The sequence below is a fragment of the Enterobacter sp. 4974935 genome (genome assembly GCF_058661735.1).
The window spans coordinates 172,617-223,869 of sequence record NZ_JBZWGT010000003.1; the positions used below are offsets into that span (position 1 = coordinate 172,617).

Here is a 51,253-nt window from a genome sequence, read left to right on the forward strand (position 1 = left end):
CTTCGGTGAGGCCACTTTGGTCTGAAGAGAGCCAAGGGTGATGATCGAGGTATAAATCGCGCTGGAGAAGAAGCCCAGGGTCAGGATGAACCACGGCATATGCTCCGGGGAACCGTTGATGAACAGATACATCAGCACGGTTGCCAGACCCGCCAGAACGGTCAGGATCCGTTGCAGGTCGAAGAAGCGCAGGATAAAGCTAAACGCCCACATGCCGAACATGTAAGACATCCAGAAATCGCTCACCAGTTTACCCGCGTCGTTCAGACTCATGCCCAGACCTTTCGCGTATTCAGGAACCCAGGAGATAAAGCCCAGCTGGCCGAGGATGTAACACAGCGCGGCGATGGAAAGGAACAGCACGCCGATACCCCATTTTTCTTTCGCAACTGGCTCAGACGTGGTCTGCGCTTTTTTGCCCAGCACCGGGAACTCGCAGCCGAAGGTGAGAATAAAGATCGCGACATAGACCAGACCAATGCAGGCGTATACCCAGTACCACTCAATGCTGCGCGCCAGAAGATACGCGGCGACCATCGGGAAAATCATCCCGGCCATGCTGAAGAAGGAGTCGGTGAACAGCAGACGCGCGCCGCGCTGGCGACCTTCATACATATGGGTGATCAGGAACGTACCGATCGACATGGTGATCCCGCTCACCAGGCCCAGCACGAACATGGCGGCAGAGAAGAGGGCGATGCTGTGGCTCAGCACCAGGCCCGCCACGGCGGCAACCATCAGTACGAAGCCGAAGCGCAGCTGGGTTTTCAGCGGCACGATTTCCATCAGCCAGGCATTAAGGAAAATAGAGATCAGGATCCCCGCGTTCAGGAAAGTGAAGGTATTGCTCATGCTGGAAACGGGCAACTGGAAGTAGTCTGCGATATTTCCCATCACCATCCCGGTGACGATCACCAACGCGCCGGTCAGGGCGTAGGAGAAGAAGCTGATCCATGTGAGCTTGATGCGATTGCTGTTAGTCATGTCTGGCCTGTTAAAAGTAAAGAAAAACGCAATGACTGCGTTTGAGCGGGCAGATTTTAGTCGCGAAAGTGATCTAATTAAATCTTTTCAGAAAATATTGAGCACAATTGCAGGCTTTAACGTGATGGAGATCACATTAAATCGCGGGGTGAACAATCGTTTGCGCGGTAATAATTGTTTCAATTTCGTAAAATTAGGTAAAAGACTGGTCTGGGGTCATACTGCTCTTTAGAATCAAGCCATTCGCTTTTTATACTGCGCTTTGTTAAGGAATTCTCATGCTCAAATCAACACTGGCGGCTGTCGCAGCTGTGTTTGCTCTTTCTGCCGTTTCCCCTGCTGCGCTGGCAGCTAAAGGAGACCCTCACGTCCTGCTGACTACCTCTGCGGGGAATATTGAGCTGGAGCTGGATAGCCAAAAAGCCCCTGTTTCTGTGAAAAACTTCCTCGACTACGTGAACAGTGGTTTTTATAACAACACCACGTTCCACCGCGTGATCCCGGGCTTTATGATTCAGGGCGGCGGTTTCAACGAGCAGATGCAGCAGAAAAAACCTAACCCGCCAATCAAAAATGAAGCGGATAACGGCCTGCTGAACAAGCGCGGCACCATTTCTATGGCGCGTACGGCGGATAAAGACAGCGCCACCAGCCAGTTCTTCCTCAACGTGGCGGATAACGCCTTCCTGGACCACGGCCAGCGCGACTTTGGCTACGCGGTGTTCGGTAAAGTGGTGAAAGGCATGGACGTGGCGGACAAGATCTCTCAGGTTCAGACTCACGATGTCGGTCCATACCAGAATGTGCCGTCTAAGCCAGTGGTGATTCTCTCCGCGAAAGTGCTGCCGTAATCGTTCCCTCACACGGGCACATCCTGCCCGTGTCTTTCCGCCCTCCCTGCGAAAGCGCGTTTTGCTGCTTATACTTGTGGCAAACGGACTATTCAGGGAGGCGTAGTGAAAAAACTCACCGACAAGCAAAAATCCCGACTCTGGGAGCAACAGCGTAGCGTCAATCTTCAGGCCAGTTGCCTCCTTGAAAAAGGCAAGGGTCCCGCTGAACCCGATATCGAGACGCTGGCACTGGGGCCTTCTGCACCGGGTTTACCCCATCTGTGCCTTATTCACCGCCATTTATTCCGCAACGAAATGAAAGGCGCTGGCGAGCTGCGCACCGCCGATATTTCCAAGGGCGACATTCCATTTTGCCATTTCGAGTACATCGAGAAGGTGGGTAATGAGCTGATGGCTTCGCTGGAAATCGATAAATATCTGGTGGGCCTTCAGAAAGAAGAGTTTACAGACAGAATCAGTCATTACTACTGTGAAATCAACATGCTACATCCGTTTATGAGCGGTAATGGCGTGGCTCAGCGGATCTTCTTTGAACAGCTGGCGATCCATGCGGGCTACGTGCTGAACTGGCAGGGGATCGACCCGGACGACTGGGCATCCGCCAACCAGAGCGGGGCGATGGGTGATCTGACCGCCCTGAATGCTATCTTTGCCAAAGTTGTGAGCGAAGCGCGGGGATCTGAGTAAAATAGGGCGGCCATTTTTTCAGGAGCCGCCATGATTCTGCTGATTGATAACTACGATTCCTTTACCTGGAACCTTTACCAGTATTTTTGTGAACTGGGGGCAGAGGTGGTTGTCCGCCGTAACGATGAGATCGCGCTGGCTGACATTGACGCGCTGGCGCCCCAGAAAATCGTGATTTCGCCCGGGCCGTGTACGCCGTCGGAGTCCGGCATCTCGCTGGAGGTAATCCGCCACTATGCGGGCAAGCTGCCGATTCTGGGCGTCTGCCTGGGTCACCAGGCCATTGCGCAGGTCTTTGGCGCCACCATTGTTCGTGCCGCGAAAGTCATGCACGGCAAAACCTCACCGATCACGCACACCGGTACCGGCGTGTTCCTGGGGCTAAACAATCCGTTAACCGTGACGCGCTACCATTCTCTGGTGATTGATCCGCCGACCCTGCCCGCAGACTTTGAAGTGACCGCCTGGAGTGAGACCCGGGAAATCATGGGCATTCGCCACCGCGAGTACGATCTGGAAGGGGTGCAGTTCCACCCGGAAAGCATTCTCAGCGAACAGGGGCACGCACTGCTGGCCAATTTCCTTAATCGCTGAATATCTGTTGCCTTGTTGTGATTTTTTATGCATATTTTGTGATTATATTTTCACAATCACTGTGACATAAAAATGGATGGTCATGACATGGCAACTGAACAACCAGCAATTACCCGCGCGACATTCGATGAAGTGATCCTGCCGATTTATGCACCGGCTGAGTTTATCCCGGTGAAAGGGAGAGGCAGCCGCGTCTGGGATCAGCAGGGCAATGAGTATGTTGATTTCGCAGGCGGTATTGCGGTGACGGCGCTGGGCCATTGCCATCCTGCGCTGGTGGACGCGCTGAAAACGCAGGGCGAAACGCTGTGGCACACCAGCAACGTGTTCACTAACGAACCGGCGCTGCGTCTGGGGCGTAAGATCATCGATGCCACCTTCGCCGAACGCGTGCTGTTTATGAACTCTGGCACCGAAGCCAACGAAACCGCCTTTAAGCTTGCGCGCTACTACGCAACCACGCGTCATAGTCCGTACAAAACCAAAATCATCGCCTTCCATAACGCCTTCCACGGTCGCTCGTTCTTTACCGTTTCCGTTGGCGGCCAGCCGAAGTATTCCGACGGCTTTGGTCCGAAACCTGCGGATATCATCCACGTGCCGTTTAACGATCTGCACGCCGTTAAAGCGGTGATAGACGATCACACCTGTGCCGTGGTGGTCGAACCCATTCAGGGGGAAGGCGGCGTCACGGCGGCCACCCCGGAATTTCTGCAAGGGCTGCGCGAACTGTGCGACGAGCACCAGGCGCTGCTGGTGTTTGATGAAGTGCAGTGTGGGATGGGGCGTACCGGAGACCTGTTCGCTTATATGCACTACGGCGTAACGCCGGATATTCTGACCAGCGCAAAAGCGCTCGGCGGCGGTTTCCCGGTCAGCGCGGTGCTCACCACCCAGGATATCGCTTCCGCATTTCATGTGGGCTCACACGGCTCCACTTACGGCGGTAATCCGCTGGCGTGCGCCGTGGCGGGAGCGGCGTTCGACATCATTAATACGCCGGACGTCCTGAATGGCGTGAATGCGAAACGCGCCCTTTTTGTGAAACATCTTCAGCAGATTGACGAACAGTTTGATGTCTTCAGTGAAATCCGCGGGATGGGGTTACTGATCGGCGCCGAGCTGAAGCCTCAGTACAAAGGCCGCGCGCGCGATTTCCTGCACGCCGCCGCGCACGAAGGCGTCATGGTGCTCAACGCCGGGCCGGACGTGATGCGCTTTGCGCCGTCGCTGGTGGTGGAAGACAAAGACATCGAAGACGGGTTAACCCGTTTTTCCGCGGCGGTGGCGAAGATCGTCAGAGGCTAATACGCGGTTCGTTTTAACCGGCGCGTTAACCAAATCCCGTGATGCGGACGCTGACGCCATGCCACCGACGAAATGGTGTGCATGGTGTTGAGATGCCCGAGAACGCGCTGTAAATGCTGCTCAAGGGTGCTCATCGGCCCGTGGGTCAGCGTCTCCGGCGCTTCCAGAATGTTCGAATCCCCTGACTCCCCCGGCGCGTCGTACTCCAGACGCTGCTGACAGCGCTGGAGGGCAATTTCACACGACTGCAAATAGCGCTGCGCCAGATCCGGCGTCAGCATGGTGTGCTCGCGCGCCAGCGTGGTCATGGCATTGATGTGTTCGACGATAAACTGGCTGTGCGTGACCCACAGCTTCATGTCTGCCAGATAGTGCGAGTTGAAGCCCGGCTCCTGCATGGCCTGGTTAAGGGAGTTGAACAGGGCATTATGCGCCTGGTTGACCTTCATGCGCTCGTAGGCCAGTGGAGACGGCTGCGGGTCGTCGCTCAGGATCAGGCGAATGGCCTGCTGATCCGCCTCCAGCGCGTCGTGGGCGTTTTGCCTCAGTAATCCACTTTGCCACTGCGGCCACAGCCAGACCATGCCGCCAAAGGCGATCAGGCAGCCAATCAGGGTATCGACCAGGCGGGCAATAATTAACTGATCGGCGTTGAGCGTAAGCAACTGCAGGGTGTACACCGCCGTTACCGTAAAGCCCACCGTCGCCCAGCCGTAGTTTTTACGGATGATCAGATAACTCACCATCGTAATCGCCAGCATGCCGACCAGCGTATACCCTTCCGGCACGTGGAAGTGCAACGTTACGCCCGCGATAATCAGCCCCGCCATCGTGCCGCCCGCCCGATGCAGAATGCGCACCCGCGTGGCACCATAGCCGTTCTGGGTGACAAACAGCACGGTCATTAAGATCCAGTAGGGTTTCGGCAGGTGCAGGGCCATTCCCATCAGGCTGGCGATGCTGAGCATGACGCTAATTCTTGCGGCGTTGCGCAGGGCGGAAGACTTCAGCGACAGGTAGCTTTTGAGCGCAGGCAGCAACGGCAGTCGTTTTTGCTTATCGGCCATCAGGTCCCGGGCATAAAGCGGGCGCTGGGTGCGCAACACCCGGGCGATGCGGCTGAAATGCCAGGCGGCAAACTGCCCGACCGGGTTATCCGCGTGCTGACGCGCAATCTTTTCCAGCGCGCCGAGCTGTTTGTCCATGTTAAAGCGCGTCGGATAGCGGTGATAGAGGATATCCTCAGCCAGCACCCGCAGGCGCGCCGCGACGGTCTGCGCGTTCCAGCGGATCACCGCTTCCGCATGGCTGCGCTCCACCAGCTTTTGCACCTCTTCCGGATTATGAAGGCTGACGGAAATATGCTCCTGCAAATCCAGCCCGACCTGGAAGGTACGCAGCAGCCGCTTATATTCATGATTTTTGTTGGCGGCAAGCATGTGCAACTGCTGATAGCACTGGCTGATCAGATCCACCACTTTTTGCTGGCGTGCCAGCAGCGGCGGCAGGGATTTTTCCGGGTCGGTATGTTGCGTGAGCAGGGTGTATTTTGCTTCGCAGTATTCAGCAAGCTGCACGTAGAGCAGGCTCAGGGATTCGCGAAGCGGCTGTTCCCGCCACAACCAGAACCAGAACCAGTTAAACAGCCCGTACCACAGCGTGCCGAGGGCGTAGATCAGCAATGGCTCCCACACCGGCATATTGCCCGCAAGGCTTAAGGTGAAGATGGCGGCAATCAGCGACGCGGGAAGCAGGCGGGCGTGCAGCGAGCTGATTTCAGCGGTTACGCCAAGCGTCATCGCCAGCACGGTCAGGATCAGCGGCAGAGGAATGTCGCGGGCCAGTAAGAGTTGCACGGCAAGGCTACAGCCGGCAAACAGGCAGCCGCCAATAATCAGGCGTTTGAAAAAGCGTTTATGCGGGGTGTCCAGACCGGCAATGTTGCAGCAGGCGGGCACGAGGGAAAACAGCAGGCCTTGCTGAAGATGTCCGAGGATCAGGCCCACGGCCACGGGAAGACACAACACCAGCGTTTGTCGCAGTGCGTAGTTAACTTCCGGGTGATAGATCAGCCTGCGCCACATAAGGAGTAGAGACAAAAACGGCGTGCCACCCTGCGGCGGCACGCCGTCTGACCGGAATTAACGGGTCCCGTAAACCACGATGGTTTTACCGTGGGCGGAGATCAGGTTTTGATCTTCCAACATCTTCAGGATACGGCCCACTGTTTCACGGGAGCAGCCGACGATCTGACCGATTTCCTGGCGGGTAATTTTAATTTGCATACCGTCAGGGTGGGTCATGGCGTCTGGCTGTTTCGCCAGGTTCAACAGCGTCTGCGCGATACGACCGGTCACGTCCAGGAAGGCGAGGTTACCCACCTTCTCAGAGGTCACTTGCAGACGGCGTGCCATCTGGGAAGAAAGACGCATCAGGATGTCAGGGTTGACCTGAATCAGCTGACGGAATTTCTTGTAAGAAATTTCAGCCACTTCACATGCTGTTTTTGCACGAACCCAGGCGCTACGTTCCTGGCCTTCTTCAAACAGGCCCAGTTCACCGATAAAATCGCCCTGGTTCAGATAAGAAAGGATCATCTCTTTCCCTTCTTCATCTTTGATCAGCACGGCCACCGAGCCTTTAACGATGTAATACAACGTTTCCGCTTTTTCACCCTGGTGAATCAGCGTGCTCTTTGATGGGTACTTATGAATGTGGCAATGAGACAAGAACCATTCGAGAGTCGGGTCTGTTTGCGGTTTGCCAAGCACCATGCGCTGTTATCCTCTGTTATAAGCTGTCACCAGAGTCATAAGATGCATCCGGACTCTGGGGTTGCAATCGAATTCTTACCCATACCTGGGAAGTCGGCTGTCGTAACGTTTCGCAGCCAGTAAAGTTTGATGTCCTCTGCATACATGTGTAACGTCAATGTATTACTGTAGCATCCAGAGTGTTTTAGCATAGCTTTCGCCGCGTGTCTCCTGGTGTCTCGCTTCAGCATGACGCAGGTCGCCTTCCGTTGCGAGAAATGTAACGTACACGTAATCTGTCATAAAAAATGCAACGTTGGAGTGAGTGAATATGCAAGCGCGTGTGAAATGGGTTGAAGGGTTAACGTTCCTGGGCGAGTCTGCTTCCGGGCACCAGGTTTTGATGGATGGCAACTCCGGCGATAAAGCTCCCAGCCCGATGGAAATGGTGCTGATGGCGGCTGGTGGATGCAGCGCGATCGACGTAGTGTCGATCCTGCAAAAAGGCCGTCATGACGTGACCGATTGTGAAGTGAAGCTGACGTCAGAACGTCGCGAAGAGGCGCCACGTCTGTTCACGCATATTAATCTGCACTTTATCGTCACCGGCAAAGAACTGAAGGATGCGGCGGTCTCGCGTGCGGTTGACCTGTCTGCGGAGAAATATTGCTCTGTGGCATTAATGCTGGAGAAAGCGGTAAACATCACCCATTCGTATGAAGTGATCGAGGCTTAATTTTTGGCGGGTGGCGCTTCGCTTACCCGCCCTACAAAAGCACGCCCGTAGGCCCGGTAAGCGCAGCGCCACCGGGCAAAACAACTCACGCGATTTGCTTTCCTTCCATCAGCCGCTGCACCAGCGGCGTCATGATCAGCTCCATCGCCAGCCCCATTTTTCCGCCCGGTACCACTAACGTATTCATGTGCGAAATAAACGAACCTTGTAGCATCGCCAGCAGCCAGGGGTAATCAATGCCTTCCAGGTTGCGGAAGTGGATCACCACAAAGCTCTCGTCCAGGGAAGGGATGCTTTTTGCGGCGAACGGGTTGGAGGTGTCCACGGTGGGGACGCGCTGGAAGTTAATGTGGGTTCGGGAGAACTGCGGCGTCAGGAAGTTGATGTAATCTTCCATGGAGCGCACCACCGAATCCATTACCGCCTCTCGCGAATGGCCGCGCTCGCTCATGTCACGCGTCAGCTTCTGGATCCACTCAAGGTTAACAATCGGCACCACCCCCACCAGCAAATCCACATGGCGCGCCACGTCGTGCTGAGGCGTCACCACGCCGCCGTGCAATCCTTCGTAAAACAGCACGTCAGTCGGTTCCGGCAGCGGCTGCCAGGGCGTGAACGTGCCGGGGACCTGGTTCCAGGGCACGGCTTCATCGTAGGTGTGGAGATACTTGCGGGACTGCCCGGTGCCGCTCTGCCCGTATTCACGGAAGGTTTGCTCCAGCAGGCCGAAGTCATTGGCCTCCGGGCCAAAATAGCTGATGTGTTTACCCAGATCGCGCGCCTTGCGGATGGCCATATCCATCTCCGGGCGCGTGTAGCGGTGAAAGCTGTCGCCCTCTACCTCTGCCGCCCGTAAGTTAAGCTGGGCGAAAATCTTGCGGAAGGCGAGGCTGGTGGTAGTGGTTCCCGCCCCACTCGAACCCGTAACGGCAATAACCGGATGTCTGGCAGACATAGCAACTCCCTGACTGGAAAAGTGTAAGATCAGCCATGAAACGCGTTGCGGGGCATGATATTCACCGTCTCATGCAGTTCGGACCATACCAGCACCACGTCGCCGCTTTTAAGCTGGCGCTTCACATCGCTGACCTTTTGTTCAAGCGAACGTTCATGTTCACCATAATCGGTGCCTTCGCGCAAGACAAAGCTTTCAATCAGATTATCGAGCGTGTCGGGAGAGAGATCCTGCCAGGGAATAATCATTTTTTACCGTCCAGATAAGCCGTTAACCAGTCGGGTATACGCGTCTCAAGCCACATTTTTGGCCGACGCAGCGTGCCGCCAACAAAGCCCACGTGCCCGCCGAACTCGGTGAGCTGATACTCCACGTTATCCGGCAGATAGTCAGGGGCGGGGATCGAGTGATGATCCATAAACGGATCGTCTTTGGCGTGGATAATCAGCGTGGGTTTCGTGATTTGATTCAGTAAAGGCATGGCGCTGCACTGACGGTAATAGTCAATCGCATCGGCAAAGCCGTGAATTTTCGAGGTGATCAAATCATCAAACTCGCGCAGGCGCTTCACGCGTTTGAGCTGTTGCAGCGTCACAGGCAGCGTATCCGGATAGGCCTTAAGTTTACGCGCGGCGTTGGCTTTCAGCAGGTTGAGCAGGTAGCGCTGATAGACCCGCGAAAACCCTTTTTCCATATGATAACTGCACTGCTCCAGCATAAAGGGCGCAGAGACAATCACTGCCGCATCCAGCGGTACGGCGTCGCTCTCCTTCGCCAGCAGGCAGGCCAGCATATTCCCGCCCAGCGAATACCCCACCGCTGCCGTTGGTGCTTCGCCGAAATTGTCTCTTAGCCAGCGCAGGAACCAGGAGCCGTCCTCGGTTTCACCCGAGTGATAAATGCGTTTCTGACGGTTAGGCTCGCCGCTGCATCCGCGAAAATGCATCACCACCCCAAGCCAGCCGCGGGCTTTCGCCGCCTCAATGAGACCGTGTGCGTAAGGGCTGTGCAGGCTGCCTTCCAGGCCGTGAAACACCACCAGACGGGGTTTATGTCTGGCCTGATCCGGATCTTCGCTCCAGGCGAGATCCAAAAAGTCACCGTCCGGCAGGTCAATGCGCTGCCAGTGGGGGTTGAACTGCACCTTGCGGCGGATCAGGCGCGGCAGCATGGTTTGCAGGTGAGGGTTAGCCACACCGCGCATGGGCACGAACTCTGCGCTCTCTTCGGCTGCAATGTCGAAGTCTGAGGGAATGATTTGGGTCATAAGGGCGATGCTGATTCTTGTCAGAAATTAACTATACCTTCCGAATTGTACCCCGTTTAGCCCGTTTTTCCGAAACATGAACTGATCCCGATCACATTTCTTTACCTTGATTATTACTCTCAGGCTAATGATTACGTCCTACGCTTAATTGATGCCTTTCTCACCAGAGCGCACACTTTACTCAACGTTAAGCAAATCAGAATGATGTGCTGAATCAGGAGGTTAATAATGTTATCTGGGCAAACACCCACCCGGCAATGGAACACCCGACGCAGCGAGAAAGCGCGTCGTCTGGCGTCCGTACCGGTGCAGGGCAAGGTACTGCCAACCGGCGATCTTGTCGCCATGCTGGAAAAACTGATCGCACCAGGCGACAAAGTCGTTCTGGAAGGCAACAACCAGAAGCAGGCGGATTTCCTTTCCCGTTCACTGGCCGAAGTGAACCCGCAAATCGTGCACGATCTGCATATGATCATGCCGAGCGTGGGCCGCAGCGAACATCTGGACATCTTTGAGAAAGGCATCGCCCGCAAGCTCGACTTCTCCTTCTCCGGTACGCAAAGCCTGCGCATTTCGCAGCTTCTGGAAGATGGTCAGCTCGAAATCGGGGCGATTCACACCTACATCGAACTCTACTCACGTTTATACGTCGACCTTTCGCCAAACGTGGCGCTGATTGCCGGTTTTAAAGCGGACCGTAAAGGTAACCTCTACACCGGGGCGAGTACCGAAGATACCCCGGCGCTGGTGGAAGCCGCCGCGTTCCACGACGGCATCGTCATCGCACAGGTGAACGAGCTGGTGGACGACGAGTGCGACCTGCCGCGCGTCGATATTCCGGGCTCGTGGATCGATTACGTGGTGGTGGCGGACAAGCCGTTCTTTATTGAGCCGCTCTTCACCCGCGACCCGCGCCTGATTAAACAGGAACACATCCTGATGGCGATGATGGCGATTAAAGGCATCTACGCTGAACACCAGGTGCAGTCCCTGAACCACGGGATTGGCTTTAATACCGCAGCGATCGAACTGCTGCTGCCAACCTACGGCGAACAGCTCGGACTCAAAGGCAAAATCTGTAAACACTGGACTTTGAACCCGCATCCAACGCTGATCCCGGCCATCGAAAGCGGCTGGGTGGAGAGCGTCCACTGCTTCGGCGGCGAGCTGGGGATGGAAGAGTACATCCGCGCCCGTCCGGACGTGTTCTTTACCGGTGCTGACGGCTCCATGCGCTCTAACCGCGCCTTCTGTCAGCTGGCTGGTCAGTACGCGGTCGACATGTTTATCGGTTCCACGCTACAGGTTGATGGTTACGCTAACTCCTCAACCGTGACCCGCGGCCGTCTCTCCGGCTTCGGCGGCGCACCAAACATGGGCCACGATCCGCACGGTCGTCGCCACGCCACACCGGCCTGGCTGAACATGATCACCGAGCCTGACCCGATGCAGCGCGGTAAAAAGCTGGTTGTGCAGATGGTGGAAACCTTCCAGGCGGGCGTGAAGCCAACCTTCGTGGAGAAACTCGACGCCGTAGACGTGGCGAAAGCCTCCGGCATGCCGCTGGCGCCGGTTATGATTTACGGCGATGACGTCACCCACGTGCTGACGGAAGAGGGGATTGCTTACCTCTACCGGGCAAAAGATCTGGAAGAGCGTCGCGCCATGGTCGCCGCCGTGGCGGGTATCACCGATATCGGTCTGGGCGTTGACGCCAAACGCGTGGCGGAACTGCGCCAGAGCGGCAAGGTTGTGTATCCGGAAGATATGGGCATTCGTCGTACCGATGCCACCCGCTCTCTGCTGGCTGCGGGCAGCGTGGCTGACCTCGTTGAGTGGTCCGGCGGCCTGTATAACCCACCTGCGAAATTCCGGAGCTGGTAATGAAACTTCTGCCCCAGATCCAGGTTGAAGGCGGTGCCGAATGGCTGGCGCGAACCGCCACGCAGTGTCTGATTGACGAAGCACGTTTAAGCCCGAAGCCCGGTCTGGTGGACAGCCGGGGGAACGGCGCGCATCACGATTTATCGCTTGCGCTGATGGAGCGCTCCGCTCACAGCCTGACCCCCACGTTTCAGGCGCTGGCGCAACAGAGCTGGCAGCGTCCGGCGGATATTGCCCTCAGGCAAACCGTTGGCCGCCTGGGTCGTGAAGGCGAACGGCAGATGATGGCCGCTACCGACGGCGTGAACACACACCGTGGCGCGATCTGGGCGCTGGGATTGCTGGTGAGCGCGGTGGCGATGCTGGGCGGCGATGCCCGGGCGCAAACCGTCGCGAACACCGCCGCTCAGCTGGCGAAACTGCCGGATGACGCGGCGCCGAAAGTATTCAGCAAGGGGTTACGCGTCACGCACCGCTACCGTGTACCGGGCGCGCGTGAAGAGGCTCAGCAGGCGTTTCCGCACATCATGCAGCGCGCGCTGCCGCAGCTTCACCTCAGCCGTCTCAACGGCAGCAGCGAAACGCAGGCCAGACTCGACGCGCTGATGGCGATCATGACCTCGCTCACCGACACCTGCGTGCTGTCGCGCGCCGGCATGGAGGGGCTGGATGCCATGCAGAACGGCGCCCGTGCGGTGCTGAACGCGGGAGGATGCGCAACACTTGCGGGGCAGCAGGCGCTGGCGCGGTTAGACCGTCAGATGCTGACGCTTAACGCCTCGCCGGGCGGAGCCGCAGACCTGCTTGCCGCCACGCTGTTTCTTGACCGCGTCGAAACGCCCTATTCAAAGCATTAAGAGGATGTTATGGAAAAAATCACATTGACCGTGCCCGCCAGCCGCGAAGTAAGCGGCAGGGCGCTGGCAGGGGTAGTCGGTTCCGGGGATATGGAGGTGCTTTTCACCGCCGAACCGGGCCAGACCTTAACCATTGATATCACCACCTCCGTCGACAACAGCCGTGGGCGCTGGGAGGCGTTGTTCAATCGCCTGCAAACCGTCAGCAGCCTGCCCGCAGGTAAGCTGACCATCCACGACTTCGGCGCGACGCCGGGCGTGGCACGCATTCGTATCGAACAGGTTTTTGAAGGGGTGAACCATGCGTGATGACAGCAGCTTTATCGAATTAAAAGCGCGCCAGCGTGCGCAGGCGCTGCTCGACGACGGCAGCTACCGCGAACTGCTGGATCCGTTTGAAGGCATTATCTCTCCGTGGCTTGGGCCACAGGGGATTGTTCCTCAGGCCGATGACGGCATGGTAGTCGCGAAAGGGACCATCAACGGCCAGCCTGCAGTGGTGGTGGCGATTGAAGGCACCTTCCAGGGCGGCAGCATGGGCGAAGTGTCCGGTGCCAAAATGGCGGCGGCGCTGGAGCTGGCGGCGGAAGATAACCGCAACGGCATTCCGACTCAGGCGGTACTGTGCCTCGAAACCGGCGGCGTACGTTTGCAGGAAGCCAACCTTGGCCTGGCGGCGATTGCCGATATCCACGCCGCGATCGTTGACCTGCGTCGCTATACCCCGGTTGTCGGGATTGTCGCCGGGACCGTGGGCTGCTTCGGCGGGATGTCTATCGCCGCGGCGCTGTGCAGCTACCTGATTGTGACCCGCGAAGCGCGTCTTGGCCTCAACGGCCCGCAGGTTATTGAGCAGGAAGCGGGCATTGAAGAGTATGACTCCCGCGACCGTCCGTTTATCTGGAGCATGACCGGCGGCGAAGTGCGCTATGAAAGTGGGCTGGTGGACGCGCTGGTGGGCGACGGCGTGAACGCGGTGAAAGCCGCGATGAACGAGGCCATCGCCAAAGGCGTACCGGCGAAACATCGCACCGATAACTACGACGATTACCTGAACCGTCTGACGAATTTCGACACCCGCAAACAGGCCGATGCCGAACAGATTAAAGCGCTTTTTGCCCGGGAGGTGAAATGATGACTAACTCAATTAGCCGTGGCGAACTCTGGCTGGAAACTCTGGCCCCGAACGCGAAACGTCTGGAGGGGTTATGCCCGTCCGTGCAGGCGGCAGACGGCGAGCTGAACGGTGAAACGGTGCGCTTTGTCGCCGTGGTGCCGGACGCCAACAACCACTTCCCGCGCGCGGCGCAGGGTGAAGTCGGCCTGCTGGAAGGATGGACGCTGGCAAAAGTGGTCAGCGAAACCGTCGCCGCTGACGCCGATAAAGCCGTGAAGCGCCCGATTGTGGCGGTGATCGATGTCCCAAGCCAGGCCTATGGCCGTCGCGAAGAGGCGTTTGGTATCCACCAGGCGCTGGCCGGCGCCGCTGCCGCCTATGCCAATGCGCGGCTGGCGGGGCATCCGGTGATTGGTCTTATCGTCGGTAAGGCCATGTCCGGCGCGTTTCTGGCGCACGGCTACCAGGCCAACCGCCTGATTGCCTTCAACGATAAAGGCGTGCTGATCCATGCCATGGGCAAAGAGTCTGCGGCGCGCATTACGCTGCGTACCGTGGAGGCGCTGGAAAAACTGGCGGCAACCATTCCGCCAATGGCGTACGACATCAGCAACTACGCCACGCTGGGGCTGCTCTCCGACCTGCTGGATATCAGCAACCCGGATGCCCCTTCCGAAAGCGATCTGACGCGGGTGAAAACTACCCTGCAACAGGCCATCAGCGACGCTCGTCAGGACACCACGTTGAAAAACCGTCTGGGTGCTGACAACCGCCGCAGCTCGGCGCTCGTACGTGAACGTATGCGAGCCAGCTGGTAAGTAAAAAGAGACCTGCCAGATGCATTACCCCGTGGGCGCGCCCGTTGCGTCCACGCGGGAACCTGCATCCTGAAAATAATAAACATCGCGCCAGTGCTTAAACTTTTTTACTACAGGTGATTTATGACTTACGTAATTGTTCATGCTCTTGCACCGATTTTCGTCATCATGCTGCTGGGATTCTGGGCCGGTAAAGCAAAGATGGTCGATAACAAAAATGTTTCCCTGCTGAATATCTTCGTTATGGATTTTGCACTCCCTGCCGCGCTGTTCAGCGCCACCGTGCAAACCCCGTGGACCGGCATTGTGGCGCAGTCGCCGCTGATCCTGGTGCTCACCCTGGCGATGTGGATCACCTATGCGGCCATCTACTTCCTCGCCACCAAAGTCTTTAAAAAATCTCCGCAGGATGCGGCCGTACTGACGCTGACCGTCGCTCTGCCAAACTATGCGGCGCTCGGCCTGCCGATTCTGGGCAGCGTGCTGGGTGAAAGTTCTTCTACTTCACTCTCCGTGGCGGTCTCCATCGCCTGTGGTTCGGTGCTGATGACCCCGTTCTGCCTGCTTATTCTGGAGCGTGAGAAAGCCCGCGCGGAAGGCAATAACTCCGGTTCAACGCTTTCCATGCTGCCGGTGCTGATGTGGCGCTCCATTAAAAAACCGATCGTGATGGGCCCGCTGCTGGGTGTGATCCTGTCCGCTATCGGCATCAAAATGCCGGAGCTGGTACTGGCGGCGATTAAACCGCTGGGACTGTCCGCGACCGCTGCGGCGCTGTTCCTGACCGGGGTGATCCTCTCCGCGCGTAAGCTTCAGATCAACACCATGGTGATCACTTCCACTATCGCCAAGCTGCTGATCCAGCCAGCGATTGCCTGGGGTATCGTTTTAATCTTCGGTCTGCACGGCTCCGTGGCGATCACCGCCATCCTGATGATTGCGCTGTCTGCGGGCTTCTTTGGCGTGGTGTTCGGTAACCGCTTTGGCGTGCAGTCGCCGGATGCTGAAGCCGTGCTGCTGTTGAGCTCCATACTGTGTATCCTGTCGCTGCCGCTGTTTATCTCGCTGACTTCAGGAATGTAATTATGACCACAACATTACGCCCACACGACCTCATCTGGCTTACCGCGCGCGACGCCCTGGAAAGGATTACCGAATCCTGGGTAGACGCGGCCTGGCATACCGGGCTGCCGGTAGTGGTGCGGCGTGATGTTGATAATGAAGGCCGTATTCCCGTTGGCGTGCGCGGATTGCGCCGCGACCAGCGGGCGGCCGGATGGGTGAAGCCTGAGAACGTGTTGCGCGTGGTGTCGCCCGAAGAGTTGAGCGTTGCCGCCGACCTGCTGCGTTCGCCGTTTGTCACTCAGCCGCCGGTTCAGGTGGCTCTTCAGCTTGCGCAGCAGTCGTGGCCGTGGACGTGGGGGATAACCGGCAGTACGGGTTATGCGCTGGCGACCGGCATTCCGGTGATCCACGCCGACAGCGATCTCGATCTGCTGATCCGCGCCCCGCGTACCGTTTCCCCTGAGGCGTTTACTGACTGGCAGGCTCAGCTCAACCGTGCGTTGTGCCGGGCGGATACGCAGGTGGACACGCCCGAGGGCGGATTCGCGCTGGCAGAATGGTTACGCGACGGCAAAACGCTGCTAAAAACGCAATGTGGACCGCGCCTGGTAGCGGATCCATGGCACAGGGAGGAGTAATGAAAATACTGTTTACCTTTCCGGGGCAGGGCACACAGCACGAAGGTATGCTGCAAAACCTGCCGGGAACGGAGCTGGAGCAGGCCCGTGCTGTGCTGGGGGCGGAAGTCGATACCCTGGACAGCGCATCCTCGTTAACCCACACCCGTGCGGTTCAGCTTTCACTGCTGATTGCCGGCGTGGCCTGGGCGCGCGAGCTGGAACGTCGCGGCGTGTCGCCGGATATTGTCAGCGGTCTGTCCATTGGCGCTTATCCTGCGGCGGTTATCGCAGGCTCGCTGGACTTTACGGATGCGCTGAAGCTGGTGGCGCTGCGCGGTGATTTGATGGAGCAGGCGTATCCGCACGGCTACGGCCTGACGGCGATTATGGGGTTGACCCTGCCGCAGGTGGAAAACCTGATTCAGGGGACTGGAACCTATATCGCTAACCTGAACGCCGAAACGCAGATCGTGATTGCCGGAACCGATGACGGTATGGCGCAGGTGGCGGAGCGCGCGCTGGCGAAGGGCGCAAGCAAGGCCAAACGGCTGGCGGTGAGTGTGCCATCGCACTGCGCGCTGCTGGCGGAACCGGCGAAGAAGCTGGCAGCGGCGTTTGAATCGGTCACGCTTTCCCGTCCCCGCTGCGCGTACCTGAGCGGCAGTACCGGACGCGTGCTCTGGCAGCCGGAGAAAATTGCCGACGATCTGGCAATGAACATGGCGCGAACCGTGCGCTGGCAGGAGGCGGTGATTTCCGCTAACGAGCGTGAAGCGCGGCTGGCGATTGAGATGCCGCCGGGAGGCATATTAACCTGCCTGACGCGGCAGGCGGCGTGGGAAGGCGAATCCATTTCGCTGGAGCGCAGCGGGGTGGACGTGGCGGTGCATCTGGCGGGGCGGCTTCGTGCGTGAGTTTTTTTGCCCGGTAGCGGCTGCGCCTTACCGGGCCTACGGGTTCGGTTGTATTATTTTGTAGGCCGGGTAAGACGCAACGCGTCGCCACCCGGCAAGGCCTCAGGCTCCGTCCTGCAAACTTCTGGCGTACATCCGCCCTTCCGCGGCCAATGCTCGCAGGCTCGGATCCTGCTCGCGGTTGCGGGCAAAGACGATCGCAATCAGCTGCTGCATCTGGTACGGCTGTGCCAGCTTCAGTAGCTGCACCGAATTTTCGTACACTTTCTTCATCCTGCCCGGCATCAGCGTAAACCCGACCCCCGCCTGTACCAGGCTCAGCATCGAGAAAATATCGTTTACCCGCGTCACAATCTCCGGCTCGAAACCGGCAATATGAAACGCTTCCTGAAACCCGGCGTAAGTGGCGAACCCTTCCGCGAGGGCGACAAACTTCTGATCTTTATAGTCACGCAGATCGGCGGGACCGCTGGTATTCAGCGTGGCAGAGGCCGGTGCGGCAAGGAAAATATCGTCATGGAACAGGGGCAGCACTTCGAGGCTGTTACGGTCGATATCGCTCTCGGAGATAGAGATTAAAATCGCATCCAGCGAACCCTCATCCAGCATATGGAGCAGGGTTTCGTTCGAGCCCATCGTCAGATCCATCTCCAGATCCGGACGGCGCAGCTTCATGCCCATTATCAGGCGCGGCACGGTTTCCAGCGTCAGCGAGTAAAGCGTACCGACGCGCAACCGTCCCTGGCCGATACCGGCAATCTTGCGCGACTCTTCCAGCCCGCGCTCCATCACCTGCATCACCTCCTGACAATACTCCAGCAGCGTCCACGCAGAGGGGAGGGCAATCAGGTTACGCCCTTTGTGAGCAAAGAGCGGGCAGCGGACGTTCTCTTCGAGGGTATGCAGCGCGCGGTGAACACTGACACCGCTCAGGCCGAGCGTTTCGGCGGTACGTGCGATATTGCCCTTGTCCATGAACGTCATGAAGATGCTGAGCTTACGGAATGTAATCTCGCTCGTGGTATCGAAGCCCATAACCCTCCCGGCGTGTTAGTCGGCTTGCAGCATCGCTTCCAGCTGTTCCTGCGCGTCCAGCCATGCCATTTCGCACTCTTCGAGACTGGATTTGGTTTTCGCCTGCGTTTGCAGACAGTCCGTCAGCTCCGCTTTGCGGCTCTGATCGTACAGTTCGCTGTCGCCCAGCTTCTCTTCGACGGCGGCAAGCGTGGCGTTAAGCTTTTCCATCTCTTTTTCGAGACGGGTAATCTCTTTACGCAGCGGCTGAGTCTGGGTGCGCAGTTCCGCTTCACGGCGCTTCTGGTCTTTACGCGCCTGGGCGCTGTTGGCGTTGTCTTTCGCTGACTCTTCCGGCTGGTTTTCCTGCTTCTGCACGTCCGTCAGCCACTGCTGGTAATCTTCCAGATCGCCGTCGAACGGTTCCACTTTGCCGCCGTGAACCAGATAGAGATCGTCGGTGGTGGAGCGGACCAGGTGGCGATCGTGCGAAACGACAACCAGCGCCCCTTCGAACTCGATCAGCGCTTCGGTCAGCGCCTGACGCATGTCGAGATCGAGGTGGTTGGTCGGTTCATCGAGCAGCAGCAGGTTTGGACGCTGCCAGACGATCAGCGCCAGCACCAGACGCGCTTTTTCGCCGCCGGAGAAACGCGCTGTATTTTCAGTCACCTTATCGCCCTGGAAGCCAAAGCCGCCGAGGTAGTCGCGCAGCTTCTGCTCCATCTCCTGCGGCGCCAGGCGCGCCAGGTGCTGGATCGGCGATTCATCGGCGCGTAAAAATTCCAGCTGATGCTGGGCGAAGTAGCCAAGCTTGATGCCCTTCGCCAGCCCGATTTCGCCGCTGACCGGGTTAAGCTCGCCCGCCAGCAGCTTGATCAGCGTCGATTTACCGGCGCCGTTACGCCCCAGCAGACCGATGCGTGAACCCGGCACCAGGTTGAGCTTGATAGAGTCGAGAATAATGCGATCGCCATAGCCCGCGCTCACTTTTTCCATCTTCAGCAGCGGGTTCGGCAGGCTCTCCGGCTCGCGGAAGCTGAAGTGGAACGGGTTATCCACGTGCGCGGGGGCGATCATCTCCATGCGTTCCAGCATTTTGACGCGGCTCTGCGCCTGCTTGGCTTTTGACGCCTTGGCCTTGAAGCGATCCACAAAGCTTTGCAGGTGCGCCACGCGCTGCTGCTGGCTTTCATACATCGCCTGCTGCTGGGCGAGGCGCGTCGCGCGCTGGCGCTCGAAAGAGCTGTAGTTGCCGGTGTACTCGAACAGGCTTTGCTGTTCGATATGAATGATTTTATCCACCACCGGGTCGAGGAAGTCGCGGTCGTGGGAGATCAGAATCAGAGTGCCCTGATAGCTCTTGAGCCACTTCTCCAGCCAAATAACCGCATCGAGATCGAGGTGGTTGGTCGGTTCATCGAGCAGCAGGAGGTCAGAGCGGCAGATCAGCGCCTGCGCCAGGTTAAGGCGCATACGCCAGCCACCCGAGAAATCGCTCACCGGGCGTTCAAGCTGTTCGTTGCTGAAGCCCAGGCCGTGCAGCAGGCTGGAGGCGCGGGAGCGAATGGTCCAGGCGTCGATGGCGTCCAGCTTGCCGTGGACGGTGGCGATGGCGTGGCCGTCGTTGCGTTCGTTGGCGGCGTTGAGCTCCGCTTCGAGCTTGCGGTATTCACGGTCGCCGTCGATAACATAGTCGAGCGCCGGTTCGCTCAGCGCGGGGGTCTCCTGGTTTACCCAGGCGAGCTGCCAGTTGCCCGGGAAGGTAAAGTTCCCGCCATCCGCGCTTATCTCGTTTTTCAGCAGTGCCAGCAGGGTGGATTTACCGCAGCCGTTTTTGCCGACCAGCCCCACTTTCTGGCCCGGGTTGATGGTAGCAGTCGCGTTATCCAGCAGGACGCGCACGCCGCGACGAATTTGTAACGAGGAGAAAACAATCATAGAAGCGCCGTATGTTCCGACTATGTTAATTTGTCATTATGATAATGTAAGGTGTGGGCCAATTTCCCCACCGGGCCGCCATGGTAGCCCAAAACGACAACAATACACAAAAACAGAACCGGGAGGGGAGTGATGTCTCAGACAGCGAAAGTGCTGCTGCTGTATGCCCATCCGGAATCACAGGACTCGGTGGCAAACCGGGTGCTGCTTAAGCCGGCCACACAGCTCAGTAACGTAACGGTGCACGATCTCTACGCGCACTACCCCGATTTCTTTATTGATATTCCTTACGAGCAGGAACTGCTGCGTCAGCACGACGTGATTGTGTTCCAGCATCCGCTTTATACCTATAGCTGTCCGGCGCTGCTGAAAGAGTGGCTGGACCGCGTGCTGAGCCGGGGCTTTTCCAGCGGGGTGGGGGGCAACCAGCTGGCGGGAAAGTACTGGCGGAGTGTCATCACCACCGGTGAGCCGGAAAGCGCTTACCGTCACGACGGGCTGAACCGTTACCCCATGAGCGACATTCTGCGGCCGTTTGAGCTGACGGCGGCGATGTGCCGTATGCACTGGATGAGCCCGATTATTATCTACTGGGCACGGCGGCAGGATCCGAAAGCGCTGGCGAGCCATGCCAGGGCCTATGGCGAATGGCTGGCGTCACCGATTCCGGCGGGAGGACGCTAATGGACGGTTCGAATTTACTCCTCGCCGGGGTGCTGTTTTTGTTTGCCGCCGTCGTCGCGGTCCCCCTTGCCGCGCGTCTCGGCATTGGCGCGGTGCTGGGCTATTTGCTGGCGGGGATAGCCATTGGTCCCTGGGGGCTTGGGTTTATCAGCGATGTGGATGAAATTCTCCACTTCTCCGAGCTGGGCGTGGTGTTCCTGATGTTTATCATCGGGCTTGAGCTTAATCCGTCCAAGCTGTGGCAACTGCGGCAATCTATTTTTGGCGTCGGGGCGGCGCAGGTGTTGCTCAGCGCCGCCATTCTGGCGGGCCTGCTGATGCTGACGCAGTTTTCCTGGCAGGCCGCGGTGATTGGCGGGATCGGTCTTGCGATGTCTTCGACGGCGATGGCGCTTCAGCTGATGCGCGACAAAGGGATGAACCGCAACGAGGCGGGGCAACTGGGCTTTTCGGTGCTGCTGTTCCAGGATTTAGCGGTGATCCCGGCGCTGGCGCTGGTGCCGCTGCTGGCAGGCTCCGGAGACGATCATTTCGACTGGATGAAGATCTCCATGAAGGTGCTGGCCTTCGCGGGGATGCTGATCGGCGGACGGTTTTTACTGCGTCCAGTGTTCCGATTTATTGCGGCATCCGGCGTACGCGAGGTCTTCACCGCCGCAACGCTGCTGCTGGTGCTTGGTTCAGCGCTGTTTATGGATGCGCTGGGGCTGTCGATGGCGCTCGGGACGTTTATCGCCGGGGTGCTGCTTGCGGAAAGCGAGTACCGCCACGAGCTGGAGACCGCCATCGATCCGTTTAAGGGGCTGCTGTTAGGGCTGTTCTTTATCTCGGTGGGTATGGCGCTTAATCTTGGCGTGCTCTATACCCATCTGCTGTGGGTTATTGCGAGTGTCGCCGTGCTGGTGGCGGTCAAAACGCTGGTGCTGTATCTCCTCGCGCGGATTTACGGGCTGCGCAGCTCGGAAAGGATGCAGTTTTCCAGCGTGTTAAGTCAGGGCGGAGAGTTTGCGTTTGTGCTGTTTTCCACTGCGTCGTCTCAGAAGCTGTTCAAAGATGACCAGATGGCGCTGCTACTGGTGACGGTCACGCTGTCGATGATGACCACGCCGCTGCTGATGAAGCTGGTGGACAAACTGCTGTCGCGCCGCCTGAATCCCGCAGACGATGAAGACGAAGCGCCGTGGGTGGAAGATGATAAACCGCAGGTGATCGTCGTGGGCTTTGGCCGCTTCGGACAGGTGATTGGTCGCCTGTTGATGGCAAATAAAATGCGCATTACGGTGCTGGAGCGCGATATCAGCGCCGTCAACCTGATGCGCAAATATGGTTATAAGGTGTACTACGGGGATGCGACGCAGCTTGAGCTGTTGCGCTCGGCGGGCGCAGAGGCTGCGGAGTCCATCGTCATCACCTGTAACGATCCGGAAGACACAATGAAGCTGGTGGAGCTGTGCCAGCAGCATTTCCCACATCTGCATATTCTGGCGCGTGCGCGCGGACGTGTTGAGGCTCACGAACTTTTGCAGGCGGGTGTGAAACACTTCTCCCGCGAAACCTTCTCCAGCGCGCTAGAGCTGGGGCGCAAGGCGCTGGTTTCGCTGGGTATGCATCCTCACCAGGCGCAACGTGCCCAGATGCATTTCCGCCGGCTGGATATGCGAATGCTGCGTGAACTGATGCCCGTGCACAGCGACACGGCGCAGATCTCCCGCGTGCGGGAAGCGCGTCGCGAACTGGAGGAGATCTTCCAGCGTGAGATGCAACAGGAACGACGCCAGCTCGACGGCTGGGATGAATTTGAATAAAGGGTAACGAAAGATGGCTTTACGTAAACGCTTTATCGCGGGCGCAAAATGCCCGTCCTGCCAGGCGCAAGATACGCTGGCCATGTGGCGGGAGAATAATATCGATATTGTTGAATGTGTTAAGTGCGGTCACCAGATGCGTGAGGCCGACAAAGAAGCCCGCGATCACGTTCGCAAAGAAGAGCAAGTGATCGGCATTTTTCATCCAGACTAGCGATATGCTCTGAGTTTTTTTAAGCTTAAGGGTACACGGGTGCAGAATTCCGCTACAATCTGCGCCAGCAATTTTCCCACGCTCAGGAGATATCATGAAAGTAGCAAAAGACCTGGTGGTCAGCCTGGCCTATCAGGTACGTACAGAAGACGGTGTGTTGGTTGATGAGTCTCCGGTGAGTGCGCCGCTGGACTACCTGCATGGTCACGGTTCCCTGATTTCCGGCCTGGAAACGGCGCTGGAAGGTCATGAAGTTGGCGACAAATTCGACGTTGCTGTCGGCGCGAACGACGCTTACGGTCAGTATGATGACAACCTGGTTCAGCGCGTTCCTAAAGACGTGTTCATGGGCGTTGACGAGTTGCAGGTTGGCATGCGCTTCCTGGCTGAAACTGACCAGGGTCCGGTTCCGGTTGAAATCACAGAAGTTGAAGACGACCACGTTGTGGTTGACGGCAACCACATGCTGGCTGGTCAGAACCTGAAGTTCAACGTAGAAGTTGTTGCTATCCGTGAAGCGACCGAAGAAGAGCTGGCTCATGGCCACGTTCATGGTGCGCACGGTCACGACCATGACCACGATCACGGCCACGACGGCTGCTGCGGTGGTCACGGCCACGATCATGGTCATGACCACGGCCACGGTAAAGGTGGTTGCGGTAACGGCGGCTGCGGCTGCCACTGATTCCGTACTGCGGAAAATAAAAAAGCGGGATAATCCCGCTTTTTTTACGCCTCAATAATGAGGTGGTGGCGTCTCTTCAGCCTGAGAGGCGATGTGCGACGACTGCGTTGCCTTCACTTTTTCAGTGAGAAGTCGCATCAAATCGCGCATTTTTGCCATTTCAAGCTCATGAGCCGTCACGGTCTGGTTCAGTTCTTCGATGGTGATGTCCTGAAAAGCCAGGCGGCTTTCCAGCTCAGCCAGTCTCGCTTCGATCGTTGTATCCTTCATCATTCACCTCGTTTATCTCTCATGCGCCATAATGGACCAGCGGCGGCGAAGTTTATCTGACTTTTTCCTTAAGTACAGTATCCATCTCCCTGACAAGAAACTTATTTAAACAAAAATAGTCTGAAAAGAAGCGACATTCGGGGGAGTCTGTCTGTAGATTTCTTCCACAACGTTTTATAGTACGTCACTCATTTACGTTTAACACTGGGGTGAGAGACCTCAGGTCCTGGAGATATGGATGAAATCACTGTTTAAAGTTACGCTGCTGGCGACCACTATGGCTGTAGCGCTCAATGCGCCGCTGTCTTTCGCTGCTGATACTGCTGCGAAGCCTGCTGCGACTACAGACAGCAAAGCGGCATTCAAGAATGACGACCAGAAATCCGCCTACGCACTTGGCGCGTCTCTGGGCCGTTACATGGAAAACTCTCTGAAAGAACAAGAGAAACTGGGCATCAAACTGGACAAAAACCAGCTGATCGCAGGGGTTCAGGATGCGTTCGCAGACAAGAGCAAACTGTCTGACCAAGAAATCGAGCAGACTCTGCAAGCGTTTGAAGCGCGCGTGAAAAGCGCCGCTCAGACCAAGATGGAAGCAGACGCTAAAGATAACGAAGCGAAAGGCAAAGCCTACCGCGATAAGTTCGCTAAAGAGAAAGGCGTTAAAACGTCTTCTACAGGCCTGATCTATAAAGTTGAGAAAGAAGGTACCGGCGACGCGCCTAAAGACAGCGACACCGTTGTAGTTAACTACAAAGGTACGCTGATCGACGGTAAAGAGTTCGATAACTCTTACACTCGCGGTGAGCCTCTCTCCTTCCGTCTGGACGGTGTGATCCCGGGCTGGACCGAAGGCCTGAAGAACATCAAGAAAGGCGGTAAAATCAAGCTGGTCATCCCACCGGATCTGGCTTACGGCAAAACCGGCGTTCCGGGTATCCCGGCTAACTCTACGCTGGTATTTGATGTAGAACTGCTGGACATCAAACCGGCGCCGAAAGCGGATGCGAAAACAGACGCACCGGCTGACGACAAAGCCGCAGCAGCTAAGAAGTAATGCTGAAAAAAACCGCCGCCTTTACAGGCGGCGGTTTTTTTATTGTGGGGCAGATATAATTAACACTGGAAAGCGTTATACACGCTGTATTAATTTAGTTGTCCGTGTAGATAATGAGCCTGCCCTGAAAACCTAACGACAGGCTCCTGAAAAGGAGTGTTTTTTTCATGTCCAGGTCGCTTTTAACCAACGAAACCAGTGAACTTGATTTGCTGGATCAACGTCCATTTGACCAGACCGACTTCGATATTCTGAAATCCTACGAAGCGGTAGTGGACGGGTTAGCGATGCTCATTGGTTCCCACTGCGAAATCGTATTGCATTCCCTGCAAGATCTTAAGTGTTCCGCTATCCGCATTGCGAATGGTGAGCACACTGGCCGTAAAATTGGTTCGCCAATCACCGACCTTGCATTGCGTATGTTGCATGACATGACCGGCGCGGACAGCAGCGTCTCAAAATGCTATTTCACCCGCGCCAAAAGCGGCGTGCTGATGAAATCAGAAACTATCGCGATTCGAAACCGCGAACACCGGGTAATCGGTTTGCTGTGCATCAACATGAACCTTGATGTGCCATTCTCGCAAATCATGAGCACTTTCATTCCGCCAGAAACGCCGGACGTGGGCTCATCGGTGAACTTTGCCTCTTCTGTTGAGGATCTCGTGACACAGACGCTGGAGTTCACCATTGAAGAGGTGAATGCCGATCGCAACGTATCCAACAACGCCAAGAATCGTCAGATCGTCCTGAACCTCTATGAGAAAGGGATTTTTGATATCAAAGATGCCATCAACCAGGTGGCCGATCGCCTGAATATCTCCAAACACACGGTTTACCTCTATATTCGCCAGTTCAAAAGCGGCGACTTCCTGGGGCAAGACAAGTAATGCGTTTTGCGTTAATGGTGACGGGCCCGGCGTACGGTACCCAGCAGGCCAGCAGCGCGCTACAGTTTGCCCATGCGCTGCTTGATTCCGGTCATGAACTGGCAAGCGTCTTCTTCTATCGTGAAGGGGTCTATAACGCGAACCAGTTTACGTCCCCGGCGAGCGATGAGTTTGACCTTGTGCGCGCCTGGCAAAAATTAAACGAAACGCAGGGCGTCGACCTGCATATCTGCGTCGCGGCGGCACTGCGTCGCGGCGTGACGGATGCGACTGAAGCCGAACGCCTTGGTCTGGCAGGGGCTAACCTGCAACCGGGCTTTTCGCTCAGCGGATTAGGCGCATTAGCACAGGCGGCGTTGACCTGCGACAGAGTGGTGCAATTTTGATGAAGCGCGTAGCGTTTGTTTTTACTTCTGCCCCGCATGGCAGCGCTTCAGGCCGGGAAGGGCTGGATGCATTGCTCGCGACCTCGGCTTTAACCGAAGATATTGGCGTCTTCTTTTTAGGCGATGGCGTATTCCAGCTTCTGGCAGGCCAACAACCGCAGGCCATTCTTGCGCGCGACTACATTGCGACCTTTAAAGTTCTGCCGCTCTATGACATTGAAACCTTCTATGTGTGCGCCGACTCGCTGGCCGCTCGTGGGTTAAATGAGAAAATACCGTTCGTGCTGGACGTGACGATCCTGACATCTTCTGCGCTGCGCGAACAACTTTCTCACTACGATACCGTTCTGACTTTCTGAGGCTATCATGCTCCATACCCTGAGCCGTTCACCGTGGCAATGCGATATCGACACGTTACTGAGCATGCTGCGCGAAGGCGATGATCTGCTGCTGATTCAGGATGGCGTGCTCGCGGCGCTTGATGGCAGCCGTTTTGTTGAAATCCTCGCTAATGCCCCCATAACAGTCTCTGCGCTTAAAGAGGATCTGGATGCGCGGGGTCTTTCTGGTCAAATTTCAGCCAAAATTGACGTGGTTGGCTATACTGATTTCGTCAATCTTACTGTGACGCACGCCAGTCAAATGAACTGGTGATTTGAGATCGCTGTATATTTCTTGACACCTTTTCGACGTAGCCCTAAAATTTCGCGTCCTCATATTGTATGAGGTCGTTTTATTACGTGTTTACGAAGCAAAAGCTAAAACCAGGAGCTATTTAATGGCAACAGTTAACCAGCTGGTACGCAAACCACGTGCACGCAAAGTTGCAAAAAGCAACGTGCCTGCGCTGGAAGCCTGCCCGCAGAAACGTGGCGTATGTACTCGTGTATATACCACCACTCCTAAAAAACCAAACTCCGCACTGCGTAAAGTATGCCGTGTGCGTTTGACTAACGGTTTCGAAGTGACTTCCTACATCGGTGGTGAAGGTCACAACCTTCAGGAGCACTCCGTGATCCTGATCCGTGGCGGTCGTGTTAAAGACCTTCCGGGTGTTCGTTACCACACCGTTCGTGGTGCGCTGGACTGCTCAGGTGTTAAAGACCGTAAGCAGGCTCGCTCCAAGTACGGCGTGAAGCGTCCTAAGGCTTAATGGTTCTCCGTTAAGTAAGGCCAAACTGATTTATCTTAATGTCAAACTAAACTCGTAGAGTTTTGGACAATCCTGAATTAACAACGGAGTAATCCCATGCCACGTCGTCGCGTCATTGGTCAGCGTAAAATTCTTCCAGATCCGAAATTCGGATCAGAACTGCTGGCAAAATTTGTAAATATCCTGATGGTAGATGGTAAAAAATCTACTGCAGAAGCAATCGTATACAGCGCGCTGGAGACCCTGGCTCAGCGTTCTGGTAAAAATGAACTGGAAGCTTTCGAAGTCGCTCTCGACAACGTGCGCCCGACTGTAGAAGTTAAGTCTCGCCGCGTTGGTGGTTCTACTTATCAGGTTCCAGTTGAAGTTCGTCCGGTTCGTCGTAATGCTCTGGCAATGCGTTGGATCGTTGAAGCTGCTCGTAAACGCGGTGATAAATCCATGGCTCTGCGTCTGGCGAACGAACTTTCTGATGCTGCAGAAAACAAAGGTACTGCAGTTAAGAAACGTGAAGACGTTCACCGTATGGCAGAAGCCAACAAGGCGTTCGCACACTACCGTTGGTAATCCCTTCGGAGTCGTAGTCACCAGGCGGGCGCTTCAGAGAAGCCGCCCGCTCTGGGTAACTTAACTGAACGCCTAAAGATATAAACGAGGAATCAAATGGCTCGTACAACACCCATCGCACGCTACCGTAACATCGGTATCAGTGCGCACATCGACGCCGGTAAAACCACTACTACCGAACGTATTCTGTTCTACACCGGTGTAAACCATAAAATCGGTGAAGTTCATGACGGCGCAGCCACCATGGACTGGATGGAACAGGAGCAGGAGCGTGGTATTACTATCACCTCCGCAGCGACTACTGCTTTCTGGTCAGGTATGGCTAAGCAGTACGAACCGCATCGCGTAAACATCATCGACACCCCAGGGCACGTTGACTTCACCATCGAAGTAGAACGTTCCATGCGTGTTCTTGACGGCGCGGTAATGGTTTATTGCGCAGTTGGTGGTGTTCAGCCACAGTCTGAAACCGTATGGCGTCAGGCTAACAAATATAAAGTTCCACGCATCGCGTTCGTTAACAAAATGGACCGTATGGGTGCTAACTTCCTGAAAGTTGTTGGCCAGATCAAAACCCGTCTGGGCGCGAACCCTGTTCCGCTTCAGCTGGCAATTGGTGCTGAAGAAGGCTTCACCGGTGTTATCGACCTGGTGAAAATGAAAGCCATCAACTGGAACGAAGCAGATGCGGGCGTTACCTTCGAATACGAAGATATCCCGGCAGAGATGCAGGACCTGGCTGACGAATGGCACCAGAACCTGATCGAATCCGCAGCAGAAGCTTCTGAAGAGCTGATGGAGAAATACCTGGGTGGTGAAGAACTGACTGAGCAAGAGATCAAATCTGCTCTGCGTCAGCGTGTTCTGAACAACGAAATCATCCTGGTAACCTGTGGTTCTGCGTTCAAGAACAAAGGTGTTCAGGCAATGCTGGATGCGGTAGTTGACTACCTGCCATCCCCGGTTGACGTTCCTGCGATCAACGGCATCCTGGACGACGGTAAAGATACTCCGGCTGAGCGTCACGCAAGTGATGACGAGCCGTTCTCTGCGCTGGCGTTCAAAATTGCTACCGACCCATTCGTGGGTAACCTGACCTTCTTCCGCGTTTACTCTGGTGTGGTTAACTCCGGTGACACCATCCTGAACTCCGTGAAATCGGCGCGTGAACGTTTTGGCCGTATCGTACAGATGCACGCTAACAAACGTGAAGAGATCAAAGAAGTTCGTGCGGGCGACATCGCTGCTGCTATCGGTCTGAAAGACGTGACTACTGGTGACACCCTGTGTGACCCGGATCACCCGATCATTCTGGAGCGTATGGAATTCCCTGAGCCGGTAATCTCCATCGCGGTTGAACCAAAAACCAAAGCTGACCAGGAAAAAATGGGTCTGGCTCTGGGCCGTCTGGCGAAAGAAGACCCATCATTCCGCGTATGGACTGATGAAGAATCTAACCAGACCATCATCGCTGGTATGGGTGAACTGCACCTGGACATCATCGTTGACCGTATGAAGCGTGAATTCAACGTTGAAGCGAACGTGGGTAAACCTCAGGTTGCTTACCGCGAAGCGATTCGCGCGAAAGTTACCGATGTTGAAGGTAAACACGCTAAGCAGTCTGGTGGTCGCGGTCAGTACGGTCACGTTGTGATCGACATGTACCCACTGGAGCCGGGCTCTAACCCTAAAGGTTACGAGTTCATCAACGACATCAAAGGTGGTGTAATTCCTGGCGAATACATCCCTGCCGTTGATAAAGGTATCCAGGAGCAGCTGAAAGCTGGTCCTCTGGCTGGTTACCCGGTTGTAGACATGGGTGTTCGTCTGCACTTCGGTTCTTACCACGACGTTGACTCCTCTGAACTGGCGTTTAAACTGGCTGCGTCTATTGCCTTTAAAGAAGGCTTTAAGAAAGCAAAACCAGTTCTGCTTGAGCCAATCATGAAGGTTGAAGTAGAAACTCCGGAAGAGAACACCGGTGACGTTATCGGTGACTTGAGCCGTCGTCGCGGTATGCTGCGTGGTCAGGAATCCGAAGTAACTGGCGTTAAGATCCACGCTGAAGTTCCGCTGTCTGAAATGTTCGGATATGCAACTCAGCTGCGTTCTCTGACCAAAGGTCGTGCATCATACACTATGGAATTCCTGAAGTATGATGATGCGCCGAACAACGTTGCTCAGGCCGTTATCGAAGCCCGTGGTAAGTAATCCACAGGATTAAAACCTAAGTCCCGTGCTCTCTCCGAAGGGGAGAGCACTATAGTAAGGAATATAGCCGTGTCTAAAGAAAAATTTGAACGTACAAAACCGCACGTCAACGTTGGTACTATCGGCCACGTTGACCATGGTAAAACTACCCTGACTGCTGCAATCACTACCGTACTGGCTAAAACCTACGGCGGTGCTGCTCGTGCTTTCGACCAGATCGATAACGCACCAGAAGAAAAAGCTCGTGGTATCACCATCAACACCTCTCACGTTGAGTATGACACCCCGACTCGCCACTACGCACACGTAGACTGCCCAGGCCACGCCGACTATGTTAAAAACATGATCACCGGTGCTGCGCAGATGGACGGCGCGATCCTGGTTGTTGCTGCGACTGACGGCCCTATGCCTCAGACTCGTGAGCACATCCTGCTGGGTCGTCAGGTAGGCGTTCCTTTCATCATCGTGTTCCTGAACAAATGCGACATGGTTGATGACGAAGAGCTGCTGGAACTGGTAGAGATGGAAGTTCGTGAACTGCTGTCTCAGTACGATTTCCCAGGCGACGACACTCCAATCGTTCGTGGTTCCGCGCTGAAAGCGCTGGAAGGCGAAGCAGAGTGGGAAGAGAAAATCATCGAACTGGCTGGCTACCTGGATTCTTACATCCCAGAACCAGAGCGTGCGATTGACAAGCCATTCCTGCTGCCAATCGAAGACGTATTCTCCATCTCCGGTCGTGGTACCGTTGTTACCGGTCGTGTAGAGCGCGGTATCATCAAAGTTGGTGAAGAAGTTGAAATCGTTGGTATCAAAGAGACTGCGAAGTCTACCTGTACTGGCGTTGAAATGTTCCGCAAACTGCTGGACGAAGGCCGTGCTGGTGAGAACGTTGGTGTTCTGCTGCGTGGTATCAAACGTGAAGAAATCGAACGTGGTCAGGTTCTGGCGAAGCCAGGCTCAATCAAGCCACACACCAAGTTCGAATCTGAAGTGTACATTCTGTCCAAAGACGAAGGCGGCCGTCATACTCCGTTCTTCAAAGGCTACCGTCCACAGTTCTACTTCCGTACAACTGACGTGACCGGTACCATCGAACTGCCAGAAGGCGTAGAGATGGTAATGCCAGGCGACAACATCAAGATGGTTGTGACTCTGATCCACCCAATCGCGATGGATGACGGTCTGCGTTTCGCAATCCGTGAAGGCGGCCGTACCGTTGGCGCGGGCGTTGTAGCTAAAGTTCTGGGCTAATTAATTATCCCTGAAATAAAAAGGACGCTTCGGCGTCCTTTTTTGTTTTCTGCCGTTGGGCATTGTCATAAAAATTCGCATTTTTTGCTTTCTCCCGCCACGTATTCCGACGCCCGTGCTATTGTAATCATAACCATTCTCACTTACACTTTGCGCATATTTTGAACGGGAGTCTTTATGTACGTTTGTTTATGTAATGGTGTAAGCGACAAAAAAATTCGTCAGGCCGTTCGCCAGTTTCAACCACAATCTTTCCAGCAGCTTCGTAAGTTTGTTCCGGTGGGAAATCAATGCGGTAAATGCGTTCGCGCAGCGCGTGAGATCATGCAGGACGAACTGATGCAGATCCCGGAATTCAAAGAGATCGCGTAAGCCTCCATCTTTTTTTTGACATCCCTGTAGCCCGATCTACGCTTCAATGAGTGGAAGCGGAGGGACTATATAATGAAAGGTGATGTTAAAATCATAAGTTATCTCAATAAATTATTGGGAAATGAGCTTGTCGCAATCAATCAGTATTTTCTCCATGCAAGAATGTTCAAAAACTGGGGACTGACTCGCCTCAACGATGTTGAATACCATGAGTCCATTGATGAAATGAAACACGCCGATAAATATATTGAGCGTATTTTATTCCTCGAAGGCATTCCTAACCTACAGGATCTCGGAAAACTGGGCATCGGAGAAGATGTTGAAGAGATGTTGCGTTCTGATCTCCGGCTGGAGCTGGAGGGTGCAAAAGACCTGCGTGAAGCCATTGCCTATGCGGACAGCGTACATGACTACGTCAGCCGGGATATGATGATCCAGATCCTGGCCGATGAAGAAGGGCACATCGACTGGCTTGAGACCGAACTGGATCTCATTAGCAAAATTGGCCTACAGAACTACCTTCAGTCTCAGATCAAAGTGTAAAGTTAATCAGGCTTTCCCAGCCAACGCATAAACCCGCTGCCGCCAGAAATGGCCCAAAAGGCAGTGGGTTTTTTAATGCCTGCTTATCAGGGTTGAACAACGAGAAACCAACCAGATACAGCAGAGCCATTAACGCGGCCACTAATGCCAGTACTGGCAGTACACACCAGCCATGCCATGCTCCCAGCGCCGCCAGATATTTTATGTCGCCATACCCCATCCCTTCACATCGGCAGATGAGTCGATATCCCCAATAGATAACGGCGAATCCGGCGTATCCTGCGGTCGCACCCAGTACCGCGCTCGGCAAAAAACCAGGATGAAGACAAAGCTGGTAGAGCAGGCCCGTCCATAGCAGCGGGCAAAGGAATTTATCGGGAAGCAGCCCCGTGCGAATATCGGTGCGTACAAGCAAGGCCGATAACGCAAAATAGATCAGCAGAAAGGGGAGGGACATTAGCATAGCGAGAGCCTCAAAATGGTTTGAGCGCATACTCGTAATAATCTGCATGCCCGGCAATGTGTAAAAACAACAATTGCATAGCGGCTTCAGACAAAGAGTTGTGAAGGGATACTTTGCATAAAAAATTGCGAGGCCTTACGCAGAGTACGACTTTGGCGCTTAATTTCTAAACGGCACTTGCGTCTTTCGCTGATTTACGTATAATGCGCGGGCTTGTCGTAATTGACGGCGGGTTCAATCTGAACCAGAGTAGCTCACTTTGTTACTCAACAATGCTCCCAATTGGGGAGCTACGTAAGAACGGTTACACTCTCCCATCAATCGTAATGGGTTTGAGGAGTAATCATTTTCGTTTATAAAATAATTGGAGCTCTGGTCTCATGCAGAACCAAAGAATCCGTATCCGCCTTAAAGCGTTTGATCATCGTCTGATCGATCAATCAACCGCGGAAATCGTCGAGACTGCTAAGCGCACTGGTGCGCAAGTCCGTGGTCCGATCCCGCTGCCGACCCGCAAAGAGCGCTTTACCGTTCTGATCTCTCCGCACGTTAACAAAGATGCGCGTGATCAGTACGAGATCCGCACTCACAAGCGTCTGGTTGACATCGTTGAGCCAACTGAGAAAACCGTTGATGCTCTGATGCGTCTGGATCTGGCTGCCGGTGTAGACGTGCAGATCAGCCTGGGTTAATCAGGTCATCGAGCGATTGAGAGGTTGATACAATGATTGGTTTAGTCGGTAAAAAAGTGGGCATGACCCGCATCTTCACTGAAGATGGCGTTTCAATCCCAGTAACCGTAATCGAAGTTGAAGCAAACCGCGTTACCCAGGTTAAAGATCTGGCTAACGATGGCTACCGCGCTGTTCAGGTGACCACTGGTGCTAAAAAAGCTAACCGTGTAACCAAACCAGAAGCGGGTCACTTCGCTAAAGCTGGCGTAGAAGCTGGCCGTGGTCTGTGGGAATTCCGTCTTGCTGAAGGCGAAGAGTTCACCGTAGGTCAGGACATTAGCGTTGAGCTGTTTGCTGACGTTAAAAAAGTTGACGTAACCGGTACCTCTAAAGGTAAAGGTTTTGCTGGTACCGTTAAGCGCTGGAACTTCCGTACCCAGGACGCTACTCACGGTAACTCCTTGTCTCACCGCGTTCCGGGTTCTATCGGTCAGAACCAGACTCCGGGCAAAGTGTTCAAAGGCAAGAAAATGGCAGGTCAGCTGGGCAACGAACGTGTAACCGTTCAGAGCCTGGACGTAGTACGTGTTGACGCTGAGCGCAACCTGCTGCTGGTTAAAGGTGCGGTCCCGGGTGCAACCGGTAGCGACCTGATCGTTAAACCAGCTGTGAAGGCGTAAGGGGATAGCAATGGAATTAGTATTGAAAGACGCGCAGAGCGCGCTGACTGTTTCCGAAACTACCTTCGGTCGTGATTTCAACGAAGCGCTGGTTCACCAGGTTGTTGTTGCTTATGCAGCTGGTGCTCGTCAGGGTACTCGTGCTCAGAAGACTCGTGCTGAAGTAACTGGTTCAGGCAAAAAGCCATGGCGCCAGAAAGGTACCGGCCGTGCGCGTTCAGGTTCTATCAAGAGCCCGATCTGGCGTTCAGGTGGCGTGACCTTCGCTGCGCGTCCACAGGACCACAGTCAAAAAGTTAACAAAAAGATGTACCGCGGCGCGCTGAAAAGCATCCTGTCCGAACTGGTACGTCAGGATCGTCTGATCGTTGTCGAGAAGTTCTCTGTTGAAGCGCCTAAAACTAAGCTGCTGGCACAGAAACTGAAAGACATGGCTCTGGAAGATGTGCTGATCATCACCGGTGAGCTGGACGAGAACCTGTTCCTGGCCGCGCGTAACCTGCACAAGGTTGACGTACGCGACGCGACTGGTATCGACCCGGTTAGCCTGATCGCCTTCGACAAAGTCGTAATGACTGCTGATGCTGTTAAGCAAGTTGAGGAGATGCTGGCATGATTCGTGAAGAACGTCTGCTGAAGGTGCTGCGCGCACCGCACGTTTCTGAAAAAGCGTCTACTGCGATGGAAAAAACAAACACCATCGTTCTCAAAGTTGCTAAAGACGCGACCAAAGCAGAGATCAAAGCTGCTGTGCAGAAACTGTTTGAAGTCGAAGTCGAAGTCGTTAACACCCTGGTAGTTAAAGGGAAAGTTAAACGTCACGGACAGCGTATCGGTCGTCGTAGCGACTGGAAAAAAGCTTACGTCACCCTGAAAGAAGGCCAGAACCTGGACTTCGTTGGCGGCGCTGAGTAAGTCGGAGGAGTAATACAATGGCAGTTGTTAAATGTAAACCGACATCTCCGGGTCGTCGCCACGTAGTTAAAGTGGTTAACCCTGAGCTGCACAAGGGCAAACCTTTTGCTCCGTTGCTGGAAAAAAACAGCAAATCCGGTGGTCGTAACAACAATGGCCGTATCACCACTCGTCACATCGGTGGTGGCCACAAGCAGGCTTATCGTATTGTTGACTTCAAACGCAACAAAGACGGTATCCCAGCAGTTGTTGAGCGTCTTGAGTACGATCCGAACCGTTCCGCGAACATCGCGCTGGTTCTGTACAAAGATGGCGAACGCCGTTACATCCTGGCCCCTAAAGGCCTGAAAGCTGGCGACCAGATTCAGTCTGGCGTTGATGCTGCAATCAAAGCAGGCAACACCCTGCCGATGCGCAATATCCCGGTTGGTTCTACCGTTCATAACGTAGAAATGAAACCAGGTAAAGGCGGTCAGCTGGCGCGTTCTGCGGGTACTTACGTTCAGATCGTTGCGCGTGACGGTGCTTATGTCACCCTGCGTCTGCGTTCTGGTGAAATGCGTAAAGTCGAAGCAGACTGCCGCGCTACTCTGGGCGAAGTTGGCAATGCTGAGCATATGCTGCGCGTTCTGGGTAAAGCTGGTGCTGCACGCTGGCGTGGTGTTCGTCCTACCGTTCGCGGTACTGCGATGAACCCAGTCGATCACCCACATGGTGGTGGTGAAGGTCGTAACTTTGGTAAGCACCCGGTAACTCCGTGGGGCGTTCAGACCAAAGGTAAGAAGACCCGCAGCAACAAGCGTACTGATAAATTTATCGTACGTCGCCGTAGCAAATAATTTTAGAGGATAAGCCATGCCACGTTCTCTCAAGAAAGGTCCTTTTATTGACCTGCACTTGCTGAAGAAGGTAGAGAAAGCGGTGGAAAGCGGAGACAAGAAGCCCCTGCGCACTTGGTCCCGTCGTTCAACGATCTTTCCTAACATGATCGGTTTGACCATCGCTGTCCATAATGGTCGTCAGCACGTTCCAGTCTTTGTTACCGACGAAATGGTTGGTCACAAACTGGGTGAATTCGCACCGACTCGTACTTATCGCGGCCACGCTGCTGATAAAAAAGCGAAGAAGAAATAAGGTAGGAGGAAGAGATGGAAACTTTAGCTCAACATCGCCATGCTCGTTCTTCTGCACAGAAGGTTCGCCTTGTTGCTGACCTGATTCGCGGTAAGAAAGTGTCGCAGGCCCTGGACATCCTGACCTATACCAACAAGAAAGCTGCGGTATTGGTCAAGAAAGTACTGGAATCTGCCATTGCTAACGCTGAACACAACGATGGCGCTGACATCGACGATCTGAAAGTCGCGAAAATTTTCGTAGATGAAGGCCCAAGCATGAAGCGCATTATGCCGCGTGCGAAAGGTCGTGCAGATCGCATCCTGAAGCGCACCAGCCACATTACTGTGGTTGTGTCCGATCGCTGAGACTCTGGAGACTAGCAATGGGTCAGAAAGTACATCCTAATGGTATTCGCCTGGGTATTGTAAAACCATGGAACTCTACCTGGTTTGCGAACACCAAAGAATTCGCTGACAACCTGGACAGCGATTTTAAAGTACGTCAGTACCTGACTAAGGAACTGGCTAAAGCGTCTGTATCTCGTATCGTTATCGAGCGTCCAGCTAAGAGCATCCGTGTGACTATTCACACTGCTCGCCCTGGCATCGTTATCGGTAAGAAAGGCGAAGACGTAGAAAAACTGCGCAAGGTCGTAGCGGATATCGCTGGCGTTCCTGCACAGATCAATATCGCTGAAGTTCGTAAGCCTGAACTGGACGCTAAATTGGTTGCTGACAGCATCACTTCTCAGCTGGAACGTCGTGTTATGTTCCGTCGTGCTATGAAGCGTGCTGTACAGAACGCAATGCGTCTGGGCGCTAAGGGTATCAAAGTTGAAGTTAGCGGCCGTCTGGGCGGCGCGGAAATCGCACGTACCGAATGGTACCGCGAAGGTCGCGTACCGCTGCACACTCTGCGTGCTGACATCGACTACAACACCTCTGAAGCGCACACCACTTACGGTGTAATCGGCGTTAAGGTATGGATCTTCAAAGGTGAGATCCTGGGTGGTATGGCTGCTGTTGAACAACCGGAAAAACCGGCTGCTCAACCTAAAAAGCAGCAGCGTAAAGGCCGTAAATAAGGAGCGTCGCTGATGTTACAACCAAAGCGTACAAAATTCCGTAAAGTGCACAAAGGCCGCAACCGTGGTCTGGCGCAGGGTACGGATGTTAGCTTCGGCACTTTCGGTCTGAAAGCTGTTGGCCGTGGTCGTCTGACTGCACGTCAGATCGAAGCAGCACGTCGTGCAATGACCCGTGCAGTTAAGCGTCAAGGTAAGATCTGGATCCGTGTATTCCCGGACAAACCGATCACCGAGAAGCCACTGGAAGTTCGTATGGGTAAAGGTAAAGGTAACGTGGAGTACTGGGTTGCCTTGATCCAACCGGGCAAAGTCCTTTATGAAATGGACGGTGTTCCGGAAGAGCTGGCCCGTGAAGCCTTCGGCCTGGCAGCAGCGAAACTGCCTATCAAAACCACCTTTGTAACTAAGACGGTGATGTAATGAAAGCAAAAGAGCTGCGTGAAAAAAGCGTTGAAGAGCTGAACGCTGAGCTGCTGAACCTGCTGCGTGAGCAGTTCAACCTGCGTATGCAGGCTGCAAGTGGCCAGCTGCAACAGACTCACCTGCTGAAGCAAGTGCGTCGCAATGTTGCGCGCGTTAAGACTTTACTGACTCAGAAGGCGGGTGCGTAATGACCGATAAAATCCGTACTCTGCAAGGTCGTGTTGTTAGCGATAAAATGGAGAAATCCATTGTTGTAGCTATCGAACGTTTTGTGAAACACCCGATCTACGGTAAATTCATCAAGCGTACGACCAAACTGCACGTACATGACGAGAACAACGAATGTGGTATCGGCGACAAGGTTGAAATCCGTGAATGCCGTCCACTGTCCAAGACTAAGTCCTGGACGCTGGTTCGCGTTGTAGAGAAAGCGGTTCTGTAATAGAGTACGCATTCTCAATACGAATAAACGGCTCAGCAATGAGCCGTTTATTTTTTCTACCCATATTGCAGAAGCGGTGTTATAATGCCGCGCCCTCGATATGGGGCTTTTTAACGGCTCTGATTTTAGAGTCTCAGGTAGTAGTTGACATTAGCGGAGCACTAAAATGATCCAAGAACAGACTATGCTGAACGTCGCCGACAACTCCGGTGCACGTCGCGTAATGTGTATCAAGGTTCTGGGTGGCTCGCACCGTCGCTACGCAGGCGTAGGCGACATCATCAAGATCACCATCAAGGAAGCAATTCCACGTGGTAAGGTCAAAAAAGGTGATGTGCTGAAGGCGGTAGTGGTGCGCACCAAGAAGGGTGTTCGTCGCCCTGACGGTTCTGTCATTCGCTTCGATGGTAATGCATGCGTTATTTTAAACAATAACAGCGAGCAGCCTATCGGCACGCGTATCTTTGGGCCGGTAACTCGTGAACTTCGTACTGAGAAGTTCATGAAAATTATCTCTCTGGCACCAGAAGTACTCTAAGGAGCGAATCATGGCAGCGAAAATCCGTCGTGATGACGAAGTTATCGTGTTAACCGGTAAAGATAAAGGTAAACGCGGTAAAGTAAAAAATGTTCTGTCTTCCGGCAAACTCGTCGTTGAAGGTATCAACCTGGTTAAGAAACATCAGAAGCCGGTTCCGGCCCTGAACCAACCAGGCGGCATCGTTGAAAAAGAAGCTGCTATTCAGGTTTCTAACGTTGCAATCTTCAATGCGGCTACCGGTAAGGCTGACCGTGTAGGCTTTAGATTCGAAGACGGCAAAAAAGTCCGTTTCTTCAAGTCTAACAGCGAAACTATCAAGTAATTTGGAGTAGTACGATGGCGAAACTGCATGATTACTACAAAGACGAAGTAGTTAACAAACTCATGACTGAGTTTAGCTACAATTCTGTCATGCAAGTCCCTCGGGTCGAGAAGATCACCCTGAACATGGGTGTTGGTGAAGCGATCGCTGACAAGAAACTGCTGGATAACGCAGCAGCTGACCTGACAGCAATCTCCGGTCAAAAACCGCTGATCACCAAAGCACGCAAATCTGTTGCAGGCTTCAAAATCCGTCAGGGCTATCCGATCGGCTGTAAAGTAACTCTGCGTGGCGAACGCATGTGGGAGTTCCTTGAGCGCCTGATCACTATTGCTGTTCCACGTATCCGTGACTTCCGTGGCTTGTCCGCTAAGTCTTTCGACGGTCGTGGTAACTACAGCATGGGTGTCCGTGAGCAGATCATCTTCCCAGAAATCGACTACGATAAAGTCGACCGCGTGCGTGGTTTGGATATTACCATTACCACTACTGCGAAATCTGATGAAGAAGGCCGTGCTCTGCTGGCTGCCTTTGACTTCCCGTTCCGCAAGTAAGGTAGGGTTACTGAATGGCTAAGCAATCAATGAAAGCACGCGAAGTAAAGCGCGTAGCTTTAGCTGATAAATTCTTCGCTAAACGCGCTGAACTGAAAGCGATCATTTCTGATGTGAACGCTTCCGACGAAGATCGTTGGAATGCGGTTCTCAAGCTGCAGTCTCTGCCGCGTGATTCCAGCCCGTCTCGTCAGCGTAACCGCTGTCGTCAAACAGGTCGTCCACATGGTTATGTGGGCAAGTTTGGGTTGAGCCGTATCAAACTGCGTGAAGCCGCCATGCGCGGTGAAGTACCAGGCTTGAAAAAGGCTAGCTGGTAATTACCAATTGAATCACGGGAGTAAAGACAGATGAGCATGCAAGATCCGATCGCGGATATGCTGACCCGTATCCGTAACGGTCAGGCCGCGAACAAAGTTGCGGTCACCATGCCTTCCGCCAAGCTGAAAGTGGCAATTGCCAACGTGCTGAAGGAAGAAGGTTTTATCGAAGATTTTAAAGTTGAAGGCGACACCAAGCCGGAACTGGAACTTACTCTCAAGTATTTCCAGGGTAAAGCTGTTGTAGAAAGCATTCAGCGTGTCAGCCGCCCAGGCCTGCGCATCTATAAGAAAAAAGATGAGCTGCCAAAAGTAATGGCTGGTCTTGGTATCGCAGTTGTTTCTACCTCTAAAGGTGTTATGACTGATCGTGCAGCGCGCCAGGCTGGTCTTGGTGGCGAAATTATCTGCTACGTAGCCTAATCGGAGGAAAGAATGTCTCGTGTTGCTAAAGCACCGGTCGTTATTCCTGCCGGCGTTGATGTCAAAATCGACGGTCAGGTTATTACGATCAAAGGTAAAAACGGCGAGCTGACTCGTACCCTCAACAAAGCTGTTGAAGTTAAACATGCAGATAACGCTCTGACCTTCGGTCCACGTGATGGTTTCGTGGATGGATGGGCTCAGGCTGGTACCGCGCGTGCCCTGCTGAACTCAATGGTTGTTGGTGTTACCGAAGGCTTCACTAAAAAGCTTCAGCTGGTTGGTGTAGGTTATCGTGCAGCTATCAAAGGGAATGCAGTAGGCCTGTCTCTGGGCTTCTCACACCCTGTTGAGCATCCGCTGCCGGCCGGAATCACTGCAGAATGCCCGACTCAGACTGAAATCGTGCTGAAAGGCGCTGATAAACAGCTGATCGGTCAGGTTGCAGCAGATCTGCGCGCCTACCGTCGTCCTGAGCCTTATAAAGGCAAGGGTGTTCGTTACGCCGACGAAGTCGTGCGTACCAAAGAGGCTAAGAAGAAGTAAGGTAACACTATGGATAAGAAATCTGCTCGTATCCGTCGTGCGACCCGCGCACGCCGCAAGCTCAAAGAGCTGGGTGCAACTCGCCTGGTGGTACATCGTACCCCGCGTCATATTTACGCACAGGTAATTGCACCGAACGGTTCTGAAGTTCTGGTAGCTGCTTCTACTGTAGAAAAAGCTATCTCAGAACAATTGAAGTATACCGGTAACAAAGACGCCGCTGCAGCTGTAGGTAAAGCTGTTGCAGAACGCGCTCTGGAAAAAGGCATCAGCAATGTTTCCTTTGACCGTTCCGGGTTCCAATATCATGGTCGTGTCCAGGCACTGGCAGATGCTGCCCGTGAAGCTGGCCTTCAGTTCTAAGGTAGAGGTGTAAGATGGCTCACATCGAAAAACAGGCTGGCGAACTGCAGGAAAAGCTGATCGCGGTAAACCGCGTATCTAAAACCGTTAAAGGTGGTCGTATTTTCTCCTTCACAGCTCTGACTGTAGTGGGTGATGGTAACGGTCGCGTTGGTTTTGGTTACGGTAAAGCGCGTGAAGTTCCAGCAGCGATCCAGAAAGCGATGGAAAAAGCCCGTCGCAATATGATTAACGTCGCGCTGAACAACGGTACCCTGCAACACCCAGTTAAAGGTGTTCACACGGGTTCTCGTGTATTCATGCAGCCAGCTTCCGAAGGTACCGGTATCATCGCCGGTGGTGCAATGCGCGCCGTTCTGGAAGTTGCTGGAGTTCATAACGTTCTGGCTAAAGCATATGGTTCCACCAACCCGATCAACGTGGTTCGTGCAACTATTGATGGCCTGGAAAATATGAATTCTCCAGAAATGGTCGCTGCCAAGCGTGGTAAATCCGTTGAAGAAATTCTGGGGTAATTGACCATGGCAAAGACTATTAAAATCACTCAAACCCGCAGTGCAATCGGTCGTCTGCCGAAACACAAGGCAACGCTGCTTGGCCTGGGTCTGCGTCGTATTGGTCATACCGTTGAGCGCGAGGATACTCCTGCTGTTCGTGGTATGGTCAACGCGGTTTACTTCATGGTTAAAGTTGAGGAGTAAGAGATGCGTTTAAATACTCTGTCTCCGGCCGAAGGCTCTAAAAAGGCGGGTAAACGCCTGGGTCGTGGTATCGGTTCTGGCCTCGGCAAAACCGGTGGTCGTGGTCACAAAGGTCAGAACTCTCGTTCTGGCGGTGGCGTACGTCGCGGTTTCGAGGGTGGCCAGATGCCACTGTACCGTCGTCTGCCGAAGTTCGGCTTCACCTCTCGCAAAGCAGCGATTACAGCGGAAATCCGTCTGTCTGACCTGGCGAAAGTTGAAGGCGGCGTTGTAGACCTGAATACGCTGAAAGCAGCTAACATTATCGGTATCCAGATCGAGTTCGCGAAAGTGATCCTGTCTGGTGAAGTTTCTACTCCGGTAACTGTTCGTGGCCTGCGTGTTACTAAAGGTGCTCGTGCTGCTATCGAAGCTGCTGGCGGTAAAATTGAGGAATAAGTAGCAGATGGCTAAGCAACCGGGATTAGATTTTCAAAGTGCCAAAGGTGGATTTGGCGAGCTGAAACGCAGACTGCTGTTTGTAATCGGCGCGCTGATTGTGTTCCGTATTGGCTCTTTTATTCCGATCCCTGGTATTGATGCCGCTGTACTTGCCAAACTGCTTGAGCAACAGCGAGGCACCATCATTGAAATGTTCAACATGTTCTCTGGTGGTGCTCTCAGCCGTGCTTCTATTTTCGCACTGGGTATTATGCCGTACATTTCGGCATCGATTATTATCCAGCTGCTGACGGTCGTTCATCCGGCCCTGGCAGAGTTGAAGAAAGAAGGGGAGTCTGGACGTCGTAAGATTAGCCAGTACACCCGTTACGGCACTCTGGTGCTGGCAATATTCCAGTCGATCGGTATTGCTACCGGTCTTCCGAATATGCCTGGTATGCAGGGCCTGGTATTAAACCCAGGCTTTGCATTCTATTTCACCGCTGTTGTAAGTCTGGTCACAGGGACCATGTTCCTGATGTGGCTCGGCGAACAGATTACTGAACGAGGTATCGGTAACGGTATCTCAATCATTATCTTCGCCGGTATCGTTGCGGGTCTCCCGCCGGCCATCGCCCATACTATCGAGCAAGCGCGTCAAGGCGACCTGCACTTCCTCCTGTTGCTGTTGGTTGCAGTATTAGTATTTGCAGTGACGTTCTTTGTTGTCTTCGTTGAACGTGGTCAACGCCGCATTGTGGTGAACTACGCTAAACGTCAGCAGGGTCGTCGTGTCTATGCTGCACAGAGCACACATTTACCGCTGAAAGTGAATATGGCGGGGGTTATCCCGGCTATCTTCGCTTCCAGTATTATTCTGTTCCCGGCAACCATCGCGTCATGGTTCGGGGGCGGTACTGGTTGGAACTGGCTGACAACAATTTCGCTGTATTTGCAGCCTGGGCAACCACTTTATGTGTTACTCTATGCGTCTGCGATCATCTTCTTCTGTTTCTTCTACACGGCGTTGGTCTTCAACCCGCGTGAAACAGCAGATAACCTGAAGAAGTCCGGTGCATTTGTACCAGGAATTCGTCCGGGAGAGCAAACGGCGAAGTATATCGATAAAGTAATGACTCGCCTGACTTTGGTTGGTGCGCTTTATATTACTTTTATCTGCCTGATCCCGGAGTTCATGCGTGATGCAATGAAAGTACCGTTCTACTTCGGTGGGACCTCACTGCTTATCGTTGTTGTCGTGATTATGGACTTTATGGCTCAAGTGCAAACTCTGATGATGTCCAGTCAGTATGAGTCTGCATTGAAGAAGGCGAACCTGAAAGGCTACGGCCGCTAAATGGTCGTCTGAGAAGTTACGGAGAGTAAAAATGAAAGTTCGTGCTTCCGTCAAGAAATTATGCCGTAACTGCAAAATCGTTAAGCGTGATGGTGTCATCCGTGTGATTTGCAGTGCCGAGCCGAAGCATAAACAGCGCCAAGGCTGATTATTTCGCATATTTTTCTTGCAAAGTTGGGTTGAGCTGGCTAGATTAGCCAGCCAATCTTTTGTATGTCTGTACGTTTCCATTTGAGTATCCTGAAAACGGGCTTTTCAGCATGGTGCGTACATATTAAATAGTAGGAGTGCATAGTGGCCCGTATAGCAGGCATTAACATTCCTGATCAGAAACATGCTGTGATCGCATTAACTTCGATCTACGGCGTCGGCAAGACCCGTTCCAAAGCCATTCTGGCTGCAGCGGGTATCGCTGAAGATGTTAAGATCAGTGAGCTGTCTGAAGAACAAATCGACACGCTGCGTGACGAAGTTGCCAAATTTGTCGTTGAAGGTGATCTGCGCCGTGAAATCAGCATGAGCATCAAGCGCCTGATGGATCTTGGTTGCTATCGCGGTTTGCGTCATCGTCGTGGTCTGCCAGTGCGCGGTCAGCGTACTAAGACCAACGCACGTACCCGTAAGGGTCCGCGCAAACCGATCAAGAAATAATCGGGGTGATTGAATAATGGCAAAGGCACCAGTTCGTGCACGTAAACGTGTAAGAAAACAAGTCTCTGACGGCGTGGCTCATATCCATGCTTCTTTCAACAACACCATCGTTACTATTACTGATCGTCAGGGTAACGCATTGGGTTGGGCAACAGCCGGTGGTTCCGGTTTCCGTGGTTCTCGCAAATCCACTCCGTTCGCAGCTCAGGTTGCAGCAGAGCGTTGCGCTGAAGCCGTAAAAGAATACGGCATCAAGAATCTGGAAGTTATGGTTAAAGGTCCGGGTCCGGGTCGTGAATCTACTGTTCGCGCTCTGAACGCCGCTGGTTTCCGCATCACGAATATTACTGATGTGACTCCGATCCCTCATAACGGTTGTCGTCCGCCGAAAAAACGTCGCGTATAACGCTCGTTTTTTAGGTTAGTTGGAGATAGAAAATGGCAAGATATTTGGGTCCTAAGCTCAAGCTGAGCCGTCGTGAGGGCACCGACTTATTCCTTAAGTCTGGCGTTCGCGCGATCGATACCAAGTGTAAAATTGAACAAGCTCCTGGCCAGCACGGTGCGCGTAAACCGCGTCTGTCTGACTATGGTGTGCAGTTGCGTGAAAAGCAAAAAGTTCGCCGTATCTACGGTGTGCTGGAGCGTCAGTTCCGTAACTACTATAAAGAAGCAGCACGTCTGAAAGGCAACACAGGTGAAAACCTGCTGGCTCTGCTGGAAGGTCGTCTGGACAACGTTGTATACCGTATGGGCTTCGGCGCGACTCGTGCTGAATCACGCCAGTTGGTTAGCCATAAAGCAATCATGGTAAACGGTCGTGTTGTTAACATCGCTTCTTATCAGGTTAAAGCGAATGACGTTGTTAGCATTCGTGAGAAAGCGAAAAAGCAATCTCGCGTGAAAGCCGCTCTGGAGCTGGCTGAGCAGCGTGAAAAGCCAACCTGGCTGGAAGTTGATGCTGGCAAGATGGAAGGTACGTTCAAGCGTCAGCCTGAGCGTTCTGATCTGTCTGCGGACATTAACGAACACCTGATCGTCGAGCTTTACTCCAAGTAAAGCTTAGTACCAAAGAGAGGACACAATGCAGGGTTCTGTGACAGAGTTTCTAAAACCGCGCCTGGTAGATATCGAGCAAGTGAGTTCGACGCACGCCAAGGTGACCCTTGAGCCTTTAGAGCGTGGCTTTGGCCATACTCTGGGTAACGCACTGCGCCGTATTCTGCTCTCATCGATGCCGGGTTGCGCGGTGACCGAGGTTGAGATTGATGGTGTACTTCATGAGTACAGCACCAAAGAAGGCGTTCAGGAAGATATCCTTGAAATCCTGCTCAACCTGAAAGGGCTGGCGGTGAGAGTTCAGGGTAAAGATGAAGTTATTCTTACTCTGAATAAATCTGGCATTGGCCCTGTGACTGCAGCCGACATCACCCACGACGGTGATGTTGAAATCGTCAAGCCGCAGCACGTGATCTGCCACCTGACCGATGAGAACGCAGCTATTAGCATGCGTATCAAAGTTCAGCGCGGTCGTGGTTATGTGCCGGCTTCTGCCCGAATTCATTCGGAAGAAGATGAGCGCCCAATCGGCCGTCTGCTGGTCGACGCATGCTACAGCCCTGTAGAGCGTATTGCCTACAATGTTGAAGCAGCGCGTGTAGAACAGCGTACCGACCTGGACAAGCTGGTCATCGAAATGGAAACCAATGGCACAATCGATCCTGAAGAGGCGATTCGTCGTGCGGCAACCATCCTGGCAGAACAACTGGAAGCTTTCGTTGACTTACGTGATGTACGTCAGCCGGAAGTGAAAGAAGAGAAACCAGAATTCGATCCGATCCTGCTGCGCCCTGTTGACGATCTGGAATTGACTGTCCGCTCTGCTAACTGCCTCAAGGCAGAAGCTATCCACTATATCGGTGATCTGGTACAGCGTACCGAGGTTGAGTTGCTGAAAACGCCGAACCTGGGTAAAAAATCTCTTACCGAGATTAAAGACGTGCTGGCTTCACGTGGTCTGTCTCTGGGCATGCGCCTGGAAAACTGGCCACCAGCAAGCATTGCTGACGAGTAACCGGATCACAGGTTAAGGTTTTACTGAGAAGGATAAGGTCATGCGCCATCGTAAGAGTGGTCGTCAACTGAACCGCAACAGCAGCCATCGCCAGGCTATGTTCCGCAACATGGCAGGTTCACTGGTTCGTCATGAAATCATCAAGACGACCCTGCCTAAAGCGAAAGAGCTGCGTCGCGTAGTTGAGCCGCTGATTACTCTTGCCAAGACTGACAGCGTTGCTAATCGTCGTCTGGCATTCGCCCGTACTCGTGATAACGAGATCGTGGCAAAACTGTTTAACGAACTGGGCCCGCGTTTCGCGAGCCGTGCCGGTGGTTACACTCGCATTCTGAAGTGTGGCTTCCGTGCAGGCGACAACGCGCCGATGGCATACATCGAGCTGGTTGATCGTTCAGAGAAAGCAGAAGCTGCTGCAGAGTAATCTGTAGTAACGTAAAAAAACCCGCCTCGGCGGGTTTTTTTATATCCGCAGAATCTCCACTTATCTACAATGTCTGTATCTTTTCTGCTCATCCCCTGGAGTTCATTATGTGGTTGCTCGATCAGTGGGCTGAACGCCATATTAGCGATGCCCAAAACAAAGGCGAGTTTGAAAATCTCCCCGGTAGCGGTGAGCCACTGGTGCTGGACGATGATTCACACATTCCCCCTGAATTACGAGCCGGTTATCGCTTACTGAAAAATGCAGGTTGTTTACCCCCTGAACTTCAGCAACGCAATGAAGCCGTCGAGCTTGCCGATCTGCTTAAAGGCATTCATAAGAATGACCCGCGGTACTCCGAAATCAGCCGTCGATTAGCGCTCATCGAAATAAAACTGCGCCAGACGGGAATGAATACTGACTTTTTGCATGGTGAGTACAGTGAAAGGTTAATGCAAAAAATAAACGAGGAGTAGCCATGTACCGCATAGGTGAACTTGCGAAGCTTGCTAACGTAACGCCGGATACTATCCGCTACTACGAAAAGCAGCAGATGATCGATCATGAGGTCAGAACAGAAGGTGGATTTCGCCTTTATACGGATAACGACCTGCAACGCCTTCGTTTTATCCGCTATGCCCGGCAACTCGGCTTCACGCTGGAGTCGATCCGTGAACTGCTGTCGATCCGTATCGATCCTGAACATCATACGTGTCAGGAATCTAAAAGCATCGTTCAGGCCCGGCTGGATGAAGTTGAAGGACGAATTCAGGAGCTGCAGGCCATGCAACGATCTCTACAAAGGCTGAATGACGCGTGCTGCGGTACTGCTCACAGCAGTGTTTATTGCTCAATACTGGAAGCCCTTGAACAGGGCGCCAGTAGTGAAACTCAGGGTTGTTGATTTTTTATCAGCCACGGACTAGACTCCCGCCGATATTAACTATGCTCAGGAGAAATGATGAGCCGCTATCAGCATACTAAGGGACAAATTAAGGATAACGCCATTGAGGCATTGCTTCACGACCCGCTTTTTAGACAGCGTGTTGAGAAGAACAAGAAGGGAAAAGGGAGTTATTTGCGTAAAGGTAAACATGCACAACGTGGTAACTGGGAGGCCAGTGGCAAGCAAGCTAATCGCTTTTTTACCACTGGCCTTTCTGTTTCTCTCGCCTGATTAAACGCGGTTATTCTGCTCTTTTAACAGATCGCGAATTTCAGTCAGTAAGACTTCTTCTTTAGTTGGTGCTGGCGGGGCAGCAGCCGGTTCTTCTTTTTTACGGTTAAGTCTGTTGATAAGTTTGATCGCCATGAAAATGGCAAATGCCACGATCACGAAATCAAATACGTTCTGAATGAATACGCCGTAGTGCATTACAACCGCAGGGATATCGCCCTGAGCTTCCCGAAGGGTGAAGGCGAATTGTTTGAAATCAATGCCTCCAATCAACAGTCCTAACGGCGGCATAATAATGTCGGCGACTAATGATGAAACGATCTTACCGAACGCCGCACCAATAATGACACCCACAGCCAAATCCACCACATTCCCGCGCATCGCAAATTCGCGAAATTCTTTAATAAAACTCATTATGTTCTCCTTGTGCCAGCTGACGCCTATAAGTTTAACAAATGATTAGCTAATTGCCATTGGGGATAAATAATCGTTATGAAAAATAAAAGGCATGAAAATTAGAAGGTTAATATTTGCGTGCCCTCGTCTGAGCACCCAAATCATTACAGGAAGAACGGGCTTGGCTGGAATAAACGCTCGACGTCGGTAATAAATTTTTTATCGGTCAGGAACATAATAACGTGGTCACCCTGCTCAATACGTAAATTATCATTGGCGATCATCACATCATTACCTCGCACTACTGCGCCGATAATGGTGCCTGGTGGAAGTTTAATTTCATCGATTGCGCGACCAACAACGCGTGACGTCGTTTCATCCCCGTGAGCGACGGCTTCAATGGCTTCAGCAACACCACGACGAAGAGATGACACGCCGACAATATCCGCTTTACGCACATGGCTTAGCAGGGCAGAGATGGTGGCTTGCTGGGGTGAAATAGCAATATCAATTACGCTACCCTGTACCAGATCGACATAAGCCTTACGCTGGATAAGCACCATAACTTTTTTCGCCCCCATACGTTTAGCGAGCATGGCGGACATAATATTCGCTTCGTCGTCGTTGGTGACGGCAATAAAAAGATCAACCTGATCGATATGCTCTTCGGCCAGCAATTCCTGATCCGAAGCATCGCCATAAAACACGATGGTATTCTGAAGTTTTTCAGCCAGCTCTGACGCGCGTTGTTGATCCCGTTCGATCAGCTTCACGCTGTAGTCTTTTTCCAGCCGTCTCGCCAGACCTGCGCCAATATTACCGCCGCCAACCAGCATAATACGTTTATACGGTTTTTCGAGACGCTGTAGTTCACTCATCACCGCACGGATATGCTGAGAAGCCGCAATAAAGAAGACTTCATCCCCGGCTTCTACAATGGTGGAACCTTGCGGACGAATAGGTCTGTCGTGACGGAAAATCGCCGCAACACGCGTATCGATATGTGGCATATGCTCGCGCATTGTCGACAGGGCATTACCAATCAGCGGGCCCCCGTAATAAGCCTTCACGACCGCCAGGCTTACTTTCCCTTCAGCAAAGTTCACAACCTGCAACGCGCCCGGGTACTCAATCAGACGATAAATACTGTCGATAACCAGCTGTTCAGGCGCAATAAGATGGTCGATGGGTACCGCTTCGGAATTAAACAGCTTCTCCGCATCCCGGACATAGTCCGGAGAACGAATGCGGGCGATGCGGTTTGGGGTGTTGAAAAGCGAGTAGGCCACCTGACATGCAACCATGTTGGTTTCATCAGAACTGGTTACTGCAACCAGCATGTCGGCATCGTCCGCGCCCGCTTCCCGAAGCACACGTGGATGAGAGCCGTGCCCCTGAACAACGCGGAGGTCGAACTTGTCCTGCAAAACGCGCAGGCGATCGCCATTGGTATCCACAATGGTGATATCGTTGTTTTCACCCACGAGATTTTCCGCCAGCGTTCCGCCAACTTGCCCTGCGCCCAGAATGATAATTTTCATCTTTCGTGACCTGTTCTCAACATCACTCTTTGATTAGCTTAGCGTAAAAGAAGCCATCACCCTCTTCTGCGCCCGGCAGGTTTTGCAGACCCGGGTGCTCAGGCGTTCCCGTATCGTGCAGCGTAGCGTCCGGGGTGCGTTTCAGGAAAGCCGCAATTTGCTGACTGTTCTCTTCCGGGAGAACAGAGCAGGTTGCATACACCAGGGTTCCGCCGGGTTTGAGATGCGGCCAGATGGCATCCAGAATTTCGGATTGCAACTGGGCAAGCTCCTTGATATCACGATCGCGACGCAGCCATTTGATATCGGGATGACGACGAATCACGCCGGTTGCTGAGCAGGGGGCGTCCAGCAAAATGCGATCGAACCGGGTATCACCACACCAGTCAGCGGGTTTGCGTCCATCGCCTTGCTTAACCTGTGCTTTCATACCCAGACGCTTAAGGTTGTCATAGACGCGTGAAAGGCGCTGCTCATCAACATCCACGGCCATCACGCTGGCCTGCGGCGCCACTTCCAGGATGTGCGTTGTTTTACCCCCTGGCGCCGCACAGAGATCGAGGATCTGCTCCCCGTCTTTCGGCTCAAGCCAGGTCATGCAGCCCTGAGCAGATGCGTCCTGTACCGTTACCCAGCCCTCTTCAAAACCGGGTAATGCATGTACCGGTGCAGGGGAGGCTAAACGAACCGCATCAGGATAAGCAGCGTGTGTGAAGCCGCTCATTCCGGCCTCTTCCAGCAGGGCCAGCCATGCGTCGCGTGTATGATGGTTACGATTGACGCGTAACCACATCGGCGGACGTTGATTATTGGCATCCACAATGTCTTGCCATTGCTGTGGGTAGGCTTTTTTAAGGCGATTCAGCAACCATTCAGGGTGAAGGAAGCGCGCTTCGCTTTGCGCAAATTCTGCCAGCAGTTCGTCCTGCTGACGCTGGAACTGACGCAGCACGCCGTTGATCAATCCTTTTAGCTGAGGACGTTTAATCGCAACGGCACCCTCCACTGTCTCGGCCAGCGCAGCATGAGGTGGAATGCGGGTATGAAGAAGCTGGTAGAAACCGACCATGATCAAATAATGCACGGTACGCTGCTTGCCGCTCATCGGGCGTGACATCAGCTTGTTAATCAACCACTCAAGCTGAGAGAGGGTGCGCAGCACGCCAAAGCACAGCTCCTGAAGC

At 53.9% G+C, this 51,253-nt stretch carries 72 protein-coding genes (2 of these 72 only partly in view); 59 read left to right on the forward strand and 13 right to left on the reverse strand.

Annotation, left to right across the window (positions count from 1 at the left end; genetic code table 11):
* Nucleotides 1-984: the 5' portion of an MFS transporter TsgA gene (gene tsgA / locus AC4OVS_RS01890; RefSeq protein WP_022649615.1), read on the reverse strand. The gene continues 201 nt to the left of window position 1, outside the view; only the first 984 of its 1,185 coding nucleotides appear in the window; its start codon is at nt 982-984; the stop codon falls past the left edge of the window.
* 278 nt (nt 985-1,262) lie between these two features.
* Here tsgA and ppiA point away from each other — a divergent pair, with 278 nt between their 5' ends.
* The 4 genes from ppiA (at nt 1,263) to argD (ending at nt 4,427) form a co-directional block, all read left to right on the forward strand.
* Entirely contained in the window at nt 1,263-1,835 is a 573-nt protein-coding gene (ppiA, locus tag AC4OVS_RS01895) for a peptidylprolyl isomerase A (RefSeq protein WP_022649614.1), read from the forward strand.
* Between the two features lie 105 nt (nt 1,836-1,940).
* Nucleotides 1,941-2,525: a putative adenosine monophosphate-protein transferase Fic gene (locus tag AC4OVS_RS01900; RefSeq protein ID WP_163346937.1), complete on the forward strand. Its 585-nt coding sequence runs from the start codon at nt 1,941-1,943 to the stop codon at nt 2,523-2,525.
* Between the two features lie 30 nt (nt 2,526-2,555).
* On the forward strand, nt 2,556-3,119 hold the full coding sequence (gene pabA / locus AC4OVS_RS01905; protein ID WP_023307105.1) for an aminodeoxychorismate synthase component 2: 564 nt from the start codon (nt 2,556-2,558) through the stop codon (nt 3,117-3,119).
* Between the two features lie 87 nt (nt 3,120-3,206).
* Nucleotides 3,207-4,427 carry a bifunctional acetylornithine/succinyldiaminopimelate transaminase gene (gene argD / locus AC4OVS_RS01910; protein ID WP_176486846.1) on the forward strand — a complete coding sequence of 407 codons (1,221 nt, stop codon included), beginning with the start codon at nt 3,207-3,209 and terminating at the stop codon, nt 4,425-4,427.
* On the opposite strand, the gene AC4OVS_RS01915 is transcribed toward argD, so the two are convergent.
* Both AC4OVS_RS01915 and crp read right to left on the reverse strand, forming a co-directional pair.
* The gene (locus tag AC4OVS_RS01915; RefSeq protein ID WP_023307103.1) at nt 4,424-6,511 is read right to left on the reverse strand and encodes a YccS/YhfK family putative transporter; all 2,088 of its coding nucleotides are present in this window, start codon (nt 6,509-6,511) and stop codon (nt 4,424-4,426) included. The genes argD and AC4OVS_RS01915 overlap by 4 nt on opposite strands.
* Before the next feature lie 57 nt (nt 6,512-6,568).
* Nucleotides 6,569-7,201 carry a cAMP-activated global transcriptional regulator CRP gene (gene crp / locus AC4OVS_RS01920; RefSeq protein ID WP_000242758.1) on the reverse strand — a complete coding sequence of 211 codons (633 nt, stop codon included), beginning with the start codon at nt 7,199-7,201 and terminating at the stop codon, nt 6,569-6,571.
* A 310-nt stretch (nt 7,202-7,511) separates the two neighbouring features.
* On the opposite strand from crp, the gene AC4OVS_RS01925 reads away from it, so the two are divergent.
* Nucleotides 7,512-7,916, forward strand: a complete 405-nt coding sequence (locus tag AC4OVS_RS01925) for an OsmC family protein (RefSeq protein WP_022649609.1) — start codon at nt 7,512-7,514, stop codon at nt 7,914-7,916.
* Between the two features lie 85 nt (nt 7,917-8,001).
* Here the strand turns inward: AC4OVS_RS01925 and AC4OVS_RS01930 are convergent, their stop codons facing one another.
* Genes AC4OVS_RS01930 through AC4OVS_RS01940 form a run of 3 tightly spaced genes read right to left on the reverse strand, consistent with a single transcriptional unit; the run spans nt 8,002 to nt 10,138 of the window.
* Nucleotides 8,002-8,871, reverse strand: a complete 870-nt coding sequence (locus tag AC4OVS_RS01930) for a phosphoribulokinase (RefSeq protein ID WP_003861663.1) — start codon at nt 8,869-8,871, stop codon at nt 8,002-8,004.
* 29 nt (nt 8,872-8,900) lie between these two features.
* Nucleotides 8,901-9,119 carry a YheU family protein gene (locus AC4OVS_RS01935; RefSeq protein WP_022649608.1) on the reverse strand — a complete coding sequence of 73 codons (219 nt, stop codon included), beginning with the start codon at nt 9,117-9,119 and terminating at the stop codon, nt 8,901-8,903.
* A complete protein-coding gene (locus AC4OVS_RS01940) occupies nt 9,116-10,138 on the reverse strand; it encodes a hydrolase (RefSeq protein WP_491922149.1) in 1,023 nt (340 codons plus the stop codon). Before AC4OVS_RS01940 ends, AC4OVS_RS01935 begins: the two co-directional genes overlap by 4 nt.
* 228 nt (nt 10,139-10,366) lie before the next feature.
* Here AC4OVS_RS01940 and mdcA point away from each other — a divergent pair, with 228 nt between their 5' ends.
* From mdcA to mdcH, 8 genes are all read left to right on the forward strand, one after another.
* Nucleotides 10,367-12,022, forward strand: a complete 1,656-nt coding sequence (gene mdcA, locus AC4OVS_RS01945; RefSeq protein WP_023298766.1) for a malonate decarboxylase subunit alpha — start codon at nt 10,367-10,369, stop codon at nt 12,020-12,022.
* Nucleotides 12,022-12,879, forward strand: a complete 858-nt coding sequence (locus AC4OVS_RS01950) for a triphosphoribosyl-dephospho-CoA synthase (protein WP_022649605.1) — start codon at nt 12,022-12,024, stop codon at nt 12,877-12,879. The genes mdcA and AC4OVS_RS01950 overlap by 1 nt, the downstream gene beginning before the upstream one ends.
* A gap of 9 nt (nt 12,880-12,888) precedes the next feature.
* Entirely contained in the window at nt 12,889-13,188 is a 300-nt protein-coding gene (gene mdcC, locus AC4OVS_RS01955) for a malonate decarboxylase acyl carrier protein (protein ID WP_000411786.1), read from the forward strand.
* Entirely contained in the window at nt 13,181-14,014 is an 834-nt protein-coding gene (locus AC4OVS_RS01960) for a biotin-independent malonate decarboxylase subunit beta (protein WP_003861672.1), read from the forward strand. Before mdcC ends, AC4OVS_RS01960 begins: the two co-directional genes overlap by 8 nt.
* Entirely contained in the window at nt 14,014-14,814 is an 801-nt protein-coding gene (gene mdcE / locus AC4OVS_RS01965; RefSeq protein ID WP_003861675.1) for a biotin-independent malonate decarboxylase subunit gamma, read from the forward strand. The genes AC4OVS_RS01960 and mdcE overlap by 1 nt, the downstream gene beginning before the upstream one ends.
* A gap of 123 nt (nt 14,815-14,937) precedes the next feature.
* The gene (locus tag AC4OVS_RS01970) at nt 14,938-15,897 is read left to right on the forward strand and encodes an AEC family transporter (RefSeq protein ID WP_023307100.1); all 960 of its coding nucleotides are present in this window, start codon (nt 14,938-14,940) and stop codon (nt 15,895-15,897) included.
* Nucleotides 15,898-15,899: 2 nt separating this feature from the next.
* On the forward strand, nt 15,900-16,517 hold the full coding sequence (locus AC4OVS_RS01975; protein ID WP_491922150.1) for a malonate decarboxylase holo-ACP synthase: 618 nt from the start codon (nt 15,900-15,902) through the stop codon (nt 16,515-16,517).
* Entirely contained in the window at nt 16,517-17,413 is an 897-nt protein-coding gene (mdcH, locus tag AC4OVS_RS01980; protein ID WP_022649600.1) for a malonate decarboxylase subunit epsilon, read from the forward strand. The genes AC4OVS_RS01975 and mdcH overlap by 1 nt, the downstream gene beginning before the upstream one ends.
* Before the next feature lie 102 nt (nt 17,414-17,515).
* Here the strand turns inward: mdcH and AC4OVS_RS01985 are convergent, their stop codons facing one another.
* Together AC4OVS_RS01985 and AC4OVS_RS01990 are read right to left on the reverse strand one after the other, a co-directional pair.
* On the reverse strand, nt 17,516-18,448 hold the full coding sequence (locus AC4OVS_RS01985) for a LysR substrate-binding domain-containing protein (RefSeq protein ID WP_022649599.1): 933 nt from the start codon (nt 18,446-18,448) through the stop codon (nt 17,516-17,518).
* Nucleotides 18,449-18,463: 15 nt separating this feature from the next.
* Nucleotides 18,464-20,368: an ABC transporter ATP-binding protein gene (locus AC4OVS_RS01990; RefSeq protein WP_491922151.1), complete on the reverse strand. Its 1,905-nt coding sequence runs from the start codon at nt 20,366-20,368 to the stop codon at nt 18,464-18,466.
* Between the two features lie 132 nt (nt 20,369-20,500).
* On the opposite strand from AC4OVS_RS01990, the gene kefG reads away from it, so the two are divergent.
* From kefG to slyD, 4 genes are all read left to right on the forward strand, one after another.
* Complete coding sequence (gene kefG, locus AC4OVS_RS01995; protein ID WP_003861686.1) at nt 20,501-21,052, forward strand: glutathione-regulated potassium-efflux system ancillary protein KefG; 552 nt, start codon at nt 20,501-20,503, stop codon at nt 21,050-21,052.
* The gene (gene kefB / locus AC4OVS_RS02000) at nt 21,052-22,857 is read left to right on the forward strand and encodes a glutathione-regulated potassium-efflux system protein KefB (RefSeq protein WP_003861688.1); all 1,806 of its coding nucleotides are present in this window, start codon (nt 21,052-21,054) and stop codon (nt 22,855-22,857) included. Before kefG ends, kefB begins: the two co-directional genes overlap by 1 nt.
* A gap of 13 nt (nt 22,858-22,870) precedes the next feature.
* Nucleotides 22,871-23,071, forward strand: a complete 201-nt coding sequence (locus tag AC4OVS_RS02005) for a YheV family putative zinc ribbon protein (RefSeq protein WP_022649597.1) — start codon at nt 22,871-22,873, stop codon at nt 23,069-23,071.
* A 94-nt stretch (nt 23,072-23,165) separates the two neighbouring features.
* Nucleotides 23,166-23,756: a peptidylprolyl isomerase gene (slyD, locus tag AC4OVS_RS02010; RefSeq protein ID WP_003861691.1), complete on the forward strand. Its 591-nt coding sequence runs from the start codon at nt 23,166-23,168 to the stop codon at nt 23,754-23,756.
* Between the two features lie 51 nt (nt 23,757-23,807).
* Here the strand turns inward: slyD and AC4OVS_RS02015 are convergent, their stop codons facing one another.
* Complete coding sequence (locus AC4OVS_RS02015) at nt 23,808-24,026, reverse strand: protein SlyX (RefSeq protein WP_023298761.1); 219 nt, start codon at nt 24,024-24,026, stop codon at nt 23,808-23,810.
* Nucleotides 24,027-24,264: 238 nt separating this feature from the next.
* On the opposite strand from AC4OVS_RS02015, the gene fkpA reads away from it, so the two are divergent.
* The 11 genes from fkpA to bfr all read left to right on the forward strand — a co-directional run bounded on the left by fkpA (nt 24,265) and on the right by bfr (nt 32,459).
* Nucleotides 24,265-25,083: an FKBP-type peptidyl-prolyl cis-trans isomerase gene (fkpA, locus tag AC4OVS_RS02020; RefSeq protein ID WP_157508535.1), complete on the forward strand. Its 819-nt coding sequence runs from the start codon at nt 24,265-24,267 to the stop codon at nt 25,081-25,083.
* Nucleotides 25,084-25,250: 167 nt separating this feature from the next.
* A complete protein-coding gene (locus tag AC4OVS_RS02025) occupies nt 25,251-25,973 on the forward strand; it encodes a helix-turn-helix transcriptional regulator (protein ID WP_003861697.1) in 723 nt (240 codons plus the stop codon).
* The gene (gene tusD / locus AC4OVS_RS02030; protein WP_491922152.1) at nt 25,973-26,359 is read left to right on the forward strand and encodes a sulfurtransferase complex subunit TusD; all 387 of its coding nucleotides are present in this window, start codon (nt 25,973-25,975) and stop codon (nt 26,357-26,359) included. Before AC4OVS_RS02025 ends, tusD begins: the two co-directional genes overlap by 1 nt.
* Complete coding sequence (tusC, locus tag AC4OVS_RS02035; RefSeq protein ID WP_023298759.1) at nt 26,359-26,718, forward strand: sulfurtransferase complex subunit TusC; 360 nt, start codon at nt 26,359-26,361, stop codon at nt 26,716-26,718. Before tusD ends, tusC begins: the two co-directional genes overlap by 1 nt.
* A gap of 7 nt (nt 26,719-26,725) precedes the next feature.
* Nucleotides 26,726-27,013 (forward strand): sulfurtransferase complex subunit TusB, encoded by a 288-nt coding sequence (gene tusB / locus AC4OVS_RS02040; protein WP_022649592.1) that lies wholly within the window; start codon nt 26,726-26,728, stop codon nt 27,011-27,013.
* Nucleotides 27,014-27,137: 124 nt separating this feature from the next.
* Entirely contained in the window at nt 27,138-27,512 is a 375-nt protein-coding gene (gene rpsL / locus AC4OVS_RS02045) for a 30S ribosomal protein S12 (RefSeq protein WP_000246815.1), read from the forward strand.
* A 96-nt stretch (nt 27,513-27,608) separates the two neighbouring features.
* A complete protein-coding gene (rpsG, locus tag AC4OVS_RS02050; RefSeq protein ID WP_003861706.1) occupies nt 27,609-28,079 on the forward strand; it encodes a 30S ribosomal protein S7 in 471 nt (156 codons plus the stop codon).
* A gap of 96 nt (nt 28,080-28,175) precedes the next feature.
* Complete coding sequence (gene fusA / locus AC4OVS_RS02055; protein WP_022649591.1) at nt 28,176-30,290, forward strand: elongation factor G; 2,115 nt, start codon at nt 28,176-28,178, stop codon at nt 30,288-30,290.
* Between the two features lie 69 nt (nt 30,291-30,359).
* Nucleotides 30,360-31,544, forward strand: a complete 1,185-nt coding sequence (gene tuf, locus AC4OVS_RS02060) for an elongation factor Tu (RefSeq protein ID WP_017693880.1) — start codon at nt 30,360-30,362, stop codon at nt 31,542-31,544.
* Between the two features lie 177 nt (nt 31,545-31,721).
* Complete coding sequence (gene bfd / locus AC4OVS_RS02065) at nt 31,722-31,916, forward strand: bacterioferritin-associated ferredoxin (protein WP_003863268.1); 195 nt, start codon at nt 31,722-31,724, stop codon at nt 31,914-31,916.
* Between the two features lie 72 nt (nt 31,917-31,988).
* Nucleotides 31,989-32,459: a bacterioferritin gene (bfr, locus tag AC4OVS_RS02070; RefSeq protein ID WP_491922153.1), complete on the forward strand. Its 471-nt coding sequence runs from the start codon at nt 31,989-31,991 to the stop codon at nt 32,457-32,459.
* On the opposite strand, the gene AC4OVS_RS02075 is transcribed toward bfr, so the two are convergent.
* Nucleotides 32,449-32,922: a prepilin peptidase gene (locus AC4OVS_RS02075; protein WP_491922750.1), complete on the reverse strand. Its 474-nt coding sequence runs from the start codon at nt 32,920-32,922 to the stop codon at nt 32,449-32,451. The genes bfr and AC4OVS_RS02075 overlap by 11 nt on opposite strands.
* Nucleotides 32,923-33,302: 380 nt before the next feature.
* Between AC4OVS_RS02075 and rpsJ the strand changes: the two genes are divergently transcribed.
* The 31 genes from rpsJ to AC4OVS_RS02230 all read left to right on the forward strand — a co-directional run bounded on the left by rpsJ (nt 33,303) and on the right by AC4OVS_RS02230 (nt 48,132).
* Nucleotides 33,303-33,614, forward strand: a complete 312-nt coding sequence (gene rpsJ, locus AC4OVS_RS02080) for a 30S ribosomal protein S10 (protein ID WP_001181005.1) — start codon at nt 33,303-33,305, stop codon at nt 33,612-33,614.
* Between the two features lie 32 nt (nt 33,615-33,646).
* Entirely contained in the window at nt 33,647-34,276 is a 630-nt protein-coding gene (gene rplC / locus AC4OVS_RS02085) for a 50S ribosomal protein L3 (protein WP_006178923.1), read from the forward strand.
* 10 nt (nt 34,277-34,286) lie between these two features.
* A complete protein-coding gene (gene rplD, locus AC4OVS_RS02090; RefSeq protein WP_000424395.1) occupies nt 34,287-34,892 on the forward strand; it encodes a 50S ribosomal protein L4 in 606 nt (201 codons plus the stop codon).
* Nucleotides 34,889-35,191: a 50S ribosomal protein L23 gene (gene rplW, locus AC4OVS_RS02095; RefSeq protein ID WP_000617546.1), complete on the forward strand. Its 303-nt coding sequence runs from the start codon at nt 34,889-34,891 to the stop codon at nt 35,189-35,191. Before rplD ends, rplW begins: the two co-directional genes overlap by 4 nt.
* A 17-nt stretch (nt 35,192-35,208) precedes the next feature.
* A complete protein-coding gene (rplB, locus tag AC4OVS_RS02100) occupies nt 35,209-36,030 on the forward strand; it encodes a 50S ribosomal protein L2 (RefSeq protein WP_000301859.1) in 822 nt (273 codons plus the stop codon).
* A 16-nt stretch (nt 36,031-36,046) separates the two neighbouring features.
* Complete coding sequence (gene rpsS / locus AC4OVS_RS02105) at nt 36,047-36,325, forward strand: 30S ribosomal protein S19 (RefSeq protein WP_001138117.1); 279 nt, start codon at nt 36,047-36,049, stop codon at nt 36,323-36,325.
* 14 nt (nt 36,326-36,339) lie between these two features.
* Nucleotides 36,340-36,672 (forward strand): 50S ribosomal protein L22, encoded by a 333-nt coding sequence (gene rplV, locus AC4OVS_RS02110; protein WP_002919773.1) that lies wholly within the window; start codon nt 36,340-36,342, stop codon nt 36,670-36,672.
* 17 nt (nt 36,673-36,689) lie between these two features.
* A complete protein-coding gene (gene rpsC / locus AC4OVS_RS02115; RefSeq protein WP_000529945.1) occupies nt 36,690-37,391 on the forward strand; it encodes a 30S ribosomal protein S3 in 702 nt (233 codons plus the stop codon).
* A 12-nt stretch (nt 37,392-37,403) separates the two neighbouring features.
* Nucleotides 37,404-37,814, forward strand: coding sequence for a 50S ribosomal protein L16 (gene rplP, locus AC4OVS_RS02120; RefSeq protein ID WP_002919759.1), 411 nt, complete (start codon nt 37,404-37,406; stop codon nt 37,812-37,814).
* Nucleotides 37,814-38,005, forward strand: coding sequence for a 50S ribosomal protein L29 (gene rpmC / locus AC4OVS_RS02125; protein WP_003863282.1), 192 nt, complete (start codon nt 37,814-37,816; stop codon nt 38,003-38,005). Before rplP ends, rpmC begins: the two co-directional genes overlap by 1 nt.
* Nucleotides 38,005-38,259: a 30S ribosomal protein S17 gene (gene rpsQ, locus AC4OVS_RS02130; protein ID WP_002438707.1), complete on the forward strand. Its 255-nt coding sequence runs from the start codon at nt 38,005-38,007 to the stop codon at nt 38,257-38,259. The genes rpmC and rpsQ overlap by 1 nt, the downstream gene beginning before the upstream one ends.
* Before the next feature lie 166 nt (nt 38,260-38,425).
* Complete coding sequence (gene rplN, locus AC4OVS_RS02135) at nt 38,426-38,797, forward strand: 50S ribosomal protein L14 (protein WP_002919748.1); 372 nt, start codon at nt 38,426-38,428, stop codon at nt 38,795-38,797.
* Between the two features lie 10 nt (nt 38,798-38,807).
* Nucleotides 38,808-39,122 (forward strand): 50S ribosomal protein L24, encoded by a 315-nt coding sequence (gene rplX / locus AC4OVS_RS02140; RefSeq protein WP_003863287.1) that lies wholly within the window; start codon nt 38,808-38,810, stop codon nt 39,120-39,122.
* A 14-nt stretch (nt 39,123-39,136) separates the two neighbouring features.
* The gene (gene rplE / locus AC4OVS_RS02145) at nt 39,137-39,676 is read left to right on the forward strand and encodes a 50S ribosomal protein L5 (protein ID WP_022649589.1); all 540 of its coding nucleotides are present in this window, start codon (nt 39,137-39,139) and stop codon (nt 39,674-39,676) included.
* A 14-nt stretch (nt 39,677-39,690) separates the two neighbouring features.
* Complete coding sequence (gene rpsN / locus AC4OVS_RS02150) at nt 39,691-39,996, forward strand: 30S ribosomal protein S14 (protein WP_003863291.1); 306 nt, start codon at nt 39,691-39,693, stop codon at nt 39,994-39,996.
* A gap of 30 nt (nt 39,997-40,026) precedes the next feature.
* The gene (gene rpsH, locus AC4OVS_RS02155) at nt 40,027-40,419 is read left to right on the forward strand and encodes a 30S ribosomal protein S8 (RefSeq protein WP_006178918.1); all 393 of its coding nucleotides are present in this window, start codon (nt 40,027-40,029) and stop codon (nt 40,417-40,419) included.
* Between the two features lie 12 nt (nt 40,420-40,431).
* Complete coding sequence (gene rplF, locus AC4OVS_RS02160; RefSeq protein WP_003863296.1) at nt 40,432-40,965, forward strand: 50S ribosomal protein L6; 534 nt, start codon at nt 40,432-40,434, stop codon at nt 40,963-40,965.
* A 9-nt stretch (nt 40,966-40,974) separates the two neighbouring features.
* A complete protein-coding gene (rplR, locus tag AC4OVS_RS02165; protein ID WP_003863297.1) occupies nt 40,975-41,328 on the forward strand; it encodes a 50S ribosomal protein L18 in 354 nt (117 codons plus the stop codon).
* A gap of 14 nt (nt 41,329-41,342) precedes the next feature.
* Nucleotides 41,343-41,843: a 30S ribosomal protein S5 gene (gene rpsE / locus AC4OVS_RS02170; RefSeq protein ID WP_003863299.1), complete on the forward strand. Its 501-nt coding sequence runs from the start codon at nt 41,343-41,345 to the stop codon at nt 41,841-41,843.
* A 6-nt stretch (nt 41,844-41,849) separates the two neighbouring features.
* Nucleotides 41,850-42,029, forward strand: a complete 180-nt coding sequence (gene rpmD, locus AC4OVS_RS02175; RefSeq protein WP_003863301.1) for a 50S ribosomal protein L30 — start codon at nt 41,850-41,852, stop codon at nt 42,027-42,029.
* A gap of 3 nt (nt 42,030-42,032) precedes the next feature.
* Nucleotides 42,033-42,467, forward strand: coding sequence for a 50S ribosomal protein L15 (gene rplO / locus AC4OVS_RS02180; protein WP_014885468.1), 435 nt, complete (start codon nt 42,033-42,035; stop codon nt 42,465-42,467).
* 7 nt (nt 42,468-42,474) lie between these two features.
* Entirely contained in the window at nt 42,475-43,806 is a 1,332-nt protein-coding gene (secY, locus tag AC4OVS_RS02185) for a preprotein translocase subunit SecY (protein WP_003863305.1), read from the forward strand.
* Nucleotides 43,807-43,837: 31 nt separating this feature from the next.
* Entirely contained in the window at nt 43,838-43,954 is a 117-nt protein-coding gene (rpmJ, locus tag AC4OVS_RS02190) for a 50S ribosomal protein L36 (RefSeq protein WP_000868187.1), read from the forward strand.
* A 146-nt stretch (nt 43,955-44,100) separates the two neighbouring features.
* A complete protein-coding gene (gene rpsM / locus AC4OVS_RS02195; protein WP_003863308.1) occupies nt 44,101-44,457 on the forward strand; it encodes a 30S ribosomal protein S13 in 357 nt (118 codons plus the stop codon).
* Between the two features lie 16 nt (nt 44,458-44,473).
* Nucleotides 44,474-44,863: a 30S ribosomal protein S11 gene (rpsK, locus tag AC4OVS_RS02200; protein WP_003863312.1), complete on the forward strand. Its 390-nt coding sequence runs from the start codon at nt 44,474-44,476 to the stop codon at nt 44,861-44,863.
* 32 nt (nt 44,864-44,895) lie between these two features.
* Nucleotides 44,896-45,516: a 30S ribosomal protein S4 gene (rpsD, locus tag AC4OVS_RS02205; protein WP_003863314.1), complete on the forward strand. Its 621-nt coding sequence runs from the start codon at nt 44,896-44,898 to the stop codon at nt 45,514-45,516.
* Between the two features lie 25 nt (nt 45,517-45,541).
* Nucleotides 45,542-46,531, forward strand: a complete 990-nt coding sequence (locus tag AC4OVS_RS02210; RefSeq protein WP_002919219.1) for a DNA-directed RNA polymerase subunit alpha — start codon at nt 45,542-45,544, stop codon at nt 46,529-46,531.
* Between the two features lie 40 nt (nt 46,532-46,571).
* Nucleotides 46,572-46,955, forward strand: coding sequence for a 50S ribosomal protein L17 (gene rplQ, locus AC4OVS_RS02215; RefSeq protein WP_001216368.1), 384 nt, complete (start codon nt 46,572-46,574; stop codon nt 46,953-46,955).
* Between the two features lie 107 nt (nt 46,956-47,062).
* A complete protein-coding gene (locus AC4OVS_RS02220) occupies nt 47,063-47,431 on the forward strand; it encodes a DnaJ family domain-containing protein (RefSeq protein ID WP_022649586.1) in 369 nt (122 codons plus the stop codon).
* Nucleotides 47,432-47,433: 2 nt separating this feature from the next.
* Nucleotides 47,434-47,859 carry a Zn(2+)-responsive transcriptional regulator gene (gene zntR, locus AC4OVS_RS02225; RefSeq protein WP_003863328.1) on the forward strand — a complete coding sequence of 142 codons (426 nt, stop codon included), beginning with the start codon at nt 47,434-47,436 and terminating at the stop codon, nt 47,857-47,859.
* 57 nt (nt 47,860-47,916) lie between these two features.
* Nucleotides 47,917-48,132 (forward strand): alternative ribosome-rescue factor A, encoded by a 216-nt coding sequence (locus tag AC4OVS_RS02230; protein WP_022649585.1) that lies wholly within the window; start codon nt 47,917-47,919, stop codon nt 48,130-48,132.
* Here AC4OVS_RS02230 and mscL read toward each other — a convergent pair whose 3' ends face one another.
* The 3 genes from mscL to rsmB all read right to left on the reverse strand — a co-directional run.
* Complete coding sequence (mscL, locus tag AC4OVS_RS02235) at nt 48,133-48,546, reverse strand: large-conductance mechanosensitive channel protein MscL (RefSeq protein WP_003863335.1); 414 nt, start codon at nt 48,544-48,546, stop codon at nt 48,133-48,135.
* A 146-nt stretch (nt 48,547-48,692) separates the two neighbouring features.
* Entirely contained in the window at nt 48,693-50,069 is a 1,377-nt protein-coding gene (trkA, locus tag AC4OVS_RS02240) for a Trk system potassium transporter TrkA (protein ID WP_003863337.1), read from the reverse strand.
* A 22-nt stretch (nt 50,070-50,091) separates the two neighbouring features.
* Nucleotides 50,092-51,253, reverse strand: the 3' portion of a protein-coding gene (gene rsmB / locus AC4OVS_RS02245) for a 16S rRNA (cytosine(967)-C(5))-methyltransferase RsmB (RefSeq protein ID WP_026080642.1). 125 nt of this gene lie beyond the right edge of the window; only the last 1,162 of its 1,287 coding nucleotides appear in the window; its start codon lies beyond the right edge, outside the window — the gene reads right to left on this strand; its stop codon occupies nt 50,092-50,094.

What these genes read in the sequence shown, in the direction of transcription:
- ppiA (WP_022649614.1), top strand. Translation starts at nt 1,263, where the DNA reads ATGCTCAAATCAACACTGGCGGCTGTCGCAGCTGTGTTTGCTCTTTCT.
- pabA (WP_023307105.1), top strand. Translation starts at nt 2,556, where the DNA reads ATGATTCTGCTGATTGATAACTACGATTCCTTTACCTGGAACCTTTAC.
- argD (WP_176486846.1), top strand. Translation starts at nt 3,207, where the DNA reads ATGGCAACTGAACAACCAGCAATTACCCGCGCGACATTCGATGAAGTG.
- AC4OVS_RS01915 (WP_023307103.1), bottom strand. Translation starts at nt 6,511, where the DNA reads ATGTGGCGCAGGCTGATCTATCACCCGGAAGTTAACTACGCACTGCGA.
- crp (WP_000242758.1), bottom strand. Translation starts at nt 7,201, where the DNA reads ATGGTGCTTGGCAAACCGCAAACAGACCCGACTCTCGAATGGTTCTTG.
- AC4OVS_RS01925 (WP_022649609.1), top strand. Translation starts at nt 7,512, where the DNA reads ATGCAAGCGCGTGTGAAATGGGTTGAAGGGTTAACGTTCCTGGGCGAG.
- AC4OVS_RS01930 (WP_003861663.1), bottom strand. Translation starts at nt 8,871, where the DNA reads ATGTCTGCCAGACATCCGGTTATTGCCGTTACGGGTTCGAGTGGGGCG.
- AC4OVS_RS01935 (WP_022649608.1), bottom strand. Translation starts at nt 9,119, where the DNA reads ATGATTATTCCCTGGCAGGATCTCTCTCCCGACACGCTCGATAATCTG.
- AC4OVS_RS01940 (WP_491922149.1), bottom strand. Translation starts at nt 10,138, where the DNA reads ATGACCCAAATCATTCCCTCAGACTTCGACATTGCAGCCGAAGAGAGC.
- mdcA (WP_023298766.1), top strand. Translation starts at nt 10,367, where the DNA reads ATGTTATCTGGGCAAACACCCACCCGGCAATGGAACACCCGACGCAGC.
- AC4OVS_RS01950 (WP_022649605.1), top strand. Translation starts at nt 12,022, where the DNA reads ATGAAACTTCTGCCCCAGATCCAGGTTGAAGGCGGTGCCGAATGGCTG.
- mdcC (WP_000411786.1), top strand. Translation starts at nt 12,889, where the DNA reads ATGGAAAAAATCACATTGACCGTGCCCGCCAGCCGCGAAGTAAGCGGC.
- AC4OVS_RS01960 (WP_003861672.1), top strand. Translation starts at nt 13,181, where the DNA reads ATGCGTGATGACAGCAGCTTTATCGAATTAAAAGCGCGCCAGCGTGCG.
- mdcE (WP_003861675.1), top strand. Translation starts at nt 14,014, where the DNA reads ATGACTAACTCAATTAGCCGTGGCGAACTCTGGCTGGAAACTCTGGCC.
- AC4OVS_RS01970 (WP_023307100.1), top strand. Translation starts at nt 14,938, where the DNA reads ATGACTTACGTAATTGTTCATGCTCTTGCACCGATTTTCGTCATCATG.
- AC4OVS_RS01975 (WP_491922150.1), top strand. Translation starts at nt 15,900, where the DNA reads ATGACCACAACATTACGCCCACACGACCTCATCTGGCTTACCGCGCGC.
- mdcH (WP_022649600.1), top strand. Translation starts at nt 16,517, where the DNA reads ATGAAAATACTGTTTACCTTTCCGGGGCAGGGCACACAGCACGAAGGT.
- AC4OVS_RS01985 (WP_022649599.1), bottom strand. Translation starts at nt 18,448, where the DNA reads ATGGGCTTCGATACCACGAGCGAGATTACATTCCGTAAGCTCAGCATC.
- AC4OVS_RS01990 (WP_491922151.1), bottom strand. Translation starts at nt 20,368, where the DNA reads ATGATTGTTTTCTCCTCGTTACAAATTCGTCGCGGCGTGCGCGTCCTG.
- kefG (WP_003861686.1), top strand. Translation starts at nt 20,501, where the DNA reads ATGTCTCAGACAGCGAAAGTGCTGCTGCTGTATGCCCATCCGGAATCA.
- kefB (WP_003861688.1), top strand. Translation starts at nt 21,052, where the DNA reads ATGGACGGTTCGAATTTACTCCTCGCCGGGGTGCTGTTTTTGTTTGCC.
- AC4OVS_RS02005 (WP_022649597.1), top strand. Translation starts at nt 22,871, where the DNA reads ATGGCTTTACGTAAACGCTTTATCGCGGGCGCAAAATGCCCGTCCTGC.
- slyD (WP_003861691.1), top strand. Translation starts at nt 23,166, where the DNA reads ATGAAAGTAGCAAAAGACCTGGTGGTCAGCCTGGCCTATCAGGTACGT.
- AC4OVS_RS02015 (WP_023298761.1), bottom strand. Translation starts at nt 24,026, where the DNA reads ATGAAGGATACAACGATCGAAGCGAGACTGGCTGAGCTGGAAAGCCGC.
- fkpA (WP_157508535.1), top strand. Translation starts at nt 24,265, where the DNA reads ATGAAATCACTGTTTAAAGTTACGCTGCTGGCGACCACTATGGCTGTA.
- AC4OVS_RS02025 (WP_003861697.1), top strand. Translation starts at nt 25,251, where the DNA reads ATGTCCAGGTCGCTTTTAACCAACGAAACCAGTGAACTTGATTTGCTG.
- tusD (WP_491922152.1), top strand. Translation starts at nt 25,973, where the DNA reads ATGCGTTTTGCGTTAATGGTGACGGGCCCGGCGTACGGTACCCAGCAG.
- tusC (WP_023298759.1), top strand. Translation starts at nt 26,359, where the DNA reads ATGAAGCGCGTAGCGTTTGTTTTTACTTCTGCCCCGCATGGCAGCGCT.
- tusB (WP_022649592.1), top strand. Translation starts at nt 26,726, where the DNA reads ATGCTCCATACCCTGAGCCGTTCACCGTGGCAATGCGATATCGACACG.
- rpsL (WP_000246815.1), top strand. Translation starts at nt 27,138, where the DNA reads ATGGCAACAGTTAACCAGCTGGTACGCAAACCACGTGCACGCAAAGTT.
- rpsG (WP_003861706.1), top strand. Translation starts at nt 27,609, where the DNA reads ATGCCACGTCGTCGCGTCATTGGTCAGCGTAAAATTCTTCCAGATCCG.
- fusA (WP_022649591.1), top strand. Translation starts at nt 28,176, where the DNA reads ATGGCTCGTACAACACCCATCGCACGCTACCGTAACATCGGTATCAGT.
- bfd (WP_003863268.1), top strand. Translation starts at nt 31,722, where the DNA reads ATGTACGTTTGTTTATGTAATGGTGTAAGCGACAAAAAAATTCGTCAG.
- bfr (WP_491922153.1), top strand. Translation starts at nt 31,989, where the DNA reads ATGAAAGGTGATGTTAAAATCATAAGTTATCTCAATAAATTATTGGGA.
- AC4OVS_RS02075 (WP_491922750.1), bottom strand. Translation starts at nt 32,922, where the DNA reads ATGCTAATGTCCCTCCCCTTTCTGCTGATCTATTTTGCGTTATCGGCC.
- rpsJ (WP_001181005.1), top strand. Translation starts at nt 33,303, where the DNA reads ATGCAGAACCAAAGAATCCGTATCCGCCTTAAAGCGTTTGATCATCGT.
- rplC (WP_006178923.1), top strand. Translation starts at nt 33,647, where the DNA reads ATGATTGGTTTAGTCGGTAAAAAAGTGGGCATGACCCGCATCTTCACT.
- rplD (WP_000424395.1), top strand. Translation starts at nt 34,287, where the DNA reads ATGGAATTAGTATTGAAAGACGCGCAGAGCGCGCTGACTGTTTCCGAA.
- rplW (WP_000617546.1), top strand. Translation starts at nt 34,889, where the DNA reads ATGATTCGTGAAGAACGTCTGCTGAAGGTGCTGCGCGCACCGCACGTT.
- rplB (WP_000301859.1), top strand. Translation starts at nt 35,209, where the DNA reads ATGGCAGTTGTTAAATGTAAACCGACATCTCCGGGTCGTCGCCACGTA.
- rpsS (WP_001138117.1), top strand. Translation starts at nt 36,047, where the DNA reads ATGCCACGTTCTCTCAAGAAAGGTCCTTTTATTGACCTGCACTTGCTG.
- rplV (WP_002919773.1), top strand. Translation starts at nt 36,340, where the DNA reads ATGGAAACTTTAGCTCAACATCGCCATGCTCGTTCTTCTGCACAGAAG.
- rpsC (WP_000529945.1), top strand. Translation starts at nt 36,690, where the DNA reads ATGGGTCAGAAAGTACATCCTAATGGTATTCGCCTGGGTATTGTAAAA.
- rplP (WP_002919759.1), top strand. Translation starts at nt 37,404, where the DNA reads ATGTTACAACCAAAGCGTACAAAATTCCGTAAAGTGCACAAAGGCCGC.
- rpmC (WP_003863282.1), top strand. Translation starts at nt 37,814, where the DNA reads ATGAAAGCAAAAGAGCTGCGTGAAAAAAGCGTTGAAGAGCTGAACGCT.
- rpsQ (WP_002438707.1), top strand. Translation starts at nt 38,005, where the DNA reads ATGACCGATAAAATCCGTACTCTGCAAGGTCGTGTTGTTAGCGATAAA.
- rplN (WP_002919748.1), top strand. Translation starts at nt 38,426, where the DNA reads ATGATCCAAGAACAGACTATGCTGAACGTCGCCGACAACTCCGGTGCA.
- rplX (WP_003863287.1), top strand. Translation starts at nt 38,808, where the DNA reads ATGGCAGCGAAAATCCGTCGTGATGACGAAGTTATCGTGTTAACCGGT.
- rplE (WP_022649589.1), top strand. Translation starts at nt 39,137, where the DNA reads ATGGCGAAACTGCATGATTACTACAAAGACGAAGTAGTTAACAAACTC.
- rpsN (WP_003863291.1), top strand. Translation starts at nt 39,691, where the DNA reads ATGGCTAAGCAATCAATGAAAGCACGCGAAGTAAAGCGCGTAGCTTTA.
- rpsH (WP_006178918.1), top strand. Translation starts at nt 40,027, where the DNA reads ATGAGCATGCAAGATCCGATCGCGGATATGCTGACCCGTATCCGTAAC.
- rplF (WP_003863296.1), top strand. Translation starts at nt 40,432, where the DNA reads ATGTCTCGTGTTGCTAAAGCACCGGTCGTTATTCCTGCCGGCGTTGAT.
- rplR (WP_003863297.1), top strand. Translation starts at nt 40,975, where the DNA reads ATGGATAAGAAATCTGCTCGTATCCGTCGTGCGACCCGCGCACGCCGC.
- rpsE (WP_003863299.1), top strand. Translation starts at nt 41,343, where the DNA reads ATGGCTCACATCGAAAAACAGGCTGGCGAACTGCAGGAAAAGCTGATC.
- rpmD (WP_003863301.1), top strand. Translation starts at nt 41,850, where the DNA reads ATGGCAAAGACTATTAAAATCACTCAAACCCGCAGTGCAATCGGTCGT.
- rplO (WP_014885468.1), top strand. Translation starts at nt 42,033, where the DNA reads ATGCGTTTAAATACTCTGTCTCCGGCCGAAGGCTCTAAAAAGGCGGGT.
- secY (WP_003863305.1), top strand. Translation starts at nt 42,475, where the DNA reads ATGGCTAAGCAACCGGGATTAGATTTTCAAAGTGCCAAAGGTGGATTT.
- rpmJ (WP_000868187.1), top strand. Translation starts at nt 43,838, where the DNA reads ATGAAAGTTCGTGCTTCCGTCAAGAAATTATGCCGTAACTGCAAAATC.
- rpsK (WP_003863312.1), top strand. Translation starts at nt 44,474, where the DNA reads ATGGCAAAGGCACCAGTTCGTGCACGTAAACGTGTAAGAAAACAAGTC.
- rpsD (WP_003863314.1), top strand. Translation starts at nt 44,896, where the DNA reads ATGGCAAGATATTTGGGTCCTAAGCTCAAGCTGAGCCGTCGTGAGGGC.
- AC4OVS_RS02210 (WP_002919219.1), top strand. Translation starts at nt 45,542, where the DNA reads ATGCAGGGTTCTGTGACAGAGTTTCTAAAACCGCGCCTGGTAGATATC.
- rplQ (WP_001216368.1), top strand. Translation starts at nt 46,572, where the DNA reads ATGCGCCATCGTAAGAGTGGTCGTCAACTGAACCGCAACAGCAGCCAT.
- AC4OVS_RS02220 (WP_022649586.1), top strand. Translation starts at nt 47,063, where the DNA reads ATGTGGTTGCTCGATCAGTGGGCTGAACGCCATATTAGCGATGCCCAA.
- zntR (WP_003863328.1), top strand. Translation starts at nt 47,434, where the DNA reads ATGTACCGCATAGGTGAACTTGCGAAGCTTGCTAACGTAACGCCGGAT.
- AC4OVS_RS02230 (WP_022649585.1), top strand. Translation starts at nt 47,917, where the DNA reads ATGAGCCGCTATCAGCATACTAAGGGACAAATTAAGGATAACGCCATT.
- mscL (WP_003863335.1), bottom strand. Translation starts at nt 48,546, where the DNA reads ATGAGTTTTATTAAAGAATTTCGCGAATTTGCGATGCGCGGGAATGTG.
- trkA (WP_003863337.1), bottom strand. Translation starts at nt 50,069, where the DNA reads ATGAAAATTATCATTCTGGGCGCAGGGCAAGTTGGCGGAACGCTGGCG.